Source organism: Sulfolobus sp. A20 (genome assembly GCF_001719125.1).
Classification (GTDB): domain Archaea; phylum Thermoproteota; class Thermoprotei_A; order Sulfolobales; family Sulfolobaceae; genus Saccharolobus.
The window spans coordinates 1,090,612-1,148,282 of sequence record NZ_CP017006.1 but is presented as its reverse complement, the minus strand read 5'-3'; the positions used below and the strand labels follow the sequence as shown (position 1 = coordinate 1,148,282).

Sequence of the window (57,671 nt, the reverse complement as noted above, 5' to 3'; positions counted from 1 at the left end):
AAGTATAGCTGAAGAAATAAGGAAAGATATCTTAGAAAATGGTTATAATCAAAAATTAGGATATTTCACGAGACATTATGGAAGTGATGACGTCGATTCTGCTTTGTTAACTCTTCCTCTATACGGTTTCATAGACCCTAATGATCGCAGATTCTTAAATACGCTAAGCGCAATTGAGAAAGAATTAACAGTAAGTGAAGGGCTACTATTAAGGTATAAGAATGATTTCCTAGGTAACGTTAAGAATCCGTTTACTCTAGTTTCCACCTGGTTAGCAAGAGTTTATATAAGACTAAATCAACTTGAAAAGGCTAAGAGAGTTATAGAGAAATTGATTAACTGTTCCACCACTTCATACTTATTAGCTGAACATCTTGAGGCTAATACTTGTAAGCCAAGAGGTAACTTCCCTCAAGCTTTTCCCCACGCTGGTCTAGTTATGGCTATACTTGAATTGGAGGAGAGAATGTGAATAGGATAAGACAACTAATAAAAGAGGCAATAGAGGAGATAGAGGTATATAATTCCTGGCTCTCGTCATACTATTTACTTAAGTATATAGAATCCGATGCAGAGAAACTTTGCAAAGTTGGGGAAATAAACTACGATGTAACATTAGATTCGCTCATATTCTTTACAATATATTTAAATGGAAAAAGTATCGACAAAACAAGACTTTTCTCACTTTCCTTCCTAGTGTATGACTTACTATCTAACAAAGGGTTTAAGGTTCAAGACCCATTATTTCAAATAAGATGGAATAAGAGGTACTTCATATTTAGTCCTAGGATAAATGACCATTTAGAGGTTATAAGGAAAAAAGGCTTAGTCTTGAAGAAGAATGAATACTATTTAACCGACATAAGTTTTAGGGAGGCTCTTGGAATATACGATAAGTTAAGTTCAAGGGATAAAAATGATTTACAAGACCTTGTAAAGAAGTTTAAGTCATTAAGGAAGATTAAGGATATTAAGACTTTCATAAGGAATTACCTAGCTGGAAGGAACATTTAAAATAACGAAGATAATTTTAATCATTAAATTCCATTTATTTACTTTTCATTATATTAAGGTAATAAAATTATTATTCAAACATATATAGCTAGATAGCTTAGAGAAAAACAGTAAATGCCTTACTAGAAAATGATACAGTTAAAAGATCTCAGCATAAGATATTTTTAATGTTCTAGGGTCAAAGTAAGTGCTAGAAGGTAGAAAAGCCTTCTGAAATTATTAGATATATTCAATTAAAATTTTTAAAGCTATTAATAAAAATGATAATTGAGCTATTAGACCTTTAGATTAAATGCTATCTCAAGCAACATCTTTGAATTTCTGTATCTCCAATGATCTTCTATTATTTCGCCTATCTCTCCTGTAGTTTTAGTATGGTTTTTATTACAAGCATTGATGTTCCAAGAAGGTATGACGACAATATATAATTCCTTCACCTCATTAGGTATAGGGAAAAGGTCGTAAATCTCATCCCCATACTTCTTTTCAGCATCTTGCCTAGATAGTACTTCAACTAATATCTGAACGTTCTCTTTAACCTTCTCATTTGCTAATTTGAAGATTTCTCTAATTTCCTCTTCAGTAGGCTTTCTCTCAAATTTGACTGTCAACCTACCATGATTATCCTTAACGTATACACTAGCTGTCCATTTAGCCCCTAAAACCTTTCTGACAGCTCCTTTGACAACGTGGAGAGCAGTATGCGTTCTTACTTCAATCACATAATAAATTTAAATGAGAAGTTAATAAGCAATAGTCTTTAGGGGCTGGTACTAAGAGACATATCTGACAAAGGAAAGACGAGCCTCGTCCTTTAGGGCGAGGAGGAGGTCAGTTTCCTCTATTCCCTAAAAGAGGAGGGTTCCAATATGGCGTCTTATTAGTTTCTCTCTTCGATTCAGGAATACATCTCTCATATGAGGGGCAGTTAAAAAGCTCAGACAACCCTTCCCATGTGCGTGTAGAATTGATTTTTTAGACTCTTTGCCATTGCTACTCTGCGAGGCTTTCCTCACTTTGTAATAAACAGACTGGTTAGAAAAGGAATAAAAGCTAATTTGGGCTTGAATAACTAAATTGCATGAATTTCTTATTTTTATAAAATCAAAAGTATTAAGTCATGATTGGTTTATCCTCTCGATAAGACATTTAACGTTATAAGATTACTATTACCCATATCTGAAGAGCAATTTATATTCAAGGTATTATAGAAGCAAGAAGGATGAAGTATTGGAACTTAATTTATATCTGACTTCCTCCCCTACCTAAAGGGCGAGGTTTTCATCACTTTGTAAGTACGACTTATTTGTTAATTTGTTAAGATTCTCATTTATAAGGCTTAATGAAATTACTAAAATTATGATAAGAGATATAAGAGTATATAAATTATGTTACGAGGGAATAAATGATGAAAGAGACGCTTTAGCTGTAAAAGCATTAGCGGAACATCCTATGGAAATAGTGGTAACAGAAATTGAAACTTCAGATGGTTATGTAGGTTACGGTGAGTCTTTAGCTTATGGTTGCTCAGACGCAGTAAAAACTCTTATAGAAAAAACGCTAAAGCCACTCCTTATCAGTCAAGACGAGGAGTTAATAGAGTATTTATGGGACCTAATGTATAAAGCTACGCTAAGATTTGGGAGAAGAGGAATAGCTATAGCGGGAATAAGTGGAATTGACACAGCACTATGGGATATTATGGGTAAAAAAGCTAAGATGCCCATCTATAAGTTGCTAGGGGGTTACAAAAAGAAAGTAAAGGCCTATATTACTGGTGGATACTATTCGGAGAAGAAAGATATAGAGAGATTAAAAGATGAGGAAGCGTATTACGTGAAAATGGGATTTAAGGGAATCAAAGTGAAGATAGGAGGAAAAAGTATGGAGGAAGACCTTGAGAGATTGAAGAGCGTGAGGGAGGTTGTAGGAGATAATGTAAAGATCGCTGTAGACGCTAACAACGTTTACACTTTTGATGAAGCATTAAAAATGGGAAGAGAGCTGGAGAAATTAGGAATTTGGTTCTTCGAGGAGCCTATACAGACCGACTATTTAGATTTAAGTGCTAGATTAGCTGATGCTTTAGAGGTTCCTATAGCTGGTTATGAAACTGCATACACTCGGTGGGAATTTTATGAGATAATGAGAAAAAGAGCAGTAGATATAGTCCAGACAGATGTGATGTGGACTGGTGGAATCTCTGAGATGATGAAAATTGGAAACATGGCTAAAGTGCTGGGATATCCTTTAATACCACACTATTCAGCAGGAGGAATTTCGTTAATAGCTAATTTACACGTAGCTTCAGCATTAGGTACAGAGTGGATAGAGATGCATTTAAGGAAGAATGATCTAAGAGACAAGATCTTCAAGGAACAAATAGAAATAGATAACGGTCACTTAGTTGTTCCAGATAGACCCGGATTAGGATACACAATAAGGGATAGCGTTTTCGAAAATTATAAATGTAGGGAATAATTCTTTTTTTTAACAAAATGAGGAAAGTCTAACCCTTAAGGGTAAGGAGGAAGTCGGCTCATTCTAATTACCAGGTTAGTGATTATCGAAACCAATAATATATTAAGAGGTAAGACTAACTTTTGATGTTATGATAATATGGCTAAATGACGAGAACGGAAGAAAATATAAGTGTAACAGCGATGGAAACTGTGAAAATATAGGATTAGTTAAATTATATAACGAAAGTTACGATCAAGGACAATTATTAAGTATAGAGGCTACATCACTGATTAAGTTATCAAAATTCCCCTTTGAAATTGAACTGGATATGAAGCCTGAAGAGGTTTTATCTTTCACTTCAATCCAAATTTACTCAGAAACTTATGGCAAGGCTTTCACTTATTATAATCAATTAGGTATAGATATGGAACCAATTACTGAACCACCTAAAGAATTGAAAATGAGCGTTAAGAGCTTAGAACACGAAAGTTACATTAGAACTTATCCGTGTTGGCTTTATCCAGTATTTGGAAAAATTCTAGATTTCACAGTATTTGCATTAGTCAAGAGTAATGAGAAATTTTATGGGATATTAACGCTTTCAAACAATTACGTAATGTCTTACCTTAGTGAAAACGGTAAGGTAAAAATTTACACTGGATATAATACTGATAAGATTGAGAAAAGTTACTTTTTATCTATAGGAATTTCTGAGAATCCGTACGATGCTATAAGCTCTTCATTCAGAATCGCTTCAAAAATTATCAATACTTTTAGACTAAGAAAAGAAAAGCAGGCTCCTAAGATATTGAGAGGACTCGGTTGGTGTACTTGGAACGCATTCCTTACCAAAGACCTAAATGAGCAAAATATTATAAAGACTGTAAAGGGAATACTTGACAGAGGAATAAGGATAGAATGGGTTATAATTGATGATGGATGGCAAGATCAGAATACTGATAGAGCACTTAAGAGTTTAGACCCTTCTCCCGATAAATTCCCAAGAGGATTTAAACCATTGATAGAATTGCTAAAGAAAGAACTAGGAATACAATATGTTGGAATATGGCACACGATCAACGGGCATTGGGGAGGGTTAACGGAAGATTTTCTAAAGAAAAATAAGCTAAGAGGCTATTTCAGCAAATTCATTAATTCCTTCGTACCTCCACATTCCTTGGAAGATGCTATAGATTTTTATAGAAAATTTGAAGCATATTTTGTAAACCAAGGTTTCGACTTCGTTAAAGTAGATAACCAGTGGATAATTCATGCGTTATATGACGACTTACCTATCAGTAAAGTTAGTAAAAATATTCAAACTGGCTTACAAGTGGCATTAGGTAACGATATTCTGAACTGTATGTCAATGACCGCTGAGAACTTCTGTAACTATTTTTACAGCAACTTAATGAGGAACTCTATCGACTATGTGCCTTTCTGGAAAGATGGAGTAAAACTTCATGTATTATTCAATGCTTATAACTCATTAATCACTTCTCAAATAGCTTACCCAGATTACGATATGTTTATCTCTTATGATCCATACGCTAAGGTTCATCTACTAGCTCGTATATTTAGTGGAGGTCCAATTTATATAACAGACAGAAACCCAGAGAAAACTAATATAGAACTGTTGAAAAAGGTACAATTACCAGACGGGGAAATCATTAGAGTAGAAGAACCAGCAACTATTACTGCGGACCTATTATTTAAAAATCCATTAGAAGATAAGGTTCTCTTAAAATTGGTGGGAAGGGTAAATGGGTATAAGACTATTGCGTTCTTTAACTTAAATACTAGTTACGTTGAAGAAAGTTATGAGGAAATTAGTAAAGACGAGTTGTATTATAAGGTATTTTCTGGAGAGTTAGGTAAGGGAAGGCTTAAAATAGGTCTAAATGAACTTGAGACTGAGGTAGTAATAATTTTACCGAAAAACAGATCTGTGATAGGATTAAAAGAATACATATTACCTCCAGCTAGTATCAAAGTTATTGATGAGAAAACAGTCATCCCTAAGGATAATGGTTCATTATTATATATCAAGGATAATGGGTTAAAGGAAATTAGGGTAAAGAAGGATGAGATAATAAGTATTAACTAACAGTTCTTTAATAAATTGTTTATTCTTTCTAGCTTATTTTCAACGCTCTCGTGATAGCCTATGACACCTTTTTTAATACTCCTCAGAGAACTGATTATATTTGATACATTACTTAATGGTTTTATCTCATCATCTTGATATACAAATATTTCATCCTCTGAATATGGCACGTCGTAGAAATCATGATACAAAATTAACCCTTTAGAGTCTCTCATGACTTCATTGATCTCCTTTCTATTATCTTCAAAAAACTTATAACAACTATCAACAACGTCCTTCTTCACTCTCTTAAATCCTCTTCTATTTACTATACCGTCATAAAACTCTTTACCACTTTCCCTAATTTTTGATAGGATTAAGAAGTCATTTAGTTCAATATAGTTCTCCGGATCTATTTTAGGTATCAAATCTTTTTCTATCAATCTTGATATCGCATGAGATAAGATAGCATTGTAAAGCCCAACAACACTGTGAAAATATATTGTCTGATACATATACATTCTGGATAATAAAAATTGTTCAATTACGGGAATTGCTTTTTTCATCGCAACTAATCTGTCGTTAACATACATTAAGGATCTCTTGAGCCTCTCCAAATCTATATTACCGTAACCCACTCCTGCAAAATAAGAGTCCCTTGGCAAATAATCACTTCTATCGGCGTCAATTGCACTAGAAATTATTGATGATGCAAATTTTTCCTCTCTAGTTTTCGGAGTAGATAGGATAACTCTTTGTATAAAATTTACGGAATTAAAGTTTTTAAACAATTTATCTATTATGTGAGATAAATAAGTATCTATGACTCTACTCCCAAGTATGACATGAGTCTTCTTACCATAATATTCAACATCTAAACCATATACCTCCTTAGAAATGGAAAGGGCGTTCTCAAAAGTATGAGAAAATGGCAAGTGCCCAATATCATGTAATAGTCCGGCTACAGAAACAAGGTCTATGAACTCATCATCTTCTAAGAAGTCAAGTGATTCTATTCCTTCTGAGTTAATTTTAATATATCGAATGAATTCTTTAACTAAATACATTACTCCTAAACTATGTTCAAAACGTGTATGTCTCATACCAGGATAGACGAGATAGGCAAGACCCGTTTGGGAGATATGCCTTAACCTTTGGAAAATGTCCGTAGATATGATCTGTAAAATTTTATCACTTATTTCAATATATCCATGTATTGGATCCCTTATAATCTTCATAAAAATATTTTCAGATATAAGTTTTTAAATTCTTACTCAATCAACTTATGTACGAATATAACGGCGTTATTAAGGTATAGGTTAAGTTTAACTTATATAGGGCGTTAGGGAATTGAATATGACACATGGCCTCTAATTTTCTATATAAATGACTGCAGTGGACTCAGTCGTCTTGAAACACTTAACCTGCTCAATGAACCACTATTACAAAATGAGGAAAGCCTCGCTCTTCAAGGCAGGGAGGAAATCAACTAATCAAGATTGAAGCGCTTAAAATATAATGAGTTATTATTTCCTCCTCAAATATAGATCCTTGAATTTAAGCCGTGAAACTGAAGTTGATCACATCGGTATAAGATTAATTACCGAACAACAAGAGGTATGCAAGTATAGAGAATATGATATGCTTCAAAATAAAACTCTTCCGGAGAGGGAAAGTATCACAACTAATGAGGAGATTAACGATACGCAAGCCATGATTATAACTAAATTCAAATTATTATCCATTTTATTCATCTCTCATCTTTTCATTTTAAACACGTAATAAATGGTTAATTTTGAATTGTTTCTTATTCTTCCCTTTTCTACGTTATATTGAAAAACTTTTTATGGTTAGACTATATTGGTTAAAATATGAACAAGATTCTGATAATAGTTGGTATATTGCTATTAATTTTAGGGATAGTATTATTCTTCTCAGATAGCTTTTTACTCGCTCATTCAATTAACCATTCTTTTCATTTCACAACAGTATATCTTACTCCAGGGGAAACCTACAATATTACCATTAATAAGGTAACAGTGTTTATGTACAATTCTACCATGCCCCTAACCTTTTATGGATCCTCATTGACAATCTTATCTGGTTCCTCAGAGCATGGATTTAATACACTTATCCTTGAACCTACTACTACTCCCGGAATACTGCATATACATAATAATAATACTGCAACTGTAATTATGTCTTACAATATTATACGGATATCCTCGTCATTCATCACGTCTGGGCTAATAATTCTTGGATCGATAATTTTAGGAATAATAGGACTAATAATATTAGTAATAGGAATAATAAAAAGATAGAAGTTCGAAACTAGATTTTTGCGTATAATGTTTATATTGCTGGTAATATTCTAGCGTTAAACCATTACTCATGGTTCATTAATGACTTGAATTATTACGGTTCACATGAGCATTATTGCTTCTGTCAACTTTAAAAGAGTTTATACTATGGGTCTTAGGTACTAACTTCATTATATATTCACCAACCGAAAATTTATTTAATATATACTATTTAATTCATTATTAGTCATCCCAATAGAGAGATTTTGTGGTTATGATATCTAGCTTTCAATCTTCTATTTAATTCTGTCTTCCTCATAATTCTCTCAAGGAGAAATGCGTTAAAAGGGAATAAATGTTATACCTATTCGACAAAGAAGATTAAAATTATTATATAAAAGGAGTTCCTTCTTAGTTTATGATTTATTAGTTCAGTCTTTGAATAACTGACTTCCTCCTCGCTCTAAGGGACGTGCTTTTCCTTAGGCGTCTTATTAGTTTCCCTCTTGATTCGGGACTACATCTCTCATATGAGGGGCAGTTAAAAAGCTCAGACAATCCCTCCCATCTGCGTGTAGAATTGATTTTTTTAGACTCTTTGCCATTTCTACTCTGCGAGGTTTTTCTTACCTTATAAAATAAAAAACGTAAAACTTCAATTTCATTATTGCTTGGTTCCATTTGTATAATACTTATGTTTTAGGTATTCTAAAACTTTAGGTATATTAATCTTCATCGGACAAACTTCCCTACAATTACCAGCATGGGTGCACATTAATGAGGGTTTATAGTCATTGTAGACTACCCCACTCCACATAGCTCCCATTGGTCCGGAATAAGGAGGGTCTCCCCATTTACCATCTAGAACCCTATAGACCGGACAGTGAAAATGGCATCTACCACATCTAATGCATAATAGGGCTTCCCTTAATACATTATCCTCATTGGCTTTTCTCCTTCCGTTATCTACTAGCACAAGATGAAACTCTTTGGGACCGTGGGCCGGGGAAACTCTTTTTTGCTCTACATCTCCAGTTGATGAAGGACCTGATGTGACGTTAATGTAAGTTGGGGGATACAAACCAGCGTAAGCTGCTTGAACTAAAGCCTCGTATAACGCATATTCTAAATTTGGTAAAATCTTTTCTACGCCAGTAATTGAGATGTGAACAGGTGGAACTACACTGGTCATTCTAATGTTACCTTCATTTTCTACCAGCACGATTGAGCCCGAGTCTGCAGCCACAGCGTTAGCACCCGTAATACCTATATCAGCAGTCAGGAATTTCTGCCTTAAGAATTCCCTTGCCACTTTTACTATATCTTCATGCTTATCTCCGGGGTCAATGTTTAATTTTTCCTTTATCAATTCCCTTATTCTCTCCCTAGTCATATGAACAGCTGGGGCTATGATGTGAGATGGAGGTTCGTCTGCAAATTGTATTAACAGCTCACCTAAATCAGTCTCCCATACCTCATTATCTAACGATTGTAAATATTTCCTTAAGCCTACTTCATAAGCAACCATTGACTTGCCTAAAACTATTCTCTTCTTCGAGCCTACAATCTTTCCTACTATTTCTCTAGCTTGTTCTGCATTCTCAGCAAAATACGCTTTTCCGCCTATCTTCTCTACTGCTTTTATAGTCATATCTATGTAATGATCTAAGTTACTTAGCACTTCCAATTTCCCTTCTCTAACTTTTCTAGCCAAATCCTCTAAATACGGGTGTTCCCTCAGCACTTTAAATACTCTAGGTATGTTGTGTTCTACTCCTCTTTTTATTGCAATGTCCCAGTCCTTGTTATTACTCAATTTTTACCACCTCCGCGAAATCATAAGCTTCAACATAAGGTGAAAGGTTAGCGTAACAGAAGGGACATGCTAAAAGGACCTTGTTGTGAACATTTTTTAATGCTTCTGCTCGATTTCTCGCTATTTTATCACTTACGTCCTTATTTATAGGTGCTAATGGTCCACCACAACACATGGAAGTTTCCTTACCAGTAACCATCTCATCCTCCTTTAGCTCTATCCCACTACCCTTGATTACTTCTCTTATCGTATCCCTCATTCCCAGAAATCTAGAGTATAGGCATGAGTCGTGGAATACATAAGTTCCCTCTGCCTTTGCTCCTTTTATAAGCTCGTAATAATTTACGATATTAACGTTCCATGAAGGATTTAATTCCTTAATTCTATATAGTGTATAATGAGTATGAGGATCTACAGTTATTATTTTCTTAACACCCCTAGCCACAAAAAAGTTAACCAGTTTTTCAGCGTACTGCTTAAATTCATCAAGCATTCCTAACTCAAGCAAAATTGTGCCACTATAAGGTTCATCTTCATAATAACTGAAATCTACGCCAGAATTCTTTAGGAGATATGCAATGTTCCTTAATATCTTATTTGCCCTTTCATTTCTAGGCTTATAAAATGCTTTAGCAAATGACGAAAATCTCTCGATTCCCTTAAATCTTGCTAGACTAGGTAATATGTCGTCAAATTTTTTGCCTAATTCTGCTAACTGATAAGAACAACCGGTAAAGAGTACTACCTCTGATAAACCTTTTTTAATGTTCATGCCATTTGCCCATTCTGAACATACGCTTCTGTTTACTGGAAAAGGCATATAGTCTTCCATTAAGAACTTAGTAACAGTTCTCTTGATAAAATTTAAAAGCTCGTTATCTATCATTAAAAATCATTTATTCTACGCATATAATAAGTTTTTATCCTAACGTGTATATATTATTTAATGTATGATTGTAAAAAACTTTATTACTGGTCCTCTAGCGACTAATTCGTACTTATTAATTAGTGAGAACGAGGGGGTAATTATTGATGCAGGGGGAGACATGAAGGAAGTATTAGATTTTATAAGAAATAATAAGGTTAAATTAAGATATATAATTGCTACACATGGACATTTTGACCATGTGATGGGAATAAATGAGATAAAGAGGGAATTCCCTTCTTCTATGTTCTTGATAAACGAAAGAGACCTTGGATTAGTTAAAAGAGCTAGTACTATGGCATCGTCTTATCTTAACCTTATGATATCTGATATTATAAATCCTGATGGATTCATTAAAGAGGGAGACGAGATAAACGTTGGTAACAGAAAGTTAAAGATCATTGAAACACCAGGGCATACAATGGGTAGTATTTGCATATTGGCAAATGGTTACATTTTTACTGGTGATACGCTGTTTTACGGAACCGTTGGAAGAACAGATATAGGAGGGTCTGAAAAGCTACTGAGGGATAGCTTGGAGAGGTTAAAGAAATTACCTGATGAACTAATTGTTTATCCCGGTCACGGACCTTTTACTATATTGGGGTATGAAAAAATTAAGAATCCTTTCCTCACTATCGACATATTACCTTAACTATCAACTATCCTAGATTTTCTAACTTACTCTCTAAATCATCTAAGATAATCGAGAACCTCTTAGCTGCTCTTTCATCATCAATAGATCGAATCATATCCCTTATTTCGTCCAATAGTTGTCTAGCTTCTTCGCACTCATCACATTCTAAATTACCGCAGTTTAGACATCTATCAACCATTCTCTCTGCCTTATCTAACATCCTTCTAACTTCTCTCTCCACGATAAGTAAATTGTTACTAAGATTTATATCTTTGATTGATAGAGATCTGTATTTAGCTTTTCCAAACTCCATTTCTCTTTCTTACCATAAATATTCTATCAAATTCAATCACCTTTTCTCCCTTTTGATTATATCCCCATGTTTTTATTTTAACTATACCAAAGCCTGGTCTACTTTTCGACTCTCTCACTTCTGAAACTTCGGCTTCACCATAAATTGTATCCCCAGCGAAAACGGGATGAAGAAATTTCACGTTTTCAATACCTAACATAAATCCGTTTTGACTAGTTTGTTCAACTAATAAACCAGCAACTATAGATAAGGTCAAGAATCCATTAACAACTAGCCTGCCATTAAACGGTTCCCCTGGAAAATATTTCTCAGTATAGTCCTTATTAAAGTGTATTTGATTACTATTGTTTGTTAGTAAAGTGAACCATATGTTATCTACATCGGTTATAGTTCTACCTACCTTACTTTTGAACTTTTGACCAACCTTAAAGTCTTCAAAAAATGGACCCTCTGAACTCACGATATTTATAAAATGAATAAATCAATAAAAATTTATTTATTACCTTCTTTGTCATAAACTCCTATAACGTCACTTTTCACAAATTCTTGAATATCTTCTCTAGTATAACCTAATTCTAATAAAATCTCTTCAGTGTGCTCTCCTAACCTTGGAGCTCTATTTTTATGACCTAAAGATATATTGTCCGATTTCACAGGAAATCCAACATATTTCAGATTACTCTCCTCATATACTAGAGCATTTCCAAAGTTTTGAAAAGCCTCAGCTAAATTTAATATTGGTGCAACCGGAACATCAGCATCACTTAATAACTTTACCCAATACTCCCTCGTATTAGTTCGAAATATGGCTTGTAGTTCCTTCACAATGTATTCCTTGTTTTCTAGTCTTCTTGATAGACTATCGAACTTGCATAAATCTTCCCTATTTAACGCCTTGCATAATCTAGTATATTGTTCATCGGTGAAAATTGCTACATATATGAAACCATTACTCGTTTCAAACGCTTGATAAGGAACTAGATATCTATGGGAAGATCCCATCCTTTTAGGTAATAGTCCGGTATTAAGGAACATATAGGCGTCCTCTAACATTAAGTAGAATTGAGTATAAATCATTGGAATGTCCAGAAATGCTGGACCTCCTTTATGTAAAGCCCATAATAGTGTAATTGTAGCCATCAAAGCAGTAGTTATATCTGATATTGATGTAGCAAACTTGGCTGGAGGACCTTTTTCTTCTCCAGTCATATCCATTAATCCACTTAATGCCAGTATTGTAGCGTCGTATGCAGGCTTATCTGCTTGATCTGAAAAGTTACCAAAACCAGTTATTGAACAGTAGATTATTTTATTATTTACTAACTTCACGTTGTGATAGTCTACTCTTAGTCTTTTGAGAGCTGATGGTCTATAATTTGTTATAATTGCGTCAGCTGATTTGACTAGCCTCTTAAATATCTCATATCCTTTGTCGCTCTTTAAGTTAATTGCAATACTTCTCTTACCCCTGTTAGTGCTGGCAAAATAAACTCCTACCCCATTAATCTCTGGTTTAACCTTTCTCCTATCATCTCCGGTTAGAGGTTCAACCTTTATTACATCAATACCTAAATCAGCCAATATTTGCCCAACTAGAGGGGCGGAAATGTTATTCCCTAGCTCTAGAATTCTAAAATTTTTTACCGTTGACATTTAACTTATATGTCTCTAATGTGAGCTTAAAATTATTGATGACTAGATATCTATGTTTATAGGTAATCTCACTGAATATCCGCTAATAAAACTACCCAGTATAAAGGAAAAGCCCATTAAAATTCCAATGTATACTATTGGAAGAATAATAAAACTATAAACTAGAATTGGAAAGTTGAAACTGATCTCAGCTAGACCCAGTTGAAGATTATGGACTACTAAATCATACAGCGACGGACTAGTGCCGGAAATCAGTACTGGTAGGTATGGAAAGCCTATGTAGAACACTATTGCGAAACCTATAAGATATCCACCTATGCCTTTTCCCATTCTAAAAGGCAGTGACATCAATAATACTCCAATTGCTATTAACGTCATATATGAACCCTCTATAAATGTTCCAAACTCCAAATAAATTGCTAAGGAAAAAAGAATATCAGTTAAAAAAGATATGTACTGTAAGAGAGGTCCTAAAACGTTAATCAGATAAGTCGGAAACCTTATATAACTTACTAATGCTGATAAGGAGATGTACCACAACTTAAATGCATTAATGGTATAAATTAATTGTAAATCTAACATTCCAAAATCTAGATAAAATATACTCCAGCTATATCCTAAAGATGATTGAATTTGATTTATTATATTTATTATAAAGAAAAATAGGTTTATCCAAATATCGGCATATATCGCATCTAATATCATCTTATGCCCAAATCTTTTAAAGGAAGAAATAGGAATCGGAGAACCGTAAAATAAAGCTCCTAAACTATACGTTAAGGAAGCTATTACGGATGCTATGTAGAGAAGATAGAAAATAGAATACATCAAATAAAAAAGAGAAAAAATTGGGTGAGAGTTAATAAAAAATAATAATTAAAGAGTTGGAGGAACCCACTTAGAGAAACTTACTAAGTGTTCTGGTACTGCCTCAAGACCAATGTAACCAGCTAATAGTCCAGCTAATATTAGTAGTACAGCATCTAAGACCAAGAATATCTTACCATATTTGCCATGATCTAGGAATAGAGAGACTGGATAAAAGAATATTGAAGATAGACCAGTTAATCCATATAGAGCAAGTAACGCAATAGGTTCCAAAGTCATATTATGCTGGAAACCAACTATGCCGTAATAAATTGTTATCAGTCCATATAAGAGTGCCATAAATCCTAAAATCTCTAGCTTATAACTATACTTAATACTTACTGCAATACCAATTATACCAATGCCAAGTATTGGATAAAGGTCATAGAATAATATATTATAACTACTAACCAGTGGCCATGCAATTAATCCATAAAATCCTGTAAATGCAATAAATACTCCTAGAAGAAGTGAAGGAACGTAAATAGACTGTAAAGCGTTTCTGTAGTCACTAACTGTACTATGAACGCGGTAAGTCTTTATTAAACCATACGCTAAAACTAAGAATGCTATTCCCATTGCTTCAAGTTGGCTTGTAAGTATATCTACGAATAAAGCCATCCTGATCACCAATTATAATTATGCTTTAGGAAAGATATAAGTAGGATATGTATGTTTTTATACATTTGTACTTCTGCTTTTATGTGGTCCAAGATTTGATTATATTGTTTTAACAAATACTTTCAATAGTGACACATTTTATTAGAAATTATTTTAATATATTTTATTATTTTATTTTAAAAAATCTCATTAACACCCTCTTACTCACGGGAAAACATTATAAAAAGTTAGACATTTGTGTTATTTTATTAACAAGATCTATCTTAATATACCTCCGAACTATTTATGGTATAATGTTTAGATTAGATATTATTATGTTCACGCTTTTCTCCAGTTTCTCCAAATTTACCCTCTAAAATTATATTCACCAAGTTTCATAAGATGATTTATACGAGGAGATTCTAATCTTAGGATACTCGTCTCACTTGTTGACTTCCTCCCTGCCAGGAATGGCGAGGCTTTCCTCATTTTATCAACTTTATGTATGGTTCCTTAATACATGACATTCGAGAACTACTTTATCTATAAGTGAAAACGTTGAAGATCCATGCTAATAATATTTTTAGAGCATGCTCTGACAAGTCCTCTCATAAAAAATAACTTTATTTTTACATACGTCGAGATTAACGCATGGCATGCCCTAAGATCTTAGTACTATTTTATGGATATGGTTCTATAGTAGATTTAGCAAAAATGTGTGCTGAAGGAGCAAGAGAAGTTACAGATGAGATAAAAATGGTAAGAGTACCTGAGTATTTTCCAGAAGAATTAGTCAAAAAATTTAGGATAAACATAGATAGTGTTAAGGATATACCAGAGGCTACACTTTCTGATCTAGAATGGGCTGATGGTATAATAATGGGTTCTCCAGGGAGATTTGGAAATTTAACTGGGCAGCTCAAATTATTTTTAGATCAGACTGGTGAATTATGGAGAAAAGGCTCGCTGTATGGAAAACCGGTAGGTTTCTTTACTGAAGCATCAACTATACATGGAGGTCATGAAAGTACTATTTTAGCAATGGCAAACTATGCATATCACCACGGAATGATCATAGTTCCATTAGGATATGGAATAAAGGAGATTGGTTCAACAATGACGGGAGGAGGACCGTATGGAGCTACCCATTTAGGAAATAAGAAAGAATTAGATAATAATGAAATTACAATAGCTAAATTCCTAGGAAAGAGAGTAGCCGAAGTTGCTAAAAAATTAAGATGCAGTTAAAAATTTTATCATCTCTTAAATATAAAGCCTTTATTTGAGTATTTTTCTTTAGCAAGCCTCTCGGCAATTTCTAATTCCTCATTCGTTATTTCATCTAGATAACTTTCCACACCTAAGAGATCCTCAAACCCCTTTATGAATGCTTTAACAACTTCATCGAAAAATATAGTTCTATTAAGTAGTGATGAAAGATTATTTACCTTATACTTGACCATATCAATTTTATCACTTTTTTTCAAATTTCTAGGGGGAATTATTAATGCCTTATACAATACCGATAAGTCCGCAGAAACTAAGAGTGTCCCGTGAAGCATGTATTTCTCAGAAAGTATATAACCCGCATTACCAGAAATCTTATATCCTAGGAACGTTATATCGCTCTCGTTGTGAACTTCAACTGGACTAGAATTGGTTAGAAGTTCTATTGCATTTATAGTTCCATTCAAAAGTTTTTTATATAGAAAATCTATTCCATATACCTTTTCATTCAAGTTCCTTGAAACTATTATTGTATAGTTTATGTTTCCCATATCATGATATACTGAGCCTCCACCAGATATCCTTCTTAGGAGTGGTATGTTTTTCTCTGTTATATACTCTAAATTAATTTCATCATTAACTCTAGAAAGAATACCTAAAACTACACTCATATTATTCCTCCATATTCTCAATACCAAGTCATTTTTGATAAGAAGGGCCTCATCTATCGCTAGGTTAAGATAAGGGTCTTCGAGAATTTCTGTAAGTATTACACGTAATTTCATCTAATTATTTAACCTTAATTTACCTTTATATTTATTGTGAGGACAGAAATAAAAGTCCCTGAAGATATATGGCCTAGAAGGAGAGACTGGGAAGGTGAGGTAGTATCGGTTTACATAAAAGATGGTGATCATGTAAATGAAAACGATATCGTAGCTGAAATAGAAATAGAGAAAGTTGTTTTAAAAATTGTCTCTAAGGTTAGTGGAAAAATTGTTAGAGTTGAAGTTAAGGAAGGAGACAAAGTAAAGCCTGGTTCTACGATAGCGGTAGTAGAGGCAATATGATAATGAAAACTAAAATAATGGTAAATGAAAATGAAAACTTCAAGAGAATATCGAGTATCGTAGTTAGAAATGGAATAAATACAGTCTGTGAAGAGGCCTTATGCCCTAATATCTTAGAGTGTTGGGGATCTGGCACCGCAACTTTCATGATAATGGGTAATATTTGTACTAGAGGATGTAGATTTTGTTACGTAATTAAAGGTAAGCCAGAGAAATTAGATGAGAACGAACCAAACAAAATAGCTAACGCGGTAAAGGAAATGGGATTAGACTATGTAGTAATCACAAGCGTGGATAGAGATGATTTGCCAGATGGCGGAGCTCATCACTTCGCCAACGTTATCAGAAAAGTCAGAGAGGTAAACCCTAACGTAATAATTGAAGTACTTACACCCGACTTTAGGGGAAATGTTGAAGCTGTAAACCATGTAATAAGTGCGGGTGTAGACGTTTTCGCTCATAATGTTGAGACCGTGAAAAGACTAACACCAATTGTTAGAGATCCTAGAGCTTCTTATGAACAAAGCCTTAGAGTATTAGCATATGTTAAAAACGTTATCAAAAAATCTTCAATCTTATTGGGTTTCGGAGAGACGTTAGAGGAAATAATTCAAACAATGAAGGATTTAAGGGATGTCGGAGTTCATATTCTAGTCTTGTCACAGTACATGAGACCTAGCAAAAAACAATTAGAAGTTAAGAAGTATTACACGGTAGAGGAATTCAAAAAACTTGAAGAAATAGCTTACTCACTAGGGTTTTCGGCTGTAATATCGTTACCATTAGCTAGAACTTCCTATAAAGCAAAGGAAGCTTATTTGAAGGTGATAAGAGATGTTAAGGGTAATAATTGATGCGGTTAGGGATCCACAATACAACATGGCTATTGATGAAGCTATAATGAGATCTCGTAAAAACGTTAATTATGATACGTTAAGACTATATATGTGGTCTCCTTCTGGAGTTAGTTTAGGAAGAGCACAGAGTGCTGAAAGAACAGTAAACTTGAATGCCATAAAGGAGTTGGGCTATAAACTGGTTAGAAGACCTACTGGAGGAGGTGCTTTATTACATCCAGAAAATTATGAGATCACATATAGTGTAGTACTTTCCTTAGAGCATAAGATAGGAAAGTTGAGTGTAGATGAATCAGCCTCAGAAATAGCTAAGGGAATACTTAATGCTTTAACTATCTTGGGCAGAGATGTTAGAATAAAAGGATTAGGGGATAGGGAAAAACATAACTTATGTTATCTTAGGAGCGGTTCAAGTGATGTGATAATAGATGGGAGAAAGATTTCTGGCTCAGCTCAAGTAAGGGATGATAAGGCACTACTCCAACATGGAACACTCCTTCTAAATTTTGAACCAGACACATGGTTAAAAGTAATTAAAATGCAAGGCGTGACTCCCGAGTTCTTAAAAAGCAGAATAGCAGGACTTTATGAATACGTAGATGCTAGTATAAGTCAAGTAACTAACGCGTTAATAGAAGGATTTGCCAAGGCACTAAATGAAGAAGTGTTTTTCGGAAGTATTACCCCAGCAGAAATGGAATTATCGCACCAACTGTATAAGATAAAATACTCAACTGATAAGTGGAACTTACTAGGAACGGAAGGAATGCCTAGCTCTTAATGGCGGGGATGGTAAAGTGTATAAGTTTTCTACCCCTTTATTTGTATAAGCCAAATGGGAGAGGGTCTCTGACCATCACGACTACCCCCTCGTATGAGATACGTAAACATAAATCGATGAGAGGAACTTGTGAAATTCACTAAGGGAACACTAGCCATTTAGAGGAAGTCAGTAGGAACGGAAAAATGACTACAAGAAGTCTGCTATATGAAATACGTCAAATCCCATTGACCTAATAGATAGGGCACAAATACTATTTGTAGCTATAACTCTCCTCACACCACTTTTCTCTATCTTTTCTCTCTTTACACTTCTCACCATATCAGAGAGTTTAGGATGGGTCAACCAGTAATCACCACCAGCTCCACACTCAAAGAAGGGATCTTCCATCTCCCTTATTTCTAGCCCCATTTTCTCAGAAACCTCCTTAATATATCTGGTTAGCTTCTGCCTATACGCATGACATGGGTAATGAATAGTAAAAACTCCCTCTCTCCTTGGAACTTCCAAATTCTCTTTAACAATGAATTCTGAGAAGTCATAAACGTGTAGATTAATGCCAAATAATTCACTATATTCTTTCATGAACGCTGAGCAATTAGATTGAAGAAGTACAATTTTCTTATCCTTAATCTTCTCATGGAGCTTCTTAGCCAAGTTCTCTGCTCCCTTATAGTTCCCATTACTTATGTGGGCTAATCCACAACATCCATTGATGATTTTCACCTTGTAGTATTTACTTAAGTAATTGAAAGCTTTCTCAACAGTCCTTCTAAAGAAAATAGACTCTATACAGCCTGGAAATAATATTATCTCTTCTTTTCCTTCTCCTTTCTGGCCTTCAAGAGGCGAATTAACCTCAACATTACCTACAAACTCCATAAATCTCCTTATATCTGGGTGATCAATTCTATTCATAGTTTTTAAAACTCTAGAAAATATAGATGGGTTTTCTAACATTTTTTCTATTATTGTTTGTTTTATATCGCTTTTCCTATAAGGTACTATTATTTGTCCGTATTTAACACCAGCAGGGCAAGCTGTTTCGCATAACCTACAATACATGCAGGTCTGAAAGCCTATGCTATTTATTCCTGCTCTTACAGCCTCTATTCTGCCTCTAGGCGAATGAACCTCATTTCTAGTAACCACATAGGTAGGACAAGTTTCCAAGCAAAAACCACAGTGAGTGCACATCTCAGTCAGTTTTAAAGATTGCATTATGCTCAAGTTTAATCACTCTCAAATAATAAATGATTATGAATTGGATTAACTACGTTACATATCTCAGTTTTATCGGGTGGGATAAGCTTACATTTATTTAAAATCCCCTTGGGATCAAAAGTTCTCTTGATTCTTCTCATAACTTTCAGATCGTCTTCTGAATAATAATACCTCATAAACTTAATCTTCTCAACACCTATCCCATGTTCTCCACTAGGAACCCCACCTAACTTTATAGCTAACTTAGTAATTTCCTCCCCAGCCCTTATTGCGTTAAGAGTATTTTCTACACTCTTAGGATCAAAACCTATTAGAGGATGTAAAGTGCCATCTCCAGCATGAAAGCTATTAGCTACTGGCAGATTGTATTTCTTGCCTATCTCATAAGTGTATCTTAAGATAACTGGTAATTTAGACCTAGGAACGTTTGCGTCTAAAGTCAAATATGCTGGTGAATAATACGCAAAAGAAGGGAAGGCTCCCTTCCTTCCTAACCACCATCTATTCTTTTCCTCCTCGTTTTTTGGAATGTAAATTTCTCCTGCAGAATTCCTAATCGCATTAATGACTTTTTCTTCTTCCTCCTCTACACTTTTTGAATACCCATCGAGCTCAATCAAAAGTATAGCATCTACGATTGGATAATTTGCCTTATACTGTGTGTTTTCAATAGCGATAATTGAATTTTTATCTAAAAACTCCATAGCTGAGGGGGTTACTCCACTCTTATATACATTTACAACAGCCTTAGCTGCATCTTCTACTGAGTTGAATGCCGCCATTATAGTTTTGCTGGACTCAGGTTTAGGGAATAACCTTAATGTTGCCCTTAAAATAACTCCTAAAGTCCCCTCTGCTCCTACAAAAATTGAAGTGGGATCAAAGAAATTAGCTCCACCTATCTCCTCCACTGTTCCATCAGTAAGCAGTACCTTCAACTTAATCACACTATCAAAAGTCGTACCATACTTAGGAGTATGCATCCCTCCAGAATCGTGGCTTATATTTCCACCTATAGAAGAAACCACATAGCTTGAAGGGTCAGGGGCATAAAATAAATTAGTGTTAGATAAAACCTTATTTATCATGAAATTAGCTACTCCCGGACCTACCTCTACTTCGTATCCATTTACACTATAAATCTTATTTAACCTAGTTAAAGAAACAACTATTTCTCCTTGAGTTGGTGTAGTAGAACCGCTTAAACTAGTCCCAGATCCCCTTATCAAATATTTAACATTATTCTCATTTAATAGGTTTACAACATTTATTACTTCTTCTTCATTACCGGGTAATATAACAGCTTTAGGTTCTACCTTTAGAGGGATAAAAGCTGGATATGAGAATAACTTAACATTTTCGTCCTCAATTACCCACTGATCTCCAACGATCTCTTTTAGCTTTTGTAGAAGCATGGTCAAGTTAACAATTCGAATGACGATTTAAAAGTCAGTCTTTTAATATATAGTTTAAGGAGTATATATTTACGTAGTAATGTAACATACTAGAAAAGATTAGGAGATAGTATATTGCTAGGATCCAATGCCTGCTTTAGCTTTTTCATAGTTTCACTCTTAAACCCCCAGTAATCACCACTGTATTCTCCTCTTTCTACTACGACATATCCGTTTACGTTCCTCCTCAACTCATCTATATGGTTGAAATCCTTAACAATAAGTCTACAGTAACCAGTACCTAAGATGCAATTAGCTCTCTCAACTTTCACATAATTGTAAACTTTCTTTATCTCCTCGATCTCTTTTCCCCTAGTTACATGTATAGATATTACATTATCCCCTTCATAATTTAATCTATACAAGCGCTCTTCAGCTTTAGCCCCTAGCTCTTTCTCAATATCTCTAATTACCTTATTGAAACCTAAAAAAAGCACATATGAACTTTCCTCATTTCTCTCGTTCCTTTCGTATATAATTGAAACCGGTCTATATTTACTCATTAATTCAACGTTATTAGTTTTAATAGTTACTATAGTTTCTGGCGATGGATATAGCTTTAATGTAGTTTCTAAATAAATACCTAACCATCCTAACGATCCGGAAATAACTTTGTGTAACTTATATCCTGAGGAGAATTTTGCTGTCTTACCTCCACTCTTCACTATTATCCCATCGCCCGTAATTATCTTTGCCATTAACACTAAATTTTTAGGATACCCGTAAAAAGAGGAAAAAATAGTTGGAAAATTAGTTCCTAATAAACCTCCTAAAGACCCTTCAAATAACGCAGGAAGGAACAACCCTTTAGCTCTTAGTAGACTAAATAGTTCCTCAACTTTTATACAGCTTTGTGAAGTGACGTATAAATCCTCCTCTGATATCTCCAAAATCTGATTGAAGTTAGATAGATTTAAGCCTATATCAACCTTGATTTGAGGACCAATATGGTGACTATTAAAGCAATAAGGATATATGCTTAGTTTTTCCTTATTAGCTAAATTAATAATTTCCTTTACTTCCTCATAAGCTTTAGGAATTACTGTAACATTCCACTTGACGTGGGTTGTGTTATTACCTTCATACGTCTTTGTTATCTTTCCTAATTTATCGATCCAGTCCACGAATATTATGTAACAATTAAAGAATATAAATATGAGAAATTAAAGTTTCATTAGGAGACTGACCTATAATTATTTAATATATAATTATTAAATATCATACCACTTAGCTATAAAATTCTACATTAAAATTAATGAATTTACTTATCTCAAACTTTTACCCCCGATATCTCAAATAGTTTAGAGAGTATTCTATAAGTCATACCCCAAATCCTATATTGTCCATAATAAAACGCGTTATCTCTTCTTATGAATTCAGTTTCGTGAATCCAAAAAGCTTTTTCTACTTCAGCTGGATTAGGCTTAGGTTCTATTATTTCGTCCGTCAAAGCTATATATGCCCTAACTCTCAATTTAACGTTGTTAGGAGAGAAAATACCTAAAGTCGATTTAATATCAGGAGTTATTCCAACTTCTTCTTCACACTCTCTTATAGCCGTCTGTAAGGATGTTTCATTAGGCTCTCTCCTTCCTCCCGGTAAAGCCATTTGCCCTGACCAAGGATCTTTAGGATTACTAGTACGTTTAATTACTAGTACATATTCTCCCTTAGCAATTAATACTACTACTGAAGCATCGCAGTCTTTATCATCAACTAAGTTAAGAGTAAGAAGCTTTTTGACGTCCACAAAATTAAATAGTTTTTCTGATAATTATTTTTAACTTAATAAATGTCTCGGTAAGCTTAACGCAAAAAGGCTTAAAAGGACAATGCTATTTACCATTAGACCATGGCTAGAAGAAGCTGTCCTAAATGTAACAAAGTTGTCGAAATTAACGTTATACATGAGGGAAATAAAGTGATCAAAAAGTGCCCTAATTGCGAATACATTTTCATAGAATATGAAGTGAAGAGGCTTAGCACCTCAACTTGACTTCCCTTCTCCATAAATGTAGAGGCTTCTTTATTTTCATTAGATTTCACGCCATCTACTAAATCTTACCGATAGCGAAAGGAAAATGATTGCTTCAATGAACAAGATTATAAACGAGATATATAGCATATTTTGATTAACGTTTATGAGCCCAGTTATCCCTTGAGCAAAAATAGCCGACGCAGTAGTAGGTATCGGTAACAAAGCTAAGTAAACGTTTTTTGGTAAAAAAGTGTAAGGATAGAAAACTGGAGGTACGATAGTTAATATACTCGATAATAAACCTGCTAGACCCCAACCATACCTCGTATGAGGTACTAGACTGGCTAGGAAAAAACCTATTGAAGAAGTAGTGAAGAGCAGTAGTATCATTGTAACTAGAAGTGGAAAGAAGTTCATTAAATTAATTACCTTATAGACTATTGAAAGTATAACATATAGTGCGATTCCGGGCAAAGTATATAGTAAATTAGCCAACATTAGACCTATAATATAATCGCTAGGCCCTATTTGGGTAGCTACTAACAAATCTTGTAATCTACTTTCTAGCCTTAGGAAAACGAAGTCCCCAATCGAAGAGAAACCATTGTTAGCCATTACACTTATGAGACCCCCGATAATGGCGAATTTGACAAACGTTCCATGGGTTATAATGTAAATCAGAAATAGTTCAGCTAGTGGTATACTTAAATAGGTTAAAACGTAGATGAAACCTCTTTTTATTGAAGAGTATCCGTAAAAGATTGTAAAGGCAAACAAGAATTTACTCTTCAAGACTCTCACCGCTATAAATTATGAATAGATCCTCTAAAGTTATAGGCTTAACCACGTATTTTCCAACGAAATCAATAGCCTTATCCCTTTCAACGTATTGTATACGCAAATTACCCACCTTAATATCTCCAGTACCCTCTACCCTAACCTTATCTTTGAATTTTGATAATAAATCCTCTATAGAACCTATAGCGATTAATTTTCCCTTGTTAAGAAGAATTACCTCATTGGATAGCTCCTCAGCCTCCTCCATATAGTGAGTCGTTAACACTAGCTTACTTTTAATACTCTTTAAAATAGACCATACTTCTAACCTAGAATAAGGATCTAAACCTGTAGTCGGTTCATCAAGCAGTACTACTTCAGCATTCGACGCTAATGCCATGGCTACAAAAATCTTCCTTTTCATTCCACCAGATAACTCATCACTCGGCTTATCCTTAACTTCCCACAACCCTACCTCTTTGAGAACTTTCCTTGAAACTTCTTCTGATTCCTTAATAGAATATCCCCGAGCAGTTAAATACATTACTAAATGTTCAAAAGGACTTGCAATACCAACCGGTTTAGCCTCTTGTGGAATTGATGCTATAATTTTTCTCACTTTTCTTACATCCCTAACTACATCATAACCCTCTACTCTCGCTATACCACTAGTTGGAAGTAGCTGCGTCGATAATATTCTCGTTAGCGTAGTCTTCCCTGCACCGTTTCTCCCTAACAGAGTGATCACTCTAGCATTAGTAATAAAACTCACATTATCAAGAGCCTTAGTACCATCCCTATAAATCTTTGTAAGATTATTAACTTCTATCATATTTCTTATCTTATGCAAGTTTGCTTTAAATATATAGGTTTCATAAGGAGGACAGATAATACGGCATCTAGAGAATTTCCGGTAGAAATCTATATTAATGAAGAATATAGTGAAGGTCTTAAGGGAATAGAAGAATTCTCACATATTATAGTAATATATCATCTACACTTAACACAATTTGATGGAAGATTGTTAAGGGAAAAATCTGGCGTTAAAGTAGGTGTTTTTGCAACGAGGTCTCAAAATAGACCAAATCCTATTGGAATATCGATAGCTGAGCTTATACAGAGAAAGGATAACATATTAATCGCAAAGGGCATTAACGCATATAACGGAACGCCCGTATTAGACTTGAAACCTTACGATAAATGGGATAGTGTAACTGATATAAGAGTACCAGCATGGCATGATATAAGATAAATCACCAAAATGATAGATCAATAGCCATCAAATTTAACGCTCTAGCTACATCCCTTATCGATACAACTCCTAATAAGTTTCCTTTCTCGTTAATAACAACCAAATGCCTAATATTATTTTGGTACATTATTAACAATGCTTCCGTAACATCCTTATCAGGGGTTACCATTATTAATCCTTTTGTCATAATAGTCTCAATTGGACTATCATAAGATAGTCCATCAGCAACCGCTCTAACTATATCTCTTTCAGTAACTATTCCGATAGGTTTAGCATCAGAAGTTATAATTACTGAACTTATGTTTTCCTTCTTCATTATTTGAGCTACCTCTCTAATACTAGCCCTATTACTAGCAGAAATAGGCTCTTTATTTATTAGATCACCTACATTCATCAATAACAAAATTGATCTCTCAAATTTTAACTTTTCCGCTAGGTAGAGAAAGTTTTCATTTTTTTATTGTTTTCCTCTCTTACTTATCAAGATTAGAGATATCAGTATGAAAACTATTATAACTACTGTTATAATAATCAAATAGTTGCCTGCTAGCGCAAAATTATCTAATGATATACTTGTATAAATTAATCTATCGGGAATTGTAGCCAATTGGAAATTATATACTACAAAATAAACGCTAGAGCTATCATCGAAGATATATATTTTACCATTATTAATAAAATAATCGGAATTATTTAGAAATACTATAGATTTATTTGAAGCTTGCCTTAAAACCACTATATTACTAGACATATTTATAGGAGATAAACATAACAGATTAACAGTTTCATTATTAATTAACCCGCTGGTTAAAATCTTCTGCGATAGAAATATGGAATTATAAATAGTTACATTATTTATTTCAACACTTATTGGCCTAACTAAGGAAACATTAATAACATTACCGTTTTTGACATAAACTATTCTTGAAATATTATCTACATTTATACCTACCAAATATCCTAAGCTACCATTAAAATATAGTGGATGACTAAGAAACACATGAGCAGTACTCTCAACGCCATAACTATTTATTATTAATAAAACTGGATACCCTCCAACTATTATCTGGACTTGCTGATTTCTCTGAATAAGTGAAGGATATGTATATATATCATTACTTTCAAATATAGTTAAATAGGAGTCATCCGCATAGGCAGTATTAGTTGAATTAACAAAGTTTTCGATTTTAACAAATCCGATTAAAGAACCATTGTAGCCGAAAAATTCTAAGGCTAAGAAATTAGAACTAGAGTTCGAGTACTTCCACATCATTGATGGAAATGGAACTCCATCTAGCAAAGATACTCCTATTGTATATGAACTGTTAAAAGTATGATTTATCAAGCTAAATGTTCCTCCGCCTAGAGAATTATTATATCTTATCGGTATGTTAAGAGGGAAGAGAGGGGTTAGATAAGTATACTCGTACTCGCTCACATACAATATCCTATATAAACTCATGTTGACGTATCTCGATACAAAAGTGTCAGTATTAACGCTAAAATTAATGTTGACTATTTTAGAGCCATTAAGATATTGAAGGCTAACAGTACCACTCCCATTAATGTATCCAAATCCATCAATTAATCTTGAAGAATTTAAGTAACCAGCCCAAACGATTTCTTCTTCTCCAAAGGAATATACTAAAATTCTTATCAAGTATGGTACGCCGCTATAGACCTTAATTACATTATTTTTTACCGTTACATTCACGAACCCATTGAATACCGTTAACTTGCTTACTGAAATCGTGAAATTATAATTGGTCACAGTTATATTCATTCCTTGAGTATATGAATAGTTCGTAAATTGATGAACAACTTTGTAAGTTAGCTCGGTCAAACTAGCATTAGTATTAGTATGATTTTCAAGAATAGTTAAATAATTCTGTTGTATAATTTGATAAGTAATATTATTATAGGTTGCACTAAGAGGATGAATAATAAGCGACAAAATAGATAAACACAAGGTGAAATAAATCAAAAATTTAAATTTCATCTTACTTTAATCCCAAATGATAGTATATAAATTTGTCTACAAGACATGATTAAATTTGATACGTCTTTGGAATATGATTGATACTAAAATTTATTTGTTTTTAGGGTTAACCAATTTTCAAGTTGAATCACGAATAAATGAGCTGCATCAAAATGAATATTTCCTATTACTACTTTTAAAATATTTATATAATATGTTTATATGTAAACTAGTTATCAATATTGATAATATCATAAGCATACAATAAAAAAGATCTTGCTATAATTATGAAAAATTTTATATTGTCAAAATTACATAAGAGAGTGGATTTGTCCAAATTTATCTTTTTAAAAACTATAAAATAAAACGAAATTTTCTCAGTTCATATATGTGAAACTATAAATGGAACACGATTCTTAAAAGGATGGGACGACAAGTTAATCTCAATGAAAGCGCAAATCTTAGCTCTAATAGCGATATCATCGTTCGTAGCAGGTCTAGTAGTAGCTGGAGTAAGTGGATATGGACCATTAGCTTATATATCATATCACATTATAGTAAGTCAACAACAAGCACAGGCTCAGATAATACCAGCATACATTAATCTAGGTAATTTAACTCCTGGAGAAAACGGAAGCGTTAGCGCAAAGGCTGTGATAAACATTTCATCGAACGGAACTTTCACTATACAACTGCTACATTCTGAAAAACTACAAAAAGATTTCTCTGAGTTTATCGTAAAATTAAGTATAAATAATACTACGAATATAACTCTAACACCAGAGAATAGTACGGCTGAGTTAAATCTCACTAAAGGAGTATATACAGTATTGATAGATATTACTTTCCAAGTATCTCAGAATCCTCAAGGAGACCTCAATGTTATGCAAGAGCCACTTTTGATAATCCATCCATCCGGGGAAGAGAACGTAAATAGTTAAATAAATTTTTTCTTTTAAATTTAAAATAGTTTTTTCTCACCACTACTCGGCATCCCTTTTGCTCTATTCATAAGTTTTTTAACTATAAATTGCGATTATCTAATTATGAGCGTAGAAATTAATGAGAAAGGAGTTACTATAAAGATTCCTTCCCTATCAATAAACATATCATTTTCTAAAGATCAGATTCAAAAAATAGAAGATGCAACTCCTCCAGATGAGATCTGCAACTTCATTAGAGGTAGAGGAGTAATTTTCGCTGGAAGTACTATTGATGGTAAAGTTATTTACTATAATTTAAAAAGAGGAGAGAAGTGTATTTTAATTACACTCAAAGACGGAAGAAAAGTTTACGTTGGTACCTAATCATATTTTCTTTCTATCACCTTCACTTTATCCCTTTCTACCATTTTTAGTAACTTTTGAATTTCCCTGAACCTTAACGCATCGTTATGAACTTTTATTCCTAAATCATTAATCATAGAAATTATTTTATTATTGAGATATACACCCCATCTAGGAATTATGTACTTACTTTCATAACTTAAATTTGGTGCAATTAGAGAATCATCAATTATTTCCTTAGCCTTATCTACATTTACCTCGTATAATACATACAGCATAAACAAATCTAACTCGATCTTATCTTTTTCACCGCTAATTTCTTCAATTACCTTATTGTATGCCTTATTTTTATCTACTCTAAAGATACCCTCTAAATCCTCATAAATTCTAATGAAATCCCAATCATATCTATTTATTAGCGCTTTAATTGCATCGTCAGAAATAGGGTCAAAAATTTTGTTTCCCCTTTCAAATACCTTATTGAAAGCATAAGGCAAGTACACCTCTCTCATATCTTTTTCGTCCTTTTTAAAACAAGCATCTAATAAGTCACCATAAAAACCACCTACTCTTATTACACTTTCAATTAAACTATAAGTTACAATCTCATAATATTTAGCTAGCGGTATTACCTTATAATAAAAGAAAGGATCTTCAGCTATTATTTTGGCTATCCTATCTCCTATATCACTGTAAGACCAGTTAACCCTTTGACCTATTTCATTAATTAGTGATATTTCGCCATCTAAAGAGGTTAGGATATAATCGTCAAACTCAACGGTATACTTTCTTTTCCCTCTCCTTGGCATTACGTTAAAGTTTGATAGAGGTAATATAAAAATATTATCATCTGTACTGTTCATTTAAGATGCTTACGTTTTAAACTGTAATAAGTATTTAATTTAATTAGCAAAAATAGAGAAAAATATGACAATAAATAGATTAAGCTAAAAATTAAGTCCTTTGATCAGCTTGTACGGTTATTAGTTCCTCATTACTTATCTCTTCTAAACTTCTGTTCTTAGTTTCGGGAAGTGTAAATATTGTAACTATTGCTCCAATAACAGACACGATCGCTAGCATAAATAAAATGTTCTTAAGACCAATTGCGCTGAGCAGTACGGGGAATAGATAAGTAGTTATGGCGGCGCCTATCTTACCGGATGCAGCACTAATTCCATGGCCAGTAGTTCTCGCCCTAGTTGGATATACCTCAGATGGTATTACAAAAGTAGTAGTATTAGGGCCAAAGTCTATAAAGAAGAACGAAAAGGCGTATATTAAGAAAGCTATTTCTGCCGGTACTAGTAATCCAGTGACTTTAGTCCCGCTTACGACTAGCATGAGAGCTACAATCGTGTAGATTACACTCATTAGTATAAACCCTTGAACTTGTATTAGCTTCCTTCCCAATCTATCCATCAAAGCTACTGCTGTAAAATACCCAAAAAACCCGACCATGTATGGTAGTCCTTGTTCTAAAATAAGATTAGGCAAAGAAGATGGCTTACCTAATATTAACTGAGTTATTGTACCTGAGTAAATTCCAGTGCCATAAAACGCTATATCTAATATAAACCATGGAATTGCAGTACCGATTAAAGTGATCCAGTATTTAGAGATAAACTCTTTAACCGATAAGGGCTTCGATACTACAGTTTTGTTATTTTCTATTTTTGCACCTAAGAATTCTGCAGCCTTCTTAGCGTTTTCCGCATCTCCTTTAGCCAGTAAAGAATATCTAGGAGTTTCAGGTGTTTTCCTCCTCAGATATATTACTGTCAAAGCTGGAATTGCACCTATACCAGCCATAATTCTCCAAGACAGATCTAACGGAAAAGCCAACGTGGCTCCTATTCCAACTGCCACAGCTGCTAACGAACCCAATCCTTGATTAGCGAAAACCAAGGCAACTAATTTTCCTCTGTCTTTAACGTTAGCGTACTCACTCATTATTGTTGCAGAAATTGGATAATCTCCTCCTATTCCTAATCCCATTATAGACCGAAATGCAATTAGCCAATATATATTAGGAGCTAATGCCGATAACAAAGCACCTATAGCCATTAATGTCGCTTCTACTCCGTATATCGCCTTCCTCCCTAAAATATCGCCCAAAAAACCAAATACCAATTGACCTATGATCGCAGTAATTAAAGCCGAGGAAGCCAACAAACCAGTTGTAAAGTCATTTAATGGAAAATTAGGACTATTTAAGTATTTAAAAACATCTAAAATTGCACTAATTATGAAAAGATCGTAAGCATCAGTAAAAAACCCCATACCGGATGTGTACCAAACCTTTATGTGGTTAAAGGAAAGCTTTATGGAATCTAAAGAAGCAAAGGGATTTTGGTAATTTTTGCCCATTTCTAATTCCTCGAGTTCATGTATGTTGCACAGAATTATATACTTAACCTATAGACTAAATATAGACTATTGTCAACTATATATTTTATATAGTTACCTTGCATGCTTAAACTTTTGTAATTATGGTATAGAGTTAGCTACTCCTATTTAATCTCATCAATAGGAGAGCTACTATTACCAATATAGACGATATAAGTAAAGAGTATATTAGAGCTAAAGAATTTATGTTGAATCCCAAATTTCTTGATAAAAGGACATAGTTTGATGGTTTACTAATGTAAAAGAAAGTATAGCCGTCAATGAAAATGCTTGATGTGTCAATCACGTCAAATTTTCCTTTAAGTAAATATATACCTTTGTGTGTAAAGTAGTTGATTAGACCTATTCTAGGTATATTATTTATAATAATGAAAGTTAAAGTTAAGTTCGAATTCAGAGGATCTATAGGAAATATTGTTATTGTATCATTTTGTATAACACTACCGTATGTTGTATTGAAGATAACCAAGCTATAGTTTGGAGTATATAATGAGCCTAAAACGCTAAATGGAGTTTCTACTCCTTCATTAGTTATTACAAAATATCCTAGCTTCTTAACATAAGGATAAACATAATATCCGCTTTTATTATAAGTATAAATTGTAATTCCATTATCATATATCATTGATAATTGAGCTACCGGAACTCCATTAATCCCCTTAATTATCTCTACCACGTAACTTGTGGAGTTATAAATTGTAACCGGCACGTATGTATAATTAAATGGAAATATGGCATAAGTTGGTTTATCAAATTGAGGTAAATTATAGCTCAAAAAACCCTTCACGCTAATATTCTTAATAATAAAATTATGTAAGTTGATAAGTTGCAAAGGAAAGGATTCACTTTCACCAGGTAAAATGGTCTCGTTTATTGAAATTACTGCAGGAACGTTAGCTACGATAATTGTAATCCTTAACTGATTTAGATAGGGAATCGGTAACATTAAACTTATACCATTTGTTTCAAATCCAGACCATATTACGTATTTGCCTTGCAAAACTACTGCAAATATGTTAGGTAAATTTGTATTTATTGACAAAGTCCAATTATTCGAAAAGTATGATAAATTTAAAAATCCAGTAAACGTAGTAGTGAAATTTGATGATATTAACTCACTTTGAACTATAGACCTATTTTCAAGAGAGTAAGAGAGGAATATTTTAGAATCTCTAATATAGTATTGTACATAATTTATGTTAAACGTATACGTATTAGAGTTAGCATGCGATATATTAAAATCACTAATAACCGAAATTAGAAAGAATAACAAAACTATAACAACAAATTCCTTAGCATTCATTGCTGATTAGTATAGGCTAAACTAATTTTAAACCTTATCACAATATACTTATCTCATGAAAACAAGTAACGTATTAAGGTATATAACGGGATTTTTAGGATTCCCTAGCTTGATATATGCTATAATATTAATTCTTCAACGAGGTTTAACCTTTCCTCCTAAGCTAATAATTATAGCGGACTTAGGTCTCTTATTCTTTAGCCTCTTGGCTCTAACATATACTTTTACCCAGAAGATACTCATAGAAAAACCTTTTGCTATATTCTTTGCTATAATATTAGTTTATCTAACATTTTATTCATTCTTGCCTATTCAGAATAAGATATTCCTATTAATGGGAGCAATCATAGAAACCCAATTAGCTTCAAGGAGAGGTATAGGAGGCACAATCTATACAATTTTAGACGTATTCATGATGTCGTATTTCGTGTATAACTATCTCCTTTCTTCATCTCTTTTATCGCTGTTAGGGGTTGGATTAACATCATTATCAATTGTCTTAGCTAATAGAGATAGAGGAATAAGACTAATATCTTACGTAACTTTTCCTCTTTCAATCCCATTACTAGTTTTTAGCCTAAGTAGCATACTATTATCATACCCCTTAGGCTTAAATATAGTTGGATTAGCAGTGGGTGTACTATTACTATTATCAGCGATTTTTCCTATTAGGAGTAAGAAAGCTAAGCTAGATCCTTCAATTTTAGTTAAAGATCCTCAAAGATTTAAACAAAATCTGTGTAAAGAAATTAATAAAAGCGATTGTAACAAGTCAATAGAACTTTATAAAAATTATATGATATACATACCGCAAAAATGCATTGAAAAAGTGATTCAATGTTGCGTATTTCAAAATGATATAAACACTTTCCGCCTCATAATTGGGAGTCCCTCTAACGTCCAAATCATCGAAAAATATATTGATAGACTCACTCCAGAAATGTTATATGAATTAGCAATCCAAACTAATAAAGAAAGTTTATTAGAATTAGCATGTAAGAAAGGTTTTTCAAGGGCGTGCTCTAATGAACATAATAGACCTTTGGACATTAATAATTGGGATGAAAAAGTATGGTTAAATAAAGAAATACATGGATATAAGGTTATAGAAATTATGGGTATTGGAGGAACTAGCTACGTCCTAAAGGGGGAGAGAGAAGGAAAATTATTTGCGTTAAAAATACCATTGCCCAAATATCTAAACAACATCGTTGATATAGTAGGAGAATCTTCTAAACTCATTGAATTATCTAGCAAATCACTTAACATTGTAAGGCTATTTGCCATTTATGCTGATCAAAATGATATTAAATCTATATTATCTGGCGATTATGAATATTATGTAACCAGACCACCACTTCTTGTGGTAGAACTCATGGAGGGTGGGTCTATAGATAGTTTAATAAGAAATCCTAACTTGATAAAGGATATATATTGGAAAAAGCTAGTGATCTTAGTATCTGCAAAGATGGCTGAAGCGTTAGAAATTGTACATTCAGAAGGTTACGTTCATTGTGATGTAAAACCACAAAATATATTGTTCAGTGAAAAGCTCCCCTCAGATTTAAAATCTGCTTATGAAAGAATAAGGGGAAATAACATATTAGTAAAATTAGCTGATTTAGGCTCTGCAGTAAGGGCTGGACAAAAACCGTTTAGTTATACTCCTGCTTATGCTCCCTTCGACCTAATTAAAGCTTCAGTACATGGTGGTGTATCTCCTACAGTAGATGTATACTCTCTTGGCGCAACAATATATAAGTTGCTCACTTTAAGTTCTTTAAATAGTCCAGAGATGATAAAAGCTATGGAAAAATATGAGTTAAATAAGGATGAGAATCTCTTAGACTACAAATTATATGACACTAGGAGATTAAATATATTAAAAAGATACATAGATAGTGATATAGCTAACTTCATAATAACAATGGTTGATCCGGATCCTTCTAAAAGACCTACTAGCAAGGAGGTAAAAGAATTCTTTTACTCTAAAGCTTAATCCACAGTTAAGTACTTTTCTATAACTAAAGATCCTATTATCAGCATTATTATTCCAAACGCTACTAGGTATAACAAATATAATGGATTAGGCGGATCTCCGAATAGTAACGCATCTCTGCCTAATTCTGCTGCATAGGTTAAAGGATTGCCATTACTTATTGTTTTTAGCCAAGAGGGAAAGAATGCCTCTGGAAATAATGCAGTACTTGAAAACATTAAAGGTAGATTCAATAAGTTCGACACTACACCAGGCGCCTGCCAATCTGAGGTATTAGCGGTAATAATTCCGTAAAGTGAAGAGAATCCTATACCAAGGAATACTAAGCCTATTAACCACTCTACGAGTCCTATCCAATCTATATTATATGCTACACCTAATGCTAGACTCGCTATTATCATTATTGGAACTTGTATTAGCCCTCTAGTCATACCTCCTAACACTTTAGCATAGAATATAGCCGACTTCCTTGTTGGTGTTATTAAGATCCTCCTTAAATACCCCAGCCTTTTATCTTGAATTAGACTCATTGAGCTGAATGAACCTACCATCATCATTGATACTGATAACTCCCCCGGCACTATGAAGGCTATGTAATCATTAGTGTGAAAGAAGGTTTGTAAAAACTCTTTAGGTACTTGTGAAAAGCTACTACCGAAGAATACTATCCACATTATTGGCTGAGCCAATATCATTATCCACATGTATCTACTTCTAAAGAACCTTTTCATCTCTCTCTCATAGAGAGCTATAACCTTATCTATCATCTTCTAGCCCTCCTTATTGTCATATAAAATCTTCTAGCATCAAACTCTCCTTCATCTATTGTAGTTCCAGTTAAGGATAGGAATACAGTATCTAAACTAGTCTTATATAATCTTATCGATTTTAGTTTAACGTCAGATATTTCTCTAATAACTTCTGGTAAAACATTTTCAGCATTTTTTGTCCTAATCCTAAGCTTACCGTTGTTTGCTATCACCTCTCCAAATTTCTGTATTTTACTAAGGTTGATAGTTGTTCCTTCATATTCTATCTCGATGATGTCTGAACCATATTTTTCCTTTAGGTCATTAGGACTCCCTATAGCTATGATTTTTCCCTTATTGATTATAGCTATTCTCTCACAAAGAGAATCAGCCTCTTCCATATAATGAGTAGTAAGTAAAACACTAACTTGAAAGTCCTTATTTATTTGCCTTATTATATCCCACAACGCCTTCCTAGTTGAGACATCTAAACCGATTGTTGGCTCATCCATAAAGATGACTTCCGGAGAATTAAGTAAAGCCAAAGATATCTCCAATTTTTTTCTCATGCCAGTTGAGAATTTACCTACCTGTTTATCCTTAAATTCATAAATACCAAAGTATTTTAATAATTCAGATGCCCTATCTTTCCAATCTTTTAAACCCTCTAATTTAGCCTGTAACTCTAAATTCTCCCATGCTGTTAAGTCATCATCCACTATGACTTCTGCTGCTATCCAACCTATTCTCTTCTTTACCTCTACTGGTTCCCTGACCACATCGAACCCAGCTACGATAGCCTTACCAGATGTAGGTTTGGTTAGCCCAGTAAGAATTTTTATCGTAGTGGTCTTTCCAGCACCATTAGGTCCTAAAAGCCCAAATACTTCTCCCCTCCTCACTTCAAAATTAATGTGATCCAATGCGATAATATCCCCATAATTCTTAGTTAAATCTTGAACAAGTATCGCAAAATCCATGAACATAAGATATATCTTTAAATTAAAAAGATTTTCGATTTCGATATCGATTACTTTACCACTAAGACTGGAACATTAGCTTTAGAAACAAGCTCACTCGACACACTTCCCAATATCGCTTTTTTAATACCCGTAAGACCTCTACTTCCAGAAACTATTAAATCACAACCAATATTATTGCAATATTGAATTAATGCTTCTGCTACCTCATTACTTTCGAGTATTTTAGAAACTACTCTATATCCTTCTAACTCCTTAATTACTTCGTTTTGCATCTCTGAAGCCTTCTTCTCACTTTCAATTATTACTTGTTCTGGACTTTTAGGTGCTTCTTTGATTACTGTAACTAGATGTATTTCGTCATCAGATTTAATTAATCTTATAACAAAAAACAACGCCTTTTTCGATCTATCTGATCCATCAAACGCTACTACAACTTTCACATTGTTAATATATAACTAATAGATTTTTAAATATAACTCTCAACAATATTAAAAAGTTTAAAATATAGACGTAGAGGAATAGAAATTACCTACTAACAACTTTTTTAAGATACTCATCTATAGTAATAACTTTATTGTTCTCATCAACTACCAACGATCCAGGATTACCCTTGCTAGCCTTTAAGGCATACCACACTACAGTTAAAACTCCAAATGACGCAAGGGAAAAGATTTGAACCATATCCATTGATAATATTGACTGAATGTCTCCCCATGAATTAATAAGAGTAGCTATTACTGGGATTATTACATATCCTAATTTCAAGTTACCTATTCTCCAGTAGAAAATAGGTGCACCAAATCCATCAAATATTCTTCCTAATAACCACAATATTCCCTCAACAGCAGCTATCTCATTAAGAGCACTCTGAAAACCTAAAAGATTTATTGAAACGATAGTTATTACACCGGTCGCAACACCGGCTATGACGGTTGCGAATAAGGGCTCTCCTTTTTGATTCAACCTTCTAAAAATAGACGGTGCTGCATTCTCTCTAGCTAAGTTATATAATATTCTTGCTGAGCCCACTGTAGTGCCTATATTAGATGAAAGAAGACTATTTATAGATAAGATTAGTGAAATAAACAAGGCTATACTACCATATCTTATCATTTCTACAAATAATGGTTGAGGAGTACTAGTTATATTAGTTAGGGCTCCAGACCATAATGCGATTATACCATAAGTTCCTAGAAACATTGAAGCCCCACCTATTATCAACGCAAGCCACATACCTTTCGTTACATTTTTATGAGGGTCTTTCGTCTCCTCTCCTAAGTAAGTTGAAGCTCCTGCACCCGATATACTTACTGTGGTTAAAACGAATGCTGTGGCTAAGTCTCCGGGGCTTCTAAACTTTGGCAAGAAGTAGTCTAGATGAAATCCATTGGATAACGACAGTAGAAATAATACTATCAGTAATATAGCTTCAGCTGTAGCACTAATAGTCACAATATATCCTAGTAATTTTCTAATGTCTATCAGCGAGGCAATAGTCGGATATATTACTGCTAAAAATAGGGATAGGTATAAAACCCAAGTAGGAATATGAATATTCAGTAAATTAGACGTGACCGATAATATTGAATATATTGCTATAACATTTACCGCATTAAGTAATATATAAGCTACTGCTTCAGTTAATGCTTCGAGAAATGCAAACTTTTTACTTCTCCAAGCCCCATAATTGAAAGTATAATAACCTCCCGCTGACGCAATCTTTCTAGTGTACATTGATAACGTATAAATCCATAGAGCACTAGCAACTAGAGACAAGAAGGTAGTGAATACCACTGAAGAACCTGCATAGGCAATAGCTGCAGTAGTAGTTGAGACAACACTACCGAGCGGTGCTGTTACAGCCATAGCTTGAGCATAATTCTCCTTAAAAGACAACGCTGCCTTCTTGAGGTCCATATAACTTCCCTTTAAGCTTTTCTGTCCTAAAAGTTTAAAAAACTTTCCTAAATTAAGGTGAGGAGTTTCATAAAAGCTTAAAAGATGTTCCCTTAAAAAATATTAAATTAAGCTTATAGGAATAAAAGAAAGATATTATTATTCAAGGGATAATGCAGAACATCTATCAAAAGTACATCATTTTAAACAAAAACTATTTATTTAATTTAGCAATAAGCTCAATATTTTTCTTTAAATCTTCGAATCGTATTTTCATTTCAGGTGGCATAGGTTTCTTAGGAACTATTGAATTTACAATCTCTAGAGCCTTAAGGCTTTTTTCAATCGCTAACTTTTCGTTCTTATAAGAATCATAATATGCTTCCCTTAGCAACCTTAATGCCTCTCTCCACTTTTTTACATCTTCCTCAGTTAATATACCTTCCTTAACGTGATACATTACTATATCACTATCAACTAATGGTGCTTCATTATCTATAATCTTCCATAAAATGCTCTTAAGCTCACTCATACGTAGTAAGTTCATATTAAAAATAGAATAAAAATTTTTACGTGTATCTTAACGAAGTACTCTGTTGTGATTCATAAGGACCGAATTTTTGAGCAAACTTTAGCATAATACTTACTCCCGCATTTCTAACGTTTAATAAAGTTTTTATGAATTCATTTGCTGTCAAATTTTCCACAAACAAAGGTCTTGATATCTGTATAGCATTAGGCACTTCTTGATTGGGTGGTATTGCTACGAAGTCTACACCATATCTTAAAGCCTCTAATTGGAGATCTATTAAAAACTTTATTCTCTCCTCTTTTTTCATAGACATCAATGAGGATATATGAGTAGGATGTATTGCTATTCCCATAGCTATCACATAAAATTTTGAATTCTCGTTAATTCTTATTACGCTTAGGGCCGGTCCACCTTGAGGGGGAGCAACCAAAACGTGAAAATATTCTTTAGCTTGCGGAGGCCTATTGACGGATAAGCCTAATTCCTTTATCCACTCTTCTACCTGTTTATCAGCAGATTTATCAAACATAATCTTCTCTCCTCACTTCATTATCTCCGACACCGCTATCTATATATTTTTTCACATTCATACAAGCGATCGTCATAGCTCTTTTCATTACTTCATCATTTCCATAAGCTCCAGCAGTATGTAAAGTCCCTGTAAAATTATCTAACTCCCAAAGCTTAGTATTGAAGAAATCTTCCTTTCCGTTCTTTCTCCAAAACACATCAGTACCAAATCTGACATCAGGTCTTTCCCTCAAAAGTTTATAAATTCCCTCCTCATCTACTGTTTCTCCTCTTCCTACGTTGACTATTATCGTTTTTGGTTTAACGTTCTTTAGTAATTCATAGTTAAGTAAACTTTTAGTTTGCTTATTTAGTGGCAACGTATCAACTATTATATCAGCTTCATTAATCTTTTGCCTTAACATCGAAATAGTATGTTTCTCGTCAAACCATTCAGGCTTCTTAAACGACCTCGATATTCCTACTACGTAATTTCTGAAAGCTGACTTCCCAATTCTAGCAACTTCTGAGCCTATACCACCTCCACCTAATATTAATAACGTTTTACCGGTAACTTCATAAACAATAGTCCTCTTTTTAGTCCCTACACCTTTAGCTAATGCTAATATTAACCCCCATGTATGTTCAGCTACCGATAATGCGTAAGCTCCAGCATTAGAAAACACTTTAACGTTTTGAGGAAGTATAGAAAAATCTAAGTCATCCACGCCAGCTGAAAAAGTCTGTATTACCTTTATATTAGGCATCTTGCTTATTAAGTCTTTATTTACTCTACTAGGCCACGTCAATAATATCTCTGCCTCCCTAAAATCATTATCAGTCAAGTTTTCGTCTTTAACATTAATTACCTTCTTACACTCTTCCGGAACTTTCTCCGTTGATATGATCCTCATAATTTTTTATATTACCTAAAGATTATTAGCTTAATGGTTGAAAAAAGTGAGGAAAAAGACAAGGAATTGAAGAGAGTTATTAGATTTAGAGAATTGTTCTTCATATCGTTTGGAGGTCAAGGGCCATTAATCTCGTTATTAACTTTTGGCACTGTTATGATCTTTTATGCCGGGTTACTATCAACATTTGCCATGATTGGAGCAACGATAGTTGTTTTAATGAACGGTCTCGTTATTTACTTCTTATCTAAGAGATTTACAAGATCGGGTGGGTATTATACTTATGCCTTTCATGGTTTAACGGAAAAACTAGGACTTTCTACTGGTTGGAACTATATAATTTACGCTTTTGCATACGGTGGCACATTACTTGCTGGAAGTGCTTACATAATATACTTGATGACTGGATTTAGTCCTTTCTACATATCTGTTATTATTGTTATACTAGCCTCAATAATCTTCATGTCTGGAGTCAAAATATCGTCAAAATATGCTATAGGATCTGGAATCGTAGAAATGATAGGAATAGTGTTACTCTCTGTTTTCTTTCTTTATCTATCGAACTTTCATTTTTACTTACCAATCTTTAGCGAAAAAGATATTACAACTAAGTTCATTGAAGGTATACTATTTGGTTTAGGTATTCCAACTGGCTATGGTTCGATAACTCCTCTATCCGGTGAGGTAAAGTATGCACAAAAAACTGTTGGTGAGGTTGCAATTTCTGTAATTCTTGTAGGAGGTCTACTATCATCTTTCTTCTTCTATGCTTTAGCCTCGCTAAATTTTACTGGAAATCTTGTTCAATTTCTACTATCTACCTTAAACCTGCCAGAAAGAATAGGAATACTCGTTGTAGCAATAAATGATGGTATGCTAGGAGGAATGGCATATATGTTAGCTTCTTCACGAGTAATCTACGCAATGTCTAAAGATGAACTTTTACCTAAATTCTTCTCTAAAGTCAACAAGGAAAGACCTATATACTCTGAAGCTTTATCCACGGTATTTTTCATTATAGGACTTACCCTATCCAGTTACTTATTAGGCTTATATGGTACTTTTCAAGCATTGGGCGCTCTTGCCGGACTCTTCAACATTTTTATACATATGTCAGCTAACTTTTCACTTTTTAGAATATCCTTAAAGAGATTCATTAAGCGAGTAGGTGAAATAGTGGTGAGCATTTTAGCTATATTAATCTCAGCTTATATATTTCTCTATTCCTTACCGAGTGTAGAAAAGTATGTAGCATACATATTCTTTGGGTGGATAATTTTAGGATTTTTATATGCTGAAAGCTTAGATATTTTAAGACAAACCCCTAGGGAAGAACAAAAATAAATATATACTCTAAAACCCTTTTGACTTTATATCATTTAAAACCCTTTCACCTAATTCAGTTATAGCACAAGTTTCTCTATCCAACCTTTTTACTAGACCGTTCTTTTCCAATTTTAGAATGTAATTTTTTACGACCTTCCTGCTAACATTAAGTTCAGATGCAAGTGTTTCTATCTTAACTTGTCCACCGTTTTTTACTAATAACTCTAAGAGTTTCACTACATTATATCTGCATTTTGAATTTAGTATATCGTAATTATCATCATTAACAAATAAAATAGGTAAAACCCAAGCATATGGACACGATGTTCCACTAACTTTATGGTACTTTAATGTGAATATAATTAAATGTAATAAGATTATACTACCAATTATGCGAACTCTTTTTTCATTATCCATTATGTTTCTAACTCAAAACTAATATATAATTCCTCCTCTTAAAACCAATTCTTTAGAATCTTACGGCTATTGGTAAGTTTGAGCATAACATTTATTAACAACTGGTTATTTACTTATTTAAGTAAAAACAATAGCCCAAACTACGATTATACTTTGCTATACACAAGTAAATTTAAATACTCGCTATCAAAAGAATAGTCGTGAGTGGAAGATCAACTGTATTTGTAAGAGAAACCTCTGGGTTAGTAAAGAATGTATCAACGTTAGATGCAGTAGCTTTAAACATAGGGAATATGTCGGCTGGGGTTGCCCTCTTTGAATCCATATCCCCGTATATTCAACCCGGTGGAGTATTGTGGCTAGCGTCATTAATAGGTTTTCTATTCGCAATTCCCCAGTTGATAGTTTATGTTTACTTGAATACCAAAGTGCCTAGAACTGGAGGAGATTACGTATGGATTTCAAGAAACTTAAATGGAGGACTAGGGTCAGCTATGGCTATGGCACTAATGATAGAATCAACTGCATACTTCGCCTTAATAGCATTCTTCACTTCTTCAGCGATAAACACAGTATTAACAGTTATCGGAGAGTATCAGCATTCCACCTCGCTCCTATACATAGCCAACAACGTAATAGTTAATCCTTACGTAACTACACCAACTCTTACTCAAAACTTAATAATATACGGAATATCAGCACTAGTTTTTATAATAATAATACTGATGAATATTTTCAAAGCAAAATGGGGATATCATATAGTAACAGTTCTAGGAATATTTTCAATATTTAGCCTTGTGTTAGCTATGATAGTATTAGGTGTTAATGCCGGAGACTTTTACTCTAAAATATCCACCTTTATATCAGCTAATAACTTAAACGTTAGTATACCGTCAACTAAGCAATCTTTCTTACCTCCATCTATCTCAATAACAGCTACGCTCTTCCTTTTACCGTTCTTCGCTCTATATACCTATCCATGGATGCAGGCAGGACCCGCAGTATCAGCAGAATTCAAAGGTAAAAAGGTATTAAAGTGGAACCTACCCATAGCGTTAATAATGACCGGACTACTCGTGACAGGAGCTTTCTTAGAAATGGACGTAGTAGGTGGATATAGTTTTAACCTACAAGCATATCCAACTGTCATTTATAACTTCTGGACAGCTTCCATAGCAGTAGCATCAAATCCAATATTGCAATGGATAATTGGTTTAGGATTAATTGCTTGGAATATTTACATTTTAGCATATGGAGTAATAGTATTTTCTAGATACGTATTCGCCTTATCTTTTGACAGAGTCTTACCGGAAAAGTTTAGTAATGTTAATAAAAACGGGTCTCCAGTTTTTGCCCATGTACTAGACTTAGGCTTAACTCTTGGGTTATTGTTAATTCCAGTGTTCTCGTTATCTGCAGCCTTAGCTTTATATGGAGCTACCATACTTGGAAGTTTGTACTTCCTTATCGTCAGTGTAGCAGGCGTTAAAGTGGGATATAAGGATAGAAACCATTTATTAACAATAGCTGGAATCGTATCTGCAGGATACTTCGCGTATTTAACGTACATAGCTGCTACAAATCCAGATTTTGGATTTATGCAAGCCAACAATACTCCTAATTTAATAACTACAAGTTTCGTAATAGGAACCTTAATTGTAAGCTTCCTAATTTATCACATTGCAAAAATAAGTAATAAGAGAAAGGGTATTGATATAAGTTTAGCTTTTAAGGAAATTCCACCAGAATAAAGATTATTATTTTTTATAAATTTTTATACCATCTGAATTAATTATTGGAGTATTTCCAAATTTTCCAAATCTGTCACCTATAATAGAGTTTAACGGAACTCCATCAATTCCTATTAAATTTGACTTAAAAGTGAATAGTAATCCTTTAGGTAATGAACTATCTACCTTAAACTTAACTTTTACTCTACCATACTTGCTTATTATATAGCCCTCGCCCTCTACTTCTGAGTTATAGATTAAACACTGCTTATCTCCGTAAGTTTCCTTAAACTGACTATTTGTATAATTTGGATGGGACGAAAAAACTATTACATAATCTTTAGGAATTACTAATTTATCCTTATCTGGCAAAGGCTCTACCCTTATCTTACTATTAGGGTACTTGACAGAGAGCTTAACATATCCCTTAGCTTTTAATTCGTTTATATCAACTCCTGTCGCATATTCTATAGCCTTAAACTCATTTTCATATACTAGATCATCATATATTTCTAGCTTTTTAGCTAATTTCCTCATGAGCTCAACTTCAGATATGCCTCTCTTAGGGAACATTGGCCTATTATATACTAGATAGTTATGCCAATAACTATAAACTACGTCTTCCTTCTCTAAATAAGTAGGAGCAGGTAAAACTACGTTTGCTATTTTAGCTGTCTCAGACCAAAAGGGATCATGGACAACCAGAAATAATTTACCCTCTTCAACTGCTTCATAAATCCTATCAGACATTGGTAAGGAGTGAAGGGGATTCGAGTTCCATACAAACATAAAACTTATTTTCTCCTCCTCTATTTCTTTTCCTACCTCAGCCATCTTAACTATTCTAGATGGGGAGTATTTATGTAACCCCCTTAAATATTTGAAATTTATCCCTAAACCTTGAGAGTTTGCATAATAAAAACCGTTTCTCATACCTAATAAAGCTGGTATTAAAGATATCATCGAGATCGCATCTCCACCATTTAAAGACCTACCTAAAGCAAAACCTATAATCGTTAAAGGCTTTTTATTATAGTAAAACTCTGCAAGATGTTCTATACTTTCCCTACTTAGACCAGTTCTTTGAATTATTTCTTCGTCATCGAAACTATTGACATACTCCTTTAGTTTTTCTGGGTAGTCTAAGAGAGAAGTATCAGCTAACCCCCTTATGAATAGTGCCTTAATTATACCTACAGCTAAGTATACATCAGACCCTGGTCTTACTATATAATGCTCCTCACTTCTCTTTGCAGTCTCACTCATCCTAACATCTATTACGATTTTATACTTATCCTTGATTAGACTCCAACCATGGATAAAACTAAATACTGTTTCACTTCCCCAAATCACAAAGGAATTGAACTTAACGAAATCTTCCGGCAAAGCGCCAACTGAGTTCCCGTAATGTGATTTTATTGCTTCATGCCCCTCGGCGCTGCATATTGAATAATCAATTGACGCAGTCTGCATTACATTCCAGAGCCTAGCTGGAAAGTACCATGTTAGAAGTCCTTGATTACCATCGTATTCTACATGAACTATTTGATCTCTCCTTCTTTTTCTTATCTCTTTTACCACGTAATCAATAGCTTCATCTATACTAACTTCTTTACCCTCAATCAAAGCTGAGGTTATTCTGTTTTTATCATTTCTTTTCAAATCTGCAATTCCCCTAGAACACGTGAATCCTTGAAAAGGAAAAATATCCAGAGGTTTATGACTATCATCAAATATGCAAGTATCATAGCAGTCTCTCGTACAAGCATGAACCATTACGTATATGATATTTAAATTAATATTTAAGTATAGCTCATGTACTTATTTTTCTATATAATGCGTCCCTCCTAAATGAGATAAGAGCTTACGATAATTACATTCTTTTGCATAAGGATGAAAAAATATATATCTAAAAAACATATTATGCATCCTTGAATGAAGAAAGCGACCGTATCTGAAATGTGAAGAAATTCCTTTAAGCTGAAAATTTTATCAATATTGCGATTAAAATAGTATATATGAGAAATAATGATATGCCCTCATTTATTTTAATATTTCTATCTTTCAATATTCCAAGGAAAATTATCGTTGCGAATAAAATCATTATTAATTCCAATACGGAAGAACGTAAACTGATGGTTTGACTAATCCCAATAATGCTCAGCAAAAGCGTCATGTTTTCCAGCTTACTACCCATGAAGTTGATTATGGCAGTTGTTGCATCTGAAGGTGAGCTTGAAATTAACTTTACCGCAATTAGGTTTTCCCCAAGCTCTCCTGCAAGAGGTGTTAGAAGTACTGTTATTAAAAATGTTGGAACCCCTAATATCTCAGCAGTATTAATTACTGATATTATGAAATATTTCGTAATAAAAATTAGTAAAAATCCGCCTATTAGTAAATATATTATACCTCTCTTTACATTATTTTTTGAAAACGAATCTCGTCTACTGGAATAATTTTTATATCTTTTGAAAACATAAAATGCGTAGATGAATAGTAGACATAATGATAAATATATGTTAAGCTTCCCATAAATTATAGAAATTAATAAGACTAACGTAGCAACCACTAGTGAGTAGTACTCTATATTTATTTCCCCCTCTAGCTGTATAACTTTCGATCTATATTTAATGTAATAGACAATTGACACTACCCCAAGGCCTAAAGTAAATAGCAATATGTTACCTCCCAACGCTGAACCTAATGCCACCTCATAAAAACCATTTAGTAATGCCTCGGTTACAATAATGGTTTCTGGCAAGGCATTGATGATGCCTAAAATTACTCCGCCCGTTATACCTTTACCGAACCTCTTTTCGAGTTCGATTGTACCTTTAGACATTAGATCAGAGGCTAAAGCGACTAAAAGCATCAAAATAATTAATTGAAGTATGGAAAACCCATACAACTTAATAAAAAATTAGGCTTCGTATCTTATAAATTATCATGGTTAATTATTACAAATATTCCCAAATACCTTTACCCTTATAATTATAGACTATTGACTTATACGCAGTAACGTATTGAATAGTATAACCAATACCTTCTCTTCCAATACCGGAATCCTTTCTACCTCCAAATGGGAAGTAGCCTATTCCATGTCTTGGGTAATCGTTAATATATATTGCTCCTACCTCTAAGAATCTTTGCAATTTTCTTATCTTGTTAATATCTTTGCCAAATATTGCTGCATCAAGACCATATCTCCTCGAATTCGAGATCTCTATAGCCTCATCAATGTTCTTTATTTTAATTAAAAGAGCTACAGAAGCAAAGACCTCTTTGTTATATAAATAGATATTCTTTAATGAATCTTTTGGAACCTCAATAAGGGCTGGTTCAATATAAGTTGGTCCTAATCTTTTGCCTCCAAATAATATTTTACCTCCTTTCTCCACAGCATCTTTAATTCCATTTTCCCACTCATCAGCCGTTTTAGGATCTATTATTGGTCCAACAGTAGTAGTGGGTTCTCTAGGATCTCCTACTCTGACAGTTTTTTCCATTTCCTTTACTAACAAGTCCTTCAGAGTATCGTAAACTTCTTCTTCCACTAAGACTATTTTTATCGAATCACATCTTTGACCTGTATAACTGATTATACCACTAACTATTCTTTGAGCAGCCCAAGCTAGGTCCGCATCACTTAAAACTATTGCTGGATCCCCTCCACCTAATTCCATTATGAATTGTTTAATACCGGCATTTTTTATTACCACTTCGCCAGTTTCAGTGCTGCCAGTCAAAGAAATAGCTTGTATTCTTTTATCCGCAACTATATTATTCATTTCTTTCCCAGGTACAGTTAGTATTGCAAAAGAGTCTTTAGGAAAACCAGCTAACTCCATCACTTTACCTAACATTAGCATGGGAATTGGCGTTGAAGATGGTGGCTTTAACAGTATAGCATTACCTATAACTGTAGTATAAACTATCTTATTTACAGTATCAAATAATGGATAATTGAAAGGAACTATAGAGAGAACTACACCAATCGGCTCTCTCCTTACTATTGCTTCTGTTTCCAATGTTTCAGAACTCCAATCACCCGGTACATAGTCTCCTCTAGTCTCTCTCACATCAAGGTCAGCTCTTGATAGTCTCTCTATCGCAGCGTTAACTTCACCATCTGCTGAAGCTCTGGTTTTGCCATTATTAATCATTAAGGCATTCACGAAATCATCTCTAAATTTTTCAATTAACGAGGCCATTCTATCAAAGATTTTTAGCCTCTTCTCTCCTGGAGTATCCCTTATGCTCCATTTTCCTTTCTTGTAAATTACTTCCAGCGTATTATCTATTTGATTCCAACTAATTTTAGGTACCTTAGCAATCAAATTCAAATCTATTGGACTTACAACGTCCTGCCATTCGTCTCCACCTATCCATTGTCCAGCTAGATAGGTCTTAAAATAAGGAATACCATCCTTGACTTCATATATATCGCTAAGCTCTTTAGACTTTATCGCTAGAGAAGTTTTTTCCATATTCTAAATTATTTCTAAACAAAAATTTAAGCATTAACCTTTACATCTAAAACTCTTTTAAAAATCTTTCTACGTCCTCAGTTGTCGGCGTAATTTCGTTATCCCCTCTAACCGTTACTACAAGGGTTGAAGCCACTATACCATGTTCAAGAGAATATTCTATATCTTTACCTTTAAGGTGAAGTGAGACAAAAGTACCGGCCATAGCATCCCCGGCACCAGTAGGATCTTCCACTGGAACTTTATATGCTTCTCTGAACACTTTTATATCGTCTTTAAAGGCTATAGCACCCTTAGAACCTAGTTTATATAATAAAACCTTAACACCTAATTCCTTATACTTCTTGTAAGCTTCATCGGGGTCCCTAATATCTAAGAGGATTTTAGTATCGTCAGGGTCAGTTATTAAAACTTCTATATCAAACTTCTTCAATAGCTCAAGAATAGTTTCCTTAGCCTTATCTGCAGACCACAGCTTAAGCCTAATATTAGTATCAAAACTTCTTTTCTTTCCTAACTCGAATGCCTTAAATACTGCGTCTCTCGAATTATCACTAATAGCTAATGTTATTCCGCTAGAATGAACTAAGGAAGCTGACTTTACGTAATCTTCATTTATATCATCGGGAGAAAGTTTGCTACCTGCACTCCCCTTTCTATAGTAAATCAATTCACTTTTAGTTGGTATTGGATATCCTCTCTGGACAAAGTATATGCCAGTAAAGGACTCATCTACCTTAATATGTGACACATCAACCCCTTGTGATCTAGCATATTCTATAATATTCCTGCCAAACTCATCATTACCCACTTTAGCTATTAGCCCACAGCTTAAATGATTTCTTATAACAGCAATGCAAAAGTTTAATTCAGAGCCTGCTACATGCTTCTCAAAATAATTTACAAACCTTAGTGGACCTAAAGTAAAAGAATTGAATTGAATGAGAGGCTCTCCTAATGTTACTATATCAACCATAGTTATTCTTTTATCACTTTCAGCTCTATAAGCTTAGTTTTTAACGTTGAAACTTTCCTAATTAGCTCACTTTCTTCCTCGGTGGTTAATGGGAATATAGGAGGTCTAGGATAACCTACATCGTATCCTTGGAAATACTTTGTTAAAATATAATTTGCCGATAGACTTCCAAAAGCTCTAGATATCTCAACTACCTCATCAAGAACAAATTGGATTTTTATTGCCTCATCAATCCTCTTCTCGCTAGCCAGTTTCTTAATAGTTAATGTGACCTCTGGCAAATAATTAGAGGCAGCTGTTACACTGCCATTTAAGCCTGTGGAGATAGCCGTAGCAATTAGCATATCTGAGCCATTATACACTATCATATTTGGATTAAATCTCTTATAATCTAGTGAGTGGATTAGGTTATCATTAGTATCCTTTACTCCAGATATGCATCCGATCTCTTTAGCGATTTTACCATCAATATCTTTTCCAGTTGCGGCTGGGTAATTATATAAATACACTGGATGAGGAGACTTCTCACATAGAGTCTTGAAATATTTTATTAGATGCTTCTCTGGTAGTCTTGGATAATAATAAGGAGCATAGGAGGCTATGCCTACGATATCATAATCCTTACTTAGTGTCGCTAACTTTATGGCATCATCAATATTTAAACTACCAACTTGAAATATCACCTTATCAGTAACATCATAGATTACCTTTAAGTTTTCCAACTTCTCCTCTGGGGTTAAAGATGGGCCTAAGCCAGTAGTACCATTTACGAACAACACGTCTATCCCTTTTCTCACTAAATTTTCAGCGTGAGACTTCAATATTTCCTTATCAACTTTATTATCCTTAGTGAAAGGCGTTATTATGGGAGTGACAATCTCTGCCATTTTAGACACCATAACTCTTCCACGTTCCTTTGACTACCCACACGGGTTCTTCTTTGACTTCTAGTGGAGTAGGCTCTGCTCTTAGTTCTTCTATTAACTTTTCATTAACGCTTACGCCTATGCCAGGTTTGTTTGGAACATTAACATATCCATTTTCAACTGGAGTTCCGTTAAATACTAGATCTCTTTTCCACTGGGGGAACCAGTCATAAAAGTTCTCTAATAGATATAGGTTAGGTGTAACTGCACTTAATTGTAAGGAAACTGCATTTTGAATTGAGCCAAATGCATTATGAAAAGCTATTTCCACGTCATTAGACTCAGCTAATTTGACCACCTTACTGGCTATCGTAACACCACCAATATTAGTTATATCAGGTTGTAAAATATTTACACCTTCATTTATATAAAACATCGCTTCCTTTAGACTCAATATTCTTTCTCCTAGTGCTATTTTTAGGTTTGTGTTTTTTCTGTATTTTTTTAGTCCTTGTATGTCTTCTGGGTGTACTGGTTCTTCCATGAACCCTGGGTTGTATTTTTCTAGTCTTTTTGCTATTTTTATTGCTGAGTTTGCGTTGAATCTTCCGTGGTGTTCTATTAGTATTTCTACCTCTTCTCCTACTGCATCCCTCACTGCTTTTACCCTCTCCTCAGCTTCCCTTAAACCTTTCTCATCAATATTGTCGAAGTAGTCTCCAAAGGGGTCAAATTTTAAAGCCCTATAACCCATCTTAACCACTTCCTTAGCCCTATTATAAAAATCATCTGGAGTAACACAATTCTCATACCAACCATTAGCGTAAACTTGAACCTTATCCCTAAACAAACCACCAAACAACTTATAAATAGGAGAACCAAACTCCCTACCAATAACATCCCAAGAAGCAATATCAACAGCACTCAAAGCAGTAACAGACTCAAATGATCTAGGTAAATAAAAATCTTGTTTATACCATTCATGATAATTCTTTTCAACCTCTTCAACTTCCTTACCTATATATCCTTTTGCGACCTGCTTTATAGCGTTATATACTGATATTATTCTCAACGTAGGTACTGCTTCCCCATAACCTACCATTCCATTATCTGTCGTTAGTCTTACTATAATCATACTAGAAGCCCATGTAGCACTTCCCTTCTCTTTGTGGGTAAGAAGTATAGGTTCAATTTCCTTGATTTTCATAAACTATATTTTGATATTAAAATATAAGTCTTTCACAATGAGAGGTATAAATGATAAGGATATAATAAAATTTGTTGGATATATAATAAGAATTATATTATTATTGGGCATCATTTTCCAAGTAATTTTAACAGTACTTCAAATAGTGTCAGATGTCATAAAGTTAAATATACTTGACTTAGTAAACTCGACTATTATAGGATCCCTTCTAATATTGGTCTTTCTTGAGTTGTATATAGCTGTAAATAATTATCTATCTGGAAAAGAAAGAAGTATAGCAAATGTTATTGACGCTGGAATATCTTTTGTAGTTAGAGAAATAATTCTAGAACTCTTCTCCGCTAACACCAGTATAACGAACTTACTAATCCTCGCAGGAATAGTAGGAATATTAACTTTATCAAGATTTTTAGCTAGTAAATAATATATACCACAATCTCGATCATAATATACTTCACTCTTTATTGTGATCATATTTGTTTAGTAAATTAATTATTAATGCATCACACTCACCAGTTTGCATGAAAATGTAGTAAAGTTTCGAATATGTAAAATTGGATCATTAATATACAGTAGCTTAGGATCTTCAATAAGTTTGACTTAAAACATAGCTTAATAACGGCAACTGTAAAAGTCACTAATAGAACGTTTTACTTTATAATGCAAAAATTCATGCAAATTAGAATTAATTCTATCATTACTTTAAGAACATCCTTCTTCTTTCCTTTTTTGTTACGAACTATATTAAAATTTTTCTAACTCAAGCTTTTATTTGTAGTTATTAAATCTAGCATTATGCAAGAGTTAAAAATACCACCTAATCAGAAGTACGTAAGAAACTTTATAGTGTATGCTGAATTTGGACTACCTGAAGTTAATTTAAACTCGTACAAGCTTAAGGTTAGTGGAGAGGTTGAGAATCAAGTATCACTCACTTACGATGATTTACTAAAAATGCCAATGAAGGAAATAGTAGAAGACTTCCATTGTGTTACAGGCTGGTCAGTTAAGGAGGTTAAATGGGAAGGGATTCCTTTCAAGTTAATTATAGACTTAGCTAAGGTTAGGGAAGGAGTCAAATGGGTTATGTTCTATAGCTTAGACGGATATACGTCAATTGTACCTTATGATGATGTATTAAAGGAAAATGTAATCATAGCATTGAAGATGAATGGTGATAAAATACCTCTAAAACATGGTTTTCCAGCTAGACCAATAATACCCCATTTATATGGTTGGAAGAGTGCTAAATGGTTAACAGAAATAGAGTTTTTGAAAGAATACGTAGACGGTTATTGGGAAGAAAGAGGCTATCATGAGCGTGGAAACGTTTGGGAAGAGGAAAGATTTAAGGGACAAGGTGGTAAACATTCTAGAAGAAGACCATTATTGTAACTTACTACTTTGTCTTACCTTTTTAGCTTCTTCTTCATAAGCTTGTAAAACTGATTCAATAGTTACTATCCCTAAAAGTTTGTTTTTATCTACCACTGGAATACATTTACTTTTAGCTAGTATTTCTAAGGCTTCCTCTAATGAAGAGCTTAACGAAACATAAGGGGTTCCCCTAACTACGTATTTGCCTACCATATCTGTTAATGGTTTATCCTCAATCTCCTTTAAATACACGACCCCGATGAAGTTGGAATTATCATCAACTACCGGTAAACTTAGATAATTCCTCTCATACATTAGCTTTAATGCATTTTCTACTGTATCATGAAATCTAACCTTAATATCGTCTATTTTACACGAGGAAACTTTAACTAGTGTAAGGATCGGTGTTTCATACTCTGATCTATGTGCTGGTGAATCTCTTCTAGAAGTCAACTGAGATGGATAAATCGTATAATTACCTGATACTAAATATGATAGCGCTACAGCTATCATAGCTCCAGGTAATAGCTGTAAACTACCAGTCATCTCAGTTACCATTATGAGAACAGATAACGGAACCTTGCCAGCTGCTGCAAAGAAACTTATCATACCTATAATTACAAATGGTGCTAAGGAAGAGGCTACATTGGGGAAGAAGTAATGGAAAACTAAGCCAAAATCAGCCCCAATAAAAGCACCAATGAATAAACCCGGTATGAAGACACCCCCACTACCACCAGAGCTAACTGTAAAAGATGTTGCTAGTATTTTTAAAATAGGAAGCAATACTAAAAGAGCTAATAATGGGAGAACGGGAGAATAAAAAGCTGAGAACTTCCCATATTCGGCTAAGTTTATCCATCCTTCTCCGGTAGATAAAACCTCTGGAGCCATCAATGCTACTAACCCAGCTAATCCACCGCCTATTAAAGGTTTCAAATAATTAGGAACTTTTTTCATTCTTACGAAGAGGGTATTAACTCCATTAAGCGTCTTCACATATAGTATTGCCAACAAGCCAGAAATTATTCCTATGATTGCGTACATTGGAAGCCTTAATGGATTAAAGGGAATTGAGTAATATCCAAATATAGGTTCAAACCCTGCATATAATCCAAATATTGTATAGCCAATTGCAGAAGCTACTAAGGCGGGGTATATTACTTCTGGTTCTAAATCCCTTTTGTAAAGGATCTCAGAAGCTAGTAACGCTCCGCCAATTGGTGTTTTAAAAATTATACCAATTCCAGCTCCTATTCCCACTGCGACAGCTCTTCTTCTATCTTCTGGTGACAATCTTAATAAGTCTAAGATTACTGATCCAATTCCAGCTGAGAATTGAGCTGACGGACCTTCACTACCCGCGCTTCCGCCAGAACCCATGGTTATTGCTGAAGCAATTATTTTTATTGGAACTACTCTCCACCTCATTTTACCTTGTCTGTAATGATAAGAGGAAATAGCATAGTCAATTCCACTTCCAGCTGTCTCCGGAGCGAAAAAATATACTATCAAACCGGATAATAAGCCTCCGATCGCTAGGGAAACTGGTATAAGAATATACCTTCCAGTTCTAAATACGAAATTTAAGGAACCACCTTCACCTATTGGATACGGATAAGAAATTTCAACGAAATCCATTAAAAATATATGAGTAAAAAGGTTAAGTAAGAAGTAAAATAATATTACAAGTAACCCTATAACGACTCCTAGGATTATACCTAAAATTAACCATTTTTCAAAATATGGCAATGAAGAAATCTTCATATCTAAATTTGAACCTGAAAAACTTGATAAAGCTATTTTGAAATAAATCCCATAAAGTATTAAGATATAAATTAATAGATTAAAAAATAACAAAATCAAATCCTCAATAAATTTTGACTTTTTTCCCTCTCATGGTTTGACAGCTTAGCTCGTCAGAAAGTATGGACATTTTTGAATGTTCTAATTAATCTAAATAGTGGGGAATAAGGTTTTTTAGTATGATATAAACAAATTTATATGATTCCATATGACTCAAGAAATTTCTGGAACAATTAAGGAATTACAAGAGATAGTGGAAAAAGTTGATTACAATCAAAGGCTCTATAAGGATATATACAGGAAGAGTGTTGAAGACCCAGCTGGTTTTTGGGGTAAATTAGCTAATGAGCTAATTAGTTGGTATGAGCCTTGGATAGAGACCTTTAAGCAAGAAGTATTAACAAAATGGTTTGTTGGTGGAAAGTTAAATGCTTCATACAATGCTATAGATAGACATCTCAATAGTAATAAAAAATACAAAGCTGCCATAATTTGGGAATCTGAAAGGGGAGAAAAGAAAGTATTAACGTACCAAGACTTGTTTTATGAAGTAAATAAATGGAGTAATGCCCTTAGAGAATTAGGTGTCAAAAAGGGTGATAGAGTGACAATTTACATGCCACTGACACCAGAAGGAATAATATCAATGCTTGCTTGTGCAAGAATCGGAGCAATTCATAGTGTAGTTTTCGCCGGTTTCGGCTCTCAAGCATTAGCTGATAGAATAAGCGATGCTGAATCTAAATTAGTGATAACTGCTGATGCTTACTATAGAAGGGGAAAAATAGTAGAGTTAAAGAAGGTTGTCGATGAAGCCTTTACTAAAATTCCTAACAATTCAGTAAAAAATGTTATAGTATATAAAAGATCTGGAATTGAGATACCATTTAAGGAAGGAAGAGATGTTTTCTTTGACGAGATAGGAAAATATAAGTATATTGAGCCAGAGCCAGTAGAGTCCACTCATCCTTTGTTTATCCTTTATACATCGGGAACTACTGGAAAGCCTAAGGGAATAGTTCATTCAACTGGGGGGTTTTTAGTAGGTACTTCAGCTATGTTATTATGGAGTTATGGATTAAGCCAAGAAAATGATGTTTTGTTCAACACTTCGGATATTGGCTGGATTGTAGGACATTCTTACATAACTTATTCCCCCTTAATCATGGGAAGGACCGTAGTTGTCTATGAAAGTGCTCCAGATTATCCTTATCCAGATAAATGGGCTGAACTAATTGAAAAATATGGAGTTACCACATTTGGAACCTCTGCTACATTCTTAAGATACTTGATGAAGTATGGTGATTCTTATATACGAGCTCACGATTTATCATCACTTAGAATCATCGTTACTAATGGGGAACCGTTAAACTATGCTCCATGGAAATTTGGTTTAGAAAGCATTGGAAGAGGAAGAGTTTATATGTCTCACCAATGGTGGCAAACTGAAACCGGTGCTCCAAATATTGGCTATATGCCCGGTTATCCATTATACTTACCTATGAAGTCTGGACCTTCATCAGGATTTCCATTACCGGGAAATAAGATTAAAGTATTGAATGATAAGGGAGAAGAGATAGTAAATGAAAGGGGATATTTAGTTATGGAACCACCATTCCCACCAAGTATGATGATAGGGATGTGGAATGATAATAATGGTGAAAGGCTCATAAAGACTTACTTCAATAAGTTCCCTAACATTTATTATACTGGTGACTTTGCTATGATAGACTCCGAAGGATACGTGTGGGTGACTGGTAGAGCCGATGAAACGTTAAAGATAGCTGGACACAGGTTAGGAGCCGGCGAGATAGAATCAGCTATAACTTCACATCAATCTGTAGCCGAGGCTGCCGTAATTGGGATTCCAGATCAAGTAAAGGGAGAGGTAGCTCATGCATTCGTAGTCTTAAAACAAGGATATGAACCTTCACCTCAGTTAGCTAATAGTATTCAAGAACACGTAAGAAAGATACTGGGACCAATAGTAGTTTTAGATATACATTTCGTTAAAGCTTTGCCGAAGACTAGGTCCGGCAAGGTGATGAGAAGAGTAATAAAGGCTGTAATGTTAGGATCTAGTGCAGGAGACATCTCAACACTTGAGGACGAAGCATCAATGGAAGAGATAAAACGAGCTATAGAAGAACTTAAACATCAATTAAGCCCATGATATTACAGTTTTTATCTCGCCAGGAGATTTTTTGTACAAAACTGAGGGAGCCTCTTCAGCCTTAACTACTCTTGTTATCATCCTATTCAGAGAATCACCATAAATATTCTTCCATACCGTTAAATAGTTTACACCATCCATGAAATCCTTTTTGCTAGCATTAACACTACCAACTAGCAATATATTATTTTCAACTAGAAATGTAACCAAATCAGCAGTGATTTCTGACTTCTCCCCACCAGTTGTACCAAACAGTACCACTGCAGAGTTTTTGTTAAGTAGTTTCATTAGTGGGATAAAAGCCGACGGATGACCAGAAGTATCTACTAAAACGTCTATATTAAGCGATAAACTTGGAGTCTTCAGCGTATTTACGAACTCAATATTAGCTTTTTTTGTGATATATTCTTCTACTGCAGATGGATCTCTCCTATTTAAAATATAAGTATTAAAACCCTGTGAAGAGAAAAGCATACCAAAAAGAATACCTATTGGACCAGAGCCAATTATAACAGCATTTTTACAAGAATAACTTCCCTCTTTACACCACCATATCATCCTTCTCTGTACAAAAGTTAACTCGTTATATGCTTTTATCACATTTGATAAAGGTTCTAAAAGCACTGCGATATCCTTTATCTCCGATGGTATTTTAACTAAATATTCCTCTTTTTCAATAAATTCATCTCTCATGAAACCATCATGACCTCTAATACCGGCTTCTACGAATTCACCAGTTTCACAAAAATCCTGCCTACCGACTAAACAGTTGGAACATTTACCACAACCCCTTCTCACAATCGGAACTACATAATCTCCCTTTTTGATCTCCTTGATCCCATCTCCGACATCAACGACTTGTCCAAATCCTTCATGACCTAACACTAAGTAGTCTTTCCCCTTTGGAGATCTCGAAAATGTTAACTGTGCGTTTACAATACCTCTATCCGTTCCACAAATACCCGTGAATAACGTTTTTACTAAAACTTCATTAGAATTAGGTTGCTTAATCCCTAAGTCGATTTCCTTCACTTCGATTCCTCTATTAGGGGGTCTAACTATTACTGCTTTCATATAAAAATTTTGTACTCTAATTATTTAAATGTTTTACACGATCCTCCATTATATATTTTCCAATTGTCAGAAAAATAAAATTTGCAGTCAATACTATATCCATCCAAAACTAATCTAACCCATTCTTTGTCGTCTTCCCACATTTTATCATATGGAATCCGATTAACGTCAATCCATAATGGTACAGCCTCATCAGTTTCCCTTATCTGTCCTTCGAAATCATTTATTACATAGACTTCCATAAGTTGGGCTATCTCACTGTCTAGGACGAAAGTAATTCTCCCCTTATACACGGCCTTTTTCGCAACTATACCAGTTTCTTCCCGTAATTCCCTTATCGCGCATTCCTCTCCATTTTCATTTGCCTCAAACTTAC

At 34.0% G+C, this 57,671-nt stretch carries 58 protein-coding genes (2 of these 58 only partly in view); 20 read left to right on the top strand and 38 right to left on the bottom strand.

Features of this window, described 5'->3' with window-relative positions; genetic code table 11:
• Nucleotides 1-472 carry the final stretch of an alpha,alpha-trehalase TreH2 gene (gene treH2, locus BFU36_RS06335; RefSeq protein WP_069282765.1) on the top strand. The gene continues 1,277 nt to the left of window position 1, outside the view, so 472 of the gene's 1,749 nt are visible here — the last part of the coding sequence; its start codon lies off the left edge, out of view; the stop codon is at nt 470-472.
• Nucleotides 469-1,014 (top strand): hypothetical protein, encoded by a 546-nt coding sequence (locus BFU36_RS06330; RefSeq protein WP_069282764.1) that lies wholly within the window; start codon nt 469-471, stop codon nt 1,012-1,014. Before treH2 ends, BFU36_RS06330 begins: the two co-directional genes overlap by 4 nt.
• 275 nt (nt 1,015-1,289) lie before the next feature.
• On the opposite strand, the gene BFU36_RS06325 is transcribed toward BFU36_RS06330, so the two are convergent.
• Nucleotides 1,290-1,736, bottom strand: coding sequence for an alanyl-tRNA editing protein AlaX (locus BFU36_RS06325; protein WP_069282763.1), 447 nt, complete (start codon nt 1,734-1,736; stop codon nt 1,290-1,292).
• 637 nt (nt 1,737-2,373) lie between these two features.
• Between BFU36_RS06325 and araD the strand changes: the two genes are divergently transcribed.
• Nucleotides 2,374-3,495 carry an arabinonate dehydratase gene (gene araD, locus BFU36_RS06320; RefSeq protein WP_069282762.1) on the top strand — a complete coding sequence of 374 codons (1,122 nt, stop codon included), beginning with the start codon at nt 2,374-2,376 and terminating at the stop codon, nt 3,493-3,495.
• Between the two features lie 130 nt (nt 3,496-3,625).
• Complete coding sequence (locus BFU36_RS06315) at nt 3,626-5,584, top strand: Sip1-related alpha-galactosidase (protein ID WP_069282761.1); 1,959 nt, start codon at nt 3,626-3,628, stop codon at nt 5,582-5,584.
• Here BFU36_RS06315 and BFU36_RS06310 read toward each other — a convergent pair.
• Nucleotides 5,581-6,801 carry an HD domain-containing protein gene (locus BFU36_RS06310; RefSeq protein ID WP_069282760.1) on the bottom strand — a complete coding sequence of 407 codons (1,221 nt, stop codon included), beginning with the start codon at nt 6,799-6,801 and terminating at the stop codon, nt 5,581-5,583. The genes BFU36_RS06315 and BFU36_RS06310 overlap by 4 nt on opposite strands.
• 633 nt (nt 6,802-7,434) lie before the next feature.
• On the opposite strand from BFU36_RS06310, the gene BFU36_RS06305 reads away from it, so the two are divergent.
• Complete coding sequence (locus tag BFU36_RS06305) at nt 7,435-7,884, top strand: hypothetical protein (protein ID WP_069282759.1); 450 nt, start codon at nt 7,435-7,437, stop codon at nt 7,882-7,884.
• Between the two features lie 643 nt (nt 7,885-8,527).
• Here the strand turns inward: BFU36_RS06305 and BFU36_RS06300 are convergent.
• Nucleotides 8,528-9,679, bottom strand: a complete 1,152-nt coding sequence (locus BFU36_RS06300; protein WP_069282758.1) for an LUD domain-containing protein — start codon at nt 9,677-9,679, stop codon at nt 8,528-8,530.
• On the bottom strand, nt 9,672-10,565 hold the full coding sequence (locus BFU36_RS06295) for a (Fe-S)-binding protein (RefSeq protein ID WP_069282757.1): 894 nt from the start codon (nt 10,563-10,565) through the stop codon (nt 9,672-9,674). Before BFU36_RS06295 ends, BFU36_RS06300 begins: the two co-directional genes overlap by 8 nt.
• 64 nt (nt 10,566-10,629) lie before the next feature.
• Here BFU36_RS06295 and BFU36_RS06290 point away from each other — a divergent pair, with 64 nt between their 5' ends.
• On the top strand, nt 10,630-11,259 hold the full coding sequence (locus BFU36_RS06290; protein ID WP_069282756.1) for an MBL fold metallo-hydrolase: 630 nt from the start codon (nt 10,630-10,632) through the stop codon (nt 11,257-11,259).
• 7 nt (nt 11,260-11,266) lie between these two features.
• Here the strand turns inward: BFU36_RS06290 and BFU36_RS06285 are convergent, their stop codons facing one another.
• The 5 genes from BFU36_RS06285 to BFU36_RS06265 are packed head-to-tail and all read right to left on the bottom strand — an operon-like array spanning nt 11,267 to nt 14,695.
• Complete coding sequence (locus BFU36_RS06285; protein WP_231961261.1) at nt 11,267-11,554, bottom strand: hypothetical protein; 288 nt, start codon at nt 11,552-11,554, stop codon at nt 11,267-11,269.
• On the bottom strand, nt 11,535-12,014 hold the full coding sequence (locus tag BFU36_RS06280; RefSeq protein ID WP_069282755.1) for a MaoC family dehydratase: 480 nt from the start codon (nt 12,012-12,014) through the stop codon (nt 11,535-11,537). Before BFU36_RS06280 ends, BFU36_RS06285 begins: the two co-directional genes overlap by 20 nt.
• A gap of 32 nt (nt 12,015-12,046) precedes the next feature.
• Nucleotides 12,047-13,207, bottom strand: coding sequence for a CaiB/BaiF CoA-transferase family protein (locus BFU36_RS06275; protein WP_069282754.1), 1,161 nt, complete (start codon nt 13,205-13,207; stop codon nt 12,047-12,049).
• Between the two features lie 42 nt (nt 13,208-13,249).
• Entirely contained in the window at nt 13,250-14,035 is a 786-nt protein-coding gene (gene cedA / locus BFU36_RS06270) for a DNA import protein CedA (RefSeq protein WP_069282753.1), read from the bottom strand.
• Nucleotides 14,036-14,083: 48 nt separating this feature from the next.
• Entirely contained in the window at nt 14,084-14,695 is a 612-nt protein-coding gene (locus BFU36_RS06265; protein ID WP_069282752.1) for a DUF981 family protein, read from the bottom strand.
• A gap of 630 nt (nt 14,696-15,325) precedes the next feature.
• Here BFU36_RS06265 and wrbA point away from each other — a divergent pair.
• Nucleotides 15,326-15,922, top strand: coding sequence for an NAD(P)H:quinone oxidoreductase (wrbA, locus tag BFU36_RS06260; RefSeq protein WP_069282751.1), 597 nt, complete (start codon nt 15,326-15,328; stop codon nt 15,920-15,922).
• A gap of 8 nt (nt 15,923-15,930) precedes the next feature.
• On the opposite strand, the gene BFU36_RS06255 is transcribed toward wrbA, so the two are convergent.
• Nucleotides 15,931-16,686: a biotin/lipoate A/B protein ligase family protein gene (locus BFU36_RS06255; RefSeq protein WP_069282750.1), complete on the bottom strand. Its 756-nt coding sequence runs from the start codon at nt 16,684-16,686 to the stop codon at nt 15,931-15,933.
• 36 nt (nt 16,687-16,722) lie between these two features.
• On the opposite strand from BFU36_RS06255, the gene BFU36_RS06250 reads away from it, so the two are divergent.
• The 3 genes from BFU36_RS06250 to BFU36_RS06240 are packed head-to-tail and all read left to right on the top strand — an operon-like array spanning nt 16,723 to nt 18,609.
• On the top strand, nt 16,723-16,971 hold the full coding sequence (locus tag BFU36_RS06250; RefSeq protein WP_069282749.1) for a lipoyl domain-containing protein: 249 nt from the start codon (nt 16,723-16,725) through the stop codon (nt 16,969-16,971).
• 2 nt (nt 16,972-16,973) lie between these two features.
• Nucleotides 16,974-17,825 carry a lipoyl synthase gene (lipA, locus tag BFU36_RS06245; protein WP_409349230.1) on the top strand — a complete coding sequence of 284 codons (852 nt, stop codon included), beginning with the start codon at nt 16,974-16,976 and terminating at the stop codon, nt 17,823-17,825.
• Nucleotides 17,806-18,609 carry a biotin/lipoate A/B protein ligase family protein gene (locus BFU36_RS06240; protein ID WP_069282747.1) on the top strand — a complete coding sequence of 268 codons (804 nt, stop codon included), beginning with the start codon at nt 17,806-17,808 and terminating at the stop codon, nt 18,607-18,609. Before lipA ends, BFU36_RS06240 begins: the two co-directional genes overlap by 20 nt.
• Nucleotides 18,610-18,798: 189 nt before the next feature.
• Here the strand turns inward: BFU36_RS06240 and BFU36_RS06235 are convergent, their stop codons facing one another.
• The 4 genes from BFU36_RS06235 to BFU36_RS06220 form a co-directional block, all read right to left on the bottom strand.
• A complete protein-coding gene (locus tag BFU36_RS06235) occupies nt 18,799-19,833 on the bottom strand; it encodes a (Fe-S)-binding protein (RefSeq protein ID WP_069284631.1) in 1,035 nt (344 codons plus the stop codon).
• An 8-nt stretch (nt 19,834-19,841) separates the two neighbouring features.
• Complete coding sequence (locus BFU36_RS06230) at nt 19,842-21,248, bottom strand: FAD-binding oxidoreductase (protein WP_069282746.1); 1,407 nt, start codon at nt 21,246-21,248, stop codon at nt 19,842-19,844.
• 89 nt (nt 21,249-21,337) lie between these two features.
• Nucleotides 21,338-22,411 carry an FAD-binding oxidoreductase gene (locus BFU36_RS06225; protein WP_069282745.1) on the bottom strand — a complete coding sequence of 358 codons (1,074 nt, stop codon included), beginning with the start codon at nt 22,409-22,411 and terminating at the stop codon, nt 21,338-21,340.
• 146 nt (nt 22,412-22,557) lie between these two features.
• Nucleotides 22,558-23,037, bottom strand: coding sequence for a CoA pyrophosphatase (locus tag BFU36_RS06220; RefSeq protein WP_069282744.1), 480 nt, complete (start codon nt 23,035-23,037; stop codon nt 22,558-22,560).
• A 102-nt stretch (nt 23,038-23,139) separates the two neighbouring features.
• Here BFU36_RS06220 and BFU36_RS14070 point away from each other — a divergent pair, with 102 nt between their 5' ends.
• A complete protein-coding gene (locus BFU36_RS14070; protein ID WP_197490544.1) occupies nt 23,140-23,283 on the top strand; it encodes a hypothetical protein in 144 nt (47 codons plus the stop codon).
• Between the two features lie 39 nt (nt 23,284-23,322).
• On the opposite strand, the gene BFU36_RS06215 is transcribed toward BFU36_RS14070, so the two are convergent.
• Complete coding sequence (locus BFU36_RS06215) at nt 23,323-24,066, bottom strand: ABC transporter permease (protein WP_069282743.1); 744 nt, start codon at nt 24,064-24,066, stop codon at nt 23,323-23,325.
• Nucleotides 24,047-24,874: an ABC transporter ATP-binding protein gene (locus BFU36_RS06210; protein ID WP_069282742.1), complete on the bottom strand. Its 828-nt coding sequence runs from the start codon at nt 24,872-24,874 to the stop codon at nt 24,047-24,049. The genes BFU36_RS06215 and BFU36_RS06210 overlap by 20 nt, the downstream gene beginning before the upstream one ends.
• Nucleotides 24,875-24,886: 12 nt before the next feature.
• Between BFU36_RS06210 and tsaA the strand changes: the two genes are divergently transcribed.
• Entirely contained in the window at nt 24,887-25,294 is a 408-nt protein-coding gene (gene tsaA, locus BFU36_RS06205; protein ID WP_069282741.1) for a tRNA (N6-threonylcarbamoyladenosine(37)-N6)-methyltransferase TrmO, read from the top strand.
• A gap of 1 nt (nt 25,295) precedes the next feature.
• Here tsaA and BFU36_RS06200 read toward each other — a convergent pair whose 3' ends face one another.
• Both BFU36_RS06200 and BFU36_RS06195 read right to left on the bottom strand, forming a co-directional pair.
• Nucleotides 25,296-25,688 carry a CBS domain-containing protein gene (locus BFU36_RS06200; RefSeq protein WP_069282740.1) on the bottom strand — a complete coding sequence of 131 codons (393 nt, stop codon included), beginning with the start codon at nt 25,686-25,688 and terminating at the stop codon, nt 25,296-25,298.
• Nucleotides 25,689-25,751: 63 nt separating this feature from the next.
• Nucleotides 25,752-27,293, bottom strand: a complete 1,542-nt coding sequence (locus BFU36_RS06195) for a hypothetical protein (protein WP_156770058.1) — start codon at nt 27,291-27,293, stop codon at nt 25,752-25,754.
• 425 nt (nt 27,294-27,718) lie between these two features.
• Here BFU36_RS06195 and BFU36_RS06190 point away from each other — a divergent pair, with 425 nt between their 5' ends.
• Nucleotides 27,719-28,213, top strand: a complete 495-nt coding sequence (locus BFU36_RS06190) for a hypothetical protein (RefSeq protein ID WP_069282738.1) — start codon at nt 27,719-27,721, stop codon at nt 28,211-28,213.
• A 105-nt stretch (nt 28,214-28,318) separates the two neighbouring features.
• Nucleotides 28,319-28,579 (top strand): hypothetical protein, encoded by a 261-nt coding sequence (locus tag BFU36_RS06185; RefSeq protein WP_069282737.1) that lies wholly within the window; start codon nt 28,319-28,321, stop codon nt 28,577-28,579.
• On the opposite strand, the gene BFU36_RS06180 is transcribed toward BFU36_RS06185, so the two are convergent.
• The 3 genes from BFU36_RS06180 to BFU36_RS06170 form a co-directional block, all read right to left on the bottom strand.
• Nucleotides 28,576-29,421: a hypothetical protein gene (locus tag BFU36_RS06180; RefSeq protein ID WP_231961258.1), complete on the bottom strand. Its 846-nt coding sequence runs from the start codon at nt 29,419-29,421 to the stop codon at nt 28,576-28,578. The two genes, BFU36_RS06185 and BFU36_RS06180, sit on opposite strands and share 4 nt — an antisense overlap.
• A gap of 91 nt (nt 29,422-29,512) precedes the next feature.
• Entirely contained in the window at nt 29,513-30,928 is a 1,416-nt protein-coding gene (locus tag BFU36_RS06175) for an MFS transporter (protein ID WP_069282736.1), read from the bottom strand.
• 133 nt (nt 30,929-31,061) lie between these two features.
• On the bottom strand, nt 31,062-32,270 hold the full coding sequence (locus tag BFU36_RS06170; RefSeq protein WP_069282735.1) for a hypothetical protein: 1,209 nt from the start codon (nt 32,268-32,270) through the stop codon (nt 31,062-31,064).
• A 55-nt stretch (nt 32,271-32,325) separates the two neighbouring features.
• Between BFU36_RS06170 and BFU36_RS06165 the strand changes: the two genes are divergently transcribed.
• Nucleotides 32,326-34,269: a protein kinase domain-containing protein gene (locus BFU36_RS06165; protein ID WP_069282734.1), complete on the top strand. Its 1,944-nt coding sequence runs from the start codon at nt 32,326-32,328 to the stop codon at nt 34,267-34,269.
• Here the strand turns inward: BFU36_RS06165 and BFU36_RS06160 are convergent.
• The 7 genes from BFU36_RS06160 to BFU36_RS06130 form a co-directional block, all read right to left on the bottom strand.
• Nucleotides 34,266-35,036, bottom strand: a complete 771-nt coding sequence (locus BFU36_RS06160) for an ABC transporter permease (RefSeq protein WP_069282733.1) — start codon at nt 35,034-35,036, stop codon at nt 34,266-34,268. The genes BFU36_RS06165 and BFU36_RS06160 overlap by 4 nt on opposite strands.
• Nucleotides 35,033-35,998 (bottom strand): ATP-binding cassette domain-containing protein, encoded by a 966-nt coding sequence (locus tag BFU36_RS06155; protein WP_069282732.1) that lies wholly within the window; start codon nt 35,996-35,998, stop codon nt 35,033-35,035. The genes BFU36_RS06160 and BFU36_RS06155 overlap by 4 nt, the downstream gene beginning before the upstream one ends.
• Before the next feature lie 50 nt (nt 35,999-36,048).
• Complete coding sequence (locus BFU36_RS06150; protein ID WP_069282731.1) at nt 36,049-36,441, bottom strand: universal stress protein; 393 nt, start codon at nt 36,439-36,441, stop codon at nt 36,049-36,051.
• 85 nt (nt 36,442-36,526) lie between these two features.
• On the bottom strand, nt 36,527-37,918 hold the full coding sequence (locus tag BFU36_RS06145; RefSeq protein ID WP_069282730.1) for an APC family permease: 1,392 nt from the start codon (nt 37,916-37,918) through the stop codon (nt 36,527-36,529).
• A 193-nt stretch (nt 37,919-38,111) separates the two neighbouring features.
• A complete protein-coding gene (locus BFU36_RS06140) occupies nt 38,112-38,429 on the bottom strand; it encodes a hypothetical protein (protein WP_069282729.1) in 318 nt (105 codons plus the stop codon).
• Nucleotides 38,430-38,466: 37 nt separating this feature from the next.
• Nucleotides 38,467-38,958 carry a DUF2299 domain-containing protein gene (locus BFU36_RS06135; protein ID WP_069282728.1) on the bottom strand — a complete coding sequence of 164 codons (492 nt, stop codon included), beginning with the start codon at nt 38,956-38,958 and terminating at the stop codon, nt 38,467-38,469.
• Entirely contained in the window at nt 38,951-39,853 is a 903-nt protein-coding gene (locus BFU36_RS06130) for a glycolate dehydrogenase (RefSeq protein ID WP_069282727.1), read from the bottom strand. The genes BFU36_RS06135 and BFU36_RS06130 overlap by 8 nt, the downstream gene beginning before the upstream one ends.
• 33 nt (nt 39,854-39,886) lie before the next feature.
• On the opposite strand from BFU36_RS06130, the gene BFU36_RS06125 reads away from it, so the two are divergent.
• Nucleotides 39,887-41,197, top strand: coding sequence for an APC family permease (locus tag BFU36_RS06125; RefSeq protein ID WP_069282726.1), 1,311 nt, complete (start codon nt 39,887-39,889; stop codon nt 41,195-41,197).
• A 9-nt stretch (nt 41,198-41,206) separates the two neighbouring features.
• On the opposite strand, the gene BFU36_RS06120 is transcribed toward BFU36_RS06125, so the two are convergent.
• The gene (locus BFU36_RS06120) at nt 41,207-41,596 is read right to left on the bottom strand and encodes a helix-turn-helix domain-containing protein (protein WP_069282725.1); all 390 of its coding nucleotides are present in this window, start codon (nt 41,594-41,596) and stop codon (nt 41,207-41,209) included.
• A 200-nt stretch (nt 41,597-41,796) separates the two neighbouring features.
• Between BFU36_RS06120 and BFU36_RS06115 the strand changes: the two genes are divergently transcribed.
• A complete protein-coding gene (locus tag BFU36_RS06115) occupies nt 41,797-43,347 on the top strand; it encodes an APC family permease (RefSeq protein WP_069282724.1) in 1,551 nt (516 codons plus the stop codon).
• A 6-nt stretch (nt 43,348-43,353) separates the two neighbouring features.
• On the opposite strand, the gene BFU36_RS06110 is transcribed toward BFU36_RS06115, so the two are convergent.
• The 6 genes from BFU36_RS06110 to BFU36_RS06085 form a co-directional block, all read right to left on the bottom strand.
• Nucleotides 43,354-45,102 carry a molybdopterin-dependent oxidoreductase gene (locus BFU36_RS06110; protein ID WP_069282723.1) on the bottom strand — a complete coding sequence of 583 codons (1,749 nt, stop codon included), beginning with the start codon at nt 45,100-45,102 and terminating at the stop codon, nt 43,354-43,356.
• Between the two features lie 199 nt (nt 45,103-45,301).
• Nucleotides 45,302-46,237: a sodium:calcium antiporter gene (locus tag BFU36_RS06105; protein ID WP_143576860.1), complete on the bottom strand. Its 936-nt coding sequence runs from the start codon at nt 46,235-46,237 to the stop codon at nt 45,302-45,304.
• 49 nt (nt 46,238-46,286) lie between these two features.
• Nucleotides 46,287-47,816 (bottom strand): NADP-dependent glyceraldehyde-3-phosphate dehydrogenase, encoded by a 1,530-nt coding sequence (gapN, locus tag BFU36_RS06100; protein WP_069282722.1) that lies wholly within the window; start codon nt 47,814-47,816, stop codon nt 46,287-46,289.
• A 46-nt stretch (nt 47,817-47,862) separates the two neighbouring features.
• Nucleotides 47,863-48,792: a bifunctional 2-dehydro-3-deoxygluconokinase/2-dehydro-3-deoxygalactonokinase gene (kdgK, locus tag BFU36_RS06095; RefSeq protein WP_069282721.1), complete on the bottom strand. Its 930-nt coding sequence runs from the start codon at nt 48,790-48,792 to the stop codon at nt 47,863-47,865.
• A 2-nt stretch (nt 48,793-48,794) separates the two neighbouring features.
• The gene (locus tag BFU36_RS06090) at nt 48,795-49,679 is read right to left on the bottom strand and encodes a bifunctional 2-dehydro-3-deoxy-phosphogluconate/2-dehydro-3-deoxy-6-phosphogalactonate aldolase (RefSeq protein WP_069282720.1); all 885 of its coding nucleotides are present in this window, start codon (nt 49,677-49,679) and stop codon (nt 48,795-48,797) included.
• A 1-nt stretch (nt 49,680) separates the two neighbouring features.
• Nucleotides 49,681-50,865, bottom strand: coding sequence for a mandelate racemase/muconate lactonizing enzyme family protein (locus tag BFU36_RS06085; protein WP_069282719.1), 1,185 nt, complete (start codon nt 50,863-50,865; stop codon nt 49,681-49,683).
• A 37-nt stretch (nt 50,866-50,902) separates the two neighbouring features.
• Between BFU36_RS06085 and BFU36_RS06080 the strand changes: the two genes are divergently transcribed.
• Both BFU36_RS06080 and BFU36_RS06075 read left to right on the top strand, forming a co-directional pair.
• Nucleotides 50,903-51,289, top strand: a complete 387-nt coding sequence (locus tag BFU36_RS06080; RefSeq protein WP_069282718.1) for a phosphate-starvation-inducible PsiE family protein — start codon at nt 50,903-50,905, stop codon at nt 51,287-51,289.
• A gap of 371 nt (nt 51,290-51,660) precedes the next feature.
• Nucleotides 51,661-52,260 (top strand): sulfite oxidase-like oxidoreductase, encoded by a 600-nt coding sequence (locus BFU36_RS06075; RefSeq protein ID WP_069282717.1) that lies wholly within the window; start codon nt 51,661-51,663, stop codon nt 52,258-52,260.
• On the opposite strand, the gene BFU36_RS06070 is transcribed toward BFU36_RS06075, so the two are convergent.
• Nucleotides 52,252-54,009, bottom strand: coding sequence for a chloride channel protein (locus tag BFU36_RS06070; protein ID WP_069284628.1), 1,758 nt, complete (start codon nt 54,007-54,009; stop codon nt 52,252-52,254). The two genes, BFU36_RS06075 and BFU36_RS06070, sit on opposite strands and share 9 nt — an antisense overlap.
• 247 nt (nt 54,010-54,256) lie before the next feature.
• On the opposite strand from BFU36_RS06070, the gene acs reads away from it, so the two are divergent.
• Entirely contained in the window at nt 54,257-56,221 is a 1,965-nt protein-coding gene (gene acs, locus BFU36_RS06065) for an acetate--CoA ligase (protein ID WP_069282716.1), read from the top strand.
• Here the strand turns inward: acs and BFU36_RS06060 are convergent.
• A complete protein-coding gene (locus BFU36_RS06060) occupies nt 56,210-57,295 on the bottom strand; it encodes a glucose 1-dehydrogenase (RefSeq protein ID WP_069282715.1) in 1,086 nt (361 codons plus the stop codon). The genes acs and BFU36_RS06060 overlap by 12 nt on opposite strands.
• 20 nt (nt 57,296-57,315) lie before the next feature.
• On the bottom strand, nt 57,316-57,671 hold the 3' portion of the coding sequence (locus tag BFU36_RS06055) for an 8-oxo-dGTP diphosphatase (RefSeq protein ID WP_069282714.1). 97 nt of this gene lie beyond the right edge of the window; only the last 356 of its 453 coding nucleotides appear in the window; its start codon lies off the right edge, out of view; it ends in the stop codon at nt 57,316-57,318.

Bases quoted from the DNA above. Each gene is read 5' to 3' on its own strand.
- araD (WP_069282762.1), top strand. From the start codon at position 2,374: ATGATAAGAGATATAAGAGTATATAAATTATGTTACGAGGGAATAAAT.
- BFU36_RS06315 (WP_069282761.1), top strand. From the start codon at position 3,626: ATGATAATATGGCTAAATGACGAGAACGGAAGAAAATATAAGTGTAAC.
- BFU36_RS06310 (WP_069282760.1), bottom strand. From the start codon at position 6,801: ATGAAGATTATAAGGGATCCAATACATGGATATATTGAAATAAGTGAT.
- BFU36_RS06305 (WP_069282759.1), top strand. From the start codon at position 7,435: ATGAACAAGATTCTGATAATAGTTGGTATATTGCTATTAATTTTAGGG.
- BFU36_RS06295 (WP_069282757.1), bottom strand. From the start codon at position 10,565: ATGATAGATAACGAGCTTTTAAATTTTATCAAGAGAACTGTTACTAAG.
- BFU36_RS06290 (WP_069282756.1), top strand. From the start codon at position 10,630: ATGATTGTAAAAAACTTTATTACTGGTCCTCTAGCGACTAATTCGTAC.
- BFU36_RS06285 (WP_231961261.1), bottom strand. From the start codon at position 11,554: ATGGAGTTTGGAAAAGCTAAATACAGATCTCTATCAATCAAAGATATA.
- BFU36_RS06275 (WP_069282754.1), bottom strand. From the start codon at position 13,207: ATGTCAACGGTAAAAAATTTTAGAATTCTAGAGCTAGGGAATAACATT.
- cedA (WP_069282753.1), bottom strand. From the start codon at position 14,035: ATGTATTCTATTTTCTATCTTCTCTACATAGCATCCGTAATAGCTTCC.
- BFU36_RS06265 (WP_069282752.1), bottom strand. From the start codon at position 14,695: ATGGCTTTATTCGTAGATATACTTACAAGCCAACTTGAAGCAATGGGA.
- wrbA (WP_069282751.1), top strand. From the start codon at position 15,326: ATGGCATGCCCTAAGATCTTAGTACTATTTTATGGATATGGTTCTATA.
- BFU36_RS06255 (WP_069282750.1), bottom strand. From the start codon at position 16,686: ATGAAATTACGTGTAATACTTACAGAAATTCTCGAAGACCCTTATCTT.
- lipA (WP_409349230.1), top strand. From the start codon at position 16,974: ATGAAAACTAAAATAATGGTAAATGAAAATGAAAACTTCAAGAGAATA.
- BFU36_RS06240 (WP_069282747.1), top strand. From the start codon at position 17,806: ATGTTAAGGGTAATAATTGATGCGGTTAGGGATCCACAATACAACATG.
- BFU36_RS06230 (WP_069282746.1), bottom strand. From the start codon at position 21,248: ATGCTTCTACAAAAGCTAAAAGAGATCGTTGGAGATCAGTGGGTAATT.
- BFU36_RS14070 (WP_197490544.1), top strand. From the start codon at position 23,140: ATGGCTAGAAGAAGCTGTCCTAAATGTAACAAAGTTGTCGAAATTAAC.
- BFU36_RS06210 (WP_069282742.1), bottom strand. From the start codon at position 24,874: ATGATAGAAGTTAATAATCTTACAAAGATTTATAGGGATGGTACTAAG.
- tsaA (WP_069282741.1), top strand. From the start codon at position 24,887: ATGCAAGTTTGCTTTAAATATATAGGTTTCATAAGGAGGACAGATAAT.
- BFU36_RS06200 (WP_069282740.1), bottom strand. From the start codon at position 25,688: ATGAATGTAGGTGATCTAATAAATAAAGAGCCTATTTCTGCTAGTAAT.
- BFU36_RS06195 (WP_156770058.1), bottom strand. From the start codon at position 27,293: ATGAAATTTAAATTTTTGATTTATTTCACCTTGTGTTTATCTATTTTG.
- BFU36_RS06190 (WP_069282738.1), top strand. From the start codon at position 27,719: ATGAAAGCGCAAATCTTAGCTCTAATAGCGATATCATCGTTCGTAGCA.
- BFU36_RS06185 (WP_069282737.1), top strand. From the start codon at position 28,319: ATGAGCGTAGAAATTAATGAGAAAGGAGTTACTATAAAGATTCCTTCC.
- BFU36_RS06180 (WP_231961258.1), bottom strand. From the start codon at position 29,421: ATGAACAGTACAGATGATAATATTTTTATATTACCTCTATCAAACTTT.
- BFU36_RS06175 (WP_069282736.1), bottom strand. From the start codon at position 30,928: ATGGGCAAAAATTACCAAAATCCCTTTGCTTCTTTAGATTCCATAAAG.
- BFU36_RS06170 (WP_069282735.1), bottom strand. From the start codon at position 32,270: ATGAATGCTAAGGAATTTGTTGTTATAGTTTTGTTATTCTTTCTAATT.
- BFU36_RS06165 (WP_069282734.1), top strand. From the start codon at position 32,326: ATGAAAACAAGTAACGTATTAAGGTATATAACGGGATTTTTAGGATTC.
- BFU36_RS06160 (WP_069282733.1), bottom strand. From the start codon at position 35,036: ATGATAGATAAGGTTATAGCTCTCTATGAGAGAGAGATGAAAAGGTTC.
- BFU36_RS06155 (WP_069282732.1), bottom strand. From the start codon at position 35,998: ATGGATTTTGCGATACTTGTTCAAGATTTAACTAAGAATTATGGGGAT.
- BFU36_RS06145 (WP_069282730.1), bottom strand. From the start codon at position 37,918: ATGGACCTCAAGAAGGCAGCGTTGTCTTTTAAGGAGAATTATGCTCAA.
- BFU36_RS06140 (WP_069282729.1), bottom strand. From the start codon at position 38,429: ATGAGTGAGCTTAAGAGCATTTTATGGAAGATTATAGATAATGAAGCA.
- BFU36_RS06135 (WP_069282728.1), bottom strand. From the start codon at position 38,958: ATGTTTGATAAATCTGCTGATAAACAGGTAGAAGAGTGGATAAAGGAA.
- BFU36_RS06130 (WP_069282727.1), bottom strand. From the start codon at position 39,853: ATGAGGATCATATCAACGGAGAAAGTTCCGGAAGAGTGTAAGAAGGTA.
- BFU36_RS06125 (WP_069282726.1), top strand. From the start codon at position 39,887: ATGGTTGAAAAAAGTGAGGAAAAAGACAAGGAATTGAAGAGAGTTATT.
- BFU36_RS06120 (WP_069282725.1), bottom strand. From the start codon at position 41,596: ATGGATAATGAAAAAAGAGTTCGCATAATTGGTAGTATAATCTTATTA.
- BFU36_RS06110 (WP_069282723.1), bottom strand. From the start codon at position 45,102: ATGGTTCATGCTTGTACGAGAGACTGCTATGATACTTGCATATTTGAT.
- gapN (WP_069282722.1), bottom strand. From the start codon at position 47,816: ATGGAAAAAACTTCTCTAGCGATAAAGTCTAAAGAGCTTAGCGATATA.
- kdgK (WP_069282721.1), bottom strand. From the start codon at position 48,792: ATGGTTGATATAGTAACATTAGGAGAGCCTCTCATTCAATTCAATTCT.
- BFU36_RS06090 (WP_069282720.1), bottom strand. From the start codon at position 49,679: ATGGCAGAGATTGTCACTCCCATAATAACGCCTTTCACTAAGGATAAT.
- BFU36_RS06085 (WP_069282719.1), bottom strand. From the start codon at position 50,865: ATGAAAATCAAGGAAATTGAACCTATACTTCTTACCCACAAAGAGAAG.
- BFU36_RS06080 (WP_069282718.1), top strand. From the start codon at position 50,903: ATGAGAGGTATAAATGATAAGGATATAATAAAATTTGTTGGATATATA.
- BFU36_RS06075 (WP_069282717.1), top strand. From the start codon at position 51,661: ATGCAAGAGTTAAAAATACCACCTAATCAGAAGTACGTAAGAAACTTT.
- BFU36_RS06070 (WP_069284628.1), bottom strand. From the start codon at position 54,009: ATGAAGATTTCTTCATTGCCATATTTTGAAAAATGGTTAATTTTAGGT.
- acs (WP_069282716.1), top strand. From the start codon at position 54,257: ATGACTCAAGAAATTTCTGGAACAATTAAGGAATTACAAGAGATAGTG.
- BFU36_RS06060 (WP_069282715.1), bottom strand. From the start codon at position 57,295: ATGAAAGCAGTAATAGTTAGACCCCCTAATAGAGGAATCGAAGTGAAG.